We start from the raw sequence: 56,520 nt of genomic DNA on the forward strand, positions 1-56,520 counted from the left end.
CTGCCCGGCCCTTCGGGTTTCCGTCCGGCGAGCGCCCGCTTTATCGGCGCGCTTGCCCGTAGCCCCGCTACGCGCCGCGCGCGCCTTCGCGCGGATCGCCGCACCGGACGAGAAACAGAATGTTTCTATCTGTCCCTGAAAGGCTCTATGTTTTGGAACTTACATATTGATGGGGTTTAATGCATCGGAGAAACAACACGGGCGCCGGAGGAAGCAATGACACTGCATGGCATGATCCACTGGACCGAACTCAACACCCATGACGCCGACAAGGCGATGGCGTTCTACGGCCAGTCGCTCGGCTGGACATTCGATTCCATGCCGATGGCCGGCGACGTTCCCTATTACATCTGCATGTCGGACGGCGAGACGGTCGGCGGCATCTTCACGCTGACCGACCCGGCCTATGCGATGGTCCCCGAACACTGGTTTACCTATTTCGCGGTCGACGATGTCGACGCCCGCATAGAGAAGGCGAAGGCCGCCGGCGGCACGGTCATGCGCGAGGCGATGGATATTCCGGGGATTGGCCGCGTCGCCGTCGTGCAGTCGGCCTCGGGCTCCGTCTCCGGCTGGATCACGCCCGTTTGACCGCGTTCCGCCGGACCGCTTCAAACGGTTGCAGAGTTGGGCTAACCTCCGCGCAAAGCGAATCCGGAGAGCCCGCATGAGCAGCAGCCTGATCCTACTCCTACTCGTCATCGTCGTCGCCGTAGCGGGCTACGCCATGGTCACTTACAACGCCTTGGTGCGCGTGCGCCAGATGGTTCAGGAGGCGTGGAGCGGCATCGACGTGCAATTAAAGCGGCGCGCCGACCTGATCCCGAACCTCGTCGAAACGGTGAAGGGCTATGCCAAGCACGAATCCGAGACGCTTGAAAAGGTTACGGAAATGCGCACCCGCGCCCAGAGCGTGCCGGCCGGAGACATCGCCGGGCGCGCTGCCGCCGAGGGCATGCTGAGCCAGGCGCTTGGACGGTTGTTCGCCGTCGCCGAGGCCTATCCGGACCTGAAAGCCAACGAGAATTTCCGCGACCTCCAGCAATCGCTCGACAAGCTGGAAGCGGAAATCCAGATGGCGCGGCGCTATTACAACGGGTCGGCGCGCGAACTGAACGTCAAGGTGGAGAGCTTCCCCTCCAACCTGATCGCCAATACGTTCAATTTCACCAAGGCCGACTATTTCGAACTGGAAAACGCCGCCGACCGCGAGTTGCCCGACGTGAAATTCACCTGACCGCCAGGGGCATCCCGATGTTTCGAAGCGTCCTCGCGCTCCTGATCCTGCTCGCCTCGGCCACGGTTTCGCTGGCGGCCGAGGAAATCCTGCTGTTCAGGAGCGATGTCGCAGTGCAGCAGAACGGCGACTTCGTGGTCACAGAGACGATCCGCGTCAACGCGGAAGCCCAAAATATCAGGCGCGGCATCTACCGGGACTTTCCGGTCACCTTCGAGGACGCCGACGGCCATATCGGCCGCAATGGCTTCGACCTGATTTCGGCCAGGCGCGACGGCCAACCCGAGACCAGCCGCGTCGTTGAAGGCGGGCGCTTCGTGCGGGTCTATCTCGGCAAGGAGGACGTCTTCCTGCAGCCCGGCGTCTATACCTACGAACTGACCTACCGCACCGACCGGCAGATCCGCTTCTTCGACGACCACGACGAGGTCTACTGGAACGCCACGGGGACGGAATGGGCGTTTCCGATCCGCAAGGCCGTTGCCGTCATCCATCTGCCCGACGGCGCGGCGGCGCAAAAGACCGCCGCCTATACCGGCGCCTACGGCTCGACGGCGCAGAATGCCGAGGCGGTGCTGTCCGATGGCGGCAAAGTCGTCACCTTCGAGACAACGCGGGCGCTCAGGCCGCGCGAGGGCCTGACGGTCGTCGTCGCCTTCGCCAAGGGTATCATCGCCGCGCCCGACGACAGCCAGCGTCTCGCCTGGTATCTGCGCGACAATATCGCCACGGTAATCTCGGTCGGCGGGCTGATCCTCGTCGCACTCTATTATCTTTGGGCCTGGCTCAGGGTCGGGCGCGATCCGGCCGGCGGTATCGTCGTGCCGCGCTGGGATCTGCCCGAGGGCATATCGCCGGCGCTGACCCATTACATCTGGAACAGGGGGCTGACGAAGGGCGGTTTTCCCGCGATCTCGGCCGCCGCCATCAACCTCGCCGTCAAGGGCTATCTCGTGCTGGACGATATCGGCGACACGATCACGCTCGAACGCACCAGCAAATCCACGGCCGGGGTGAAATTCCCCGTCGGCGAGGCAGCGCTTCTGGCGAAACTGGACGGCTACGGCGGCAGCCTGACGGTCTCAAAGGCGAACGGCACCAAGGTGCAGTCGCTGGCGACGAAATTCCGGTCCGCCATGACGCGCGAGCACGGCGCGTCGTTCTACAAGCACAATGTCGGCTGGGTCGTGCTCGGCGTCCTTCTGTCGGTCGCGACGATCGTCGCCACCCTGGCTTTCGGCCGTCTCAGCGACAACACCATCGGCATCGTCGTCATGACCGGCTTTCTCGGTGTCTTCGTGACCGCCTTCCTGGTCGTCATCGCGCGGAGCGCGGCGCGCAGCATGGCGGGCAAGATACAGCTTGCGGTGTTCCTGCTGGGTGGAGCCGTGTTCCTCCTGAATTCCGGCCTTTTGACCGCATCCAACGTCTTCGACCTCCTCGACCAGCCGCTGGTCATCGGCGCGCTGGCGGCGATCGCGATGATCAACGTGCTCTCGTTCTTCCTGATGGGCGCGCCGACGCCCTTGGGACGCAAGCGCACCGACGAGATCGAGGGGCTGAAGCGCTACCTCACCGTCGCCGAGGAAGACCGCATGAACATGGCCGGCGCGCCGGAGATGTCGCCGCAGCACTACGAGACGCTGTTGCCCTATGCGGTGGCGCTCGGCGTCGAGAAACCCTGGTCGAAATCGTTCCAGGCCTGGCTCGCTACGGCAGTGGCGGCGGGCGTCGCGGCGGCGACCGCCTATCACGGCCCCGGCTGGTACCGCGGCGGCTCGTCGTTCGACACCGGCCGCATCGGCGACACGATGGGCAATCTCGCGGGTTCCATGGCGAACAGCTTCACCGCCTCGCTGCCGACGCCGAAATCCTCCTCGTCCGGCTTTTCCGGCGGCGGCTCGTCCGGCGGTGGCGGTGGCGGCGGTGGCGGCGGCGGCTGGTAGGCCGCTTTCCCACCTGATCGCGTGACATCGCCGCGCGGGCTTGCTATTCGCCCCGCGACACAAACATTCCCTCCGCACCCCACCGGACCCATCCATGCCAGACCTGTTGCTCGAACTCTTTTGCGAAGAAATCCCCGCCCGCATGCAGCGCAAGGCGGCCGGCGACCTGAAAAAGGCCGTCACGGACGCGCTGGTCGACAACGGGCTGACCTATGAGGGCGCGCGCGAATACTGGACGCCGCGCCGGCTGACGCTGGATGTGCGCGGCGTGACCGCGCGCTCGGCCGACACGTCGGAAGAACGCAAGGGCCCGCGCACCGACGCGCCGGAAAAGGCGGTTCAAGGCTTCCTGCGCGGCACCGGGCTTGCCTCCGTCGACGAGGCGGAGGTGCGCAGCGATCCGAAGAAGGGCGATTTCTACGTCGCCGTCATCAAGCGCGAAGGCCGCGCGGCCGAAGAGATCATCGCCGACGCCCTGCCCGGCATCATCCGCTCCTTCCCGTGGCCGAAATCGATGCGCTGGGGCAAGGCGTCCAGAGAGCCCGGCTCGCTGCGCTGGGTGCGCCCTCTGCAATCCATCTTGTGCACCTTCGGCCCGGAGACCGAGGAGCCGACGGTGATCGGCTTCGAGGTCGACGGGATCACGGCCGGCAACGTCACGCGCGGCCACCGCTTCCATGCGCCGGAGCCGATCACGGTGCGCCGTTTCGAGGATTATGCCGCGAAGCTGGAAAAGGCCTTCGTCGTGCTCGACGCGGAACGCCGCAAGGACATCATCGCCCATGACGCGCGCAACCTCGCCTTCGCGCACGGGATCGAACTGGTCGAGGACGAAGGGCTTCTGGAAGAGGTCTCGGGCCTCGTCGAATGGCCGGTCGTGCTGATGGGCGAATTCGAGGAGGCCTATCTGGAAATCCCGGACGAGGTCGTCCGCCTGACGATCAAGACCAACCAGAAATGCTTCGTTACCCGCGACCCGAACACTCACCAGCTGACCAACCGCTTCATCCTGATCGCCAACATCGCCGCCAGCGACGGCGGCAAGGAAATCGTACACGGCAACGGCAAGGTGGTGCGCGCGCGGCTGTCCGACGCGCTGCATTTCTGGAAGACCGACCAGGCCGACCTGCCCGACCTCGACGACCTGAAGGCATCCGCCGAAAAATTCGGCCTCGACCTGACAAAGCCGCTCGACCAGCGCATGGCCAAGCTCGACCGGCTCGGCGTCACCTTCCACGCCAAGCTCGGTACGCAGGGCGAGCGCGTCGCGCGGATCGCCAGGTTGGCCGAGGAACTGGCGCCCAAGGTCGGCGCGGAAGCGCATGACGCGAAACGCGCAGCCATGCTCGCCAAGGCGGACCTGACGACCGAGGTGGTCGGCGAGTTCCCCGAGGTACAGGGCGCGATGGGCCGCATCTATGCGGAACTGCAGGGCGAGGACGTCGCCGTCGCCAAGGCGATCGAGGACCACTACAAGCCGCTCGGCCCGACCGACGCCGTGCCGAGCGACCCGGTGGCGATCGCCGTCGCGCTGGCCGACAAGCTCGACACGCTGACCGGTTTCTGGGCGATCGAGGAGAAGCCGACCGGCTCGAAGGACCCCTACGCGCTGCGGCGCGCGGCGCTGGGCGTGATCCGGATTTTGCTGGAGAATGGGATCAGGCTAAAGATAAGATGGTCGACAGCCTTGTCGGCGGCTTCGCTATTTGCCCATTTTCAGGTCGAGGGTGCAACTCCGCTAGTTGAAGCAACACGTCTCCTCGCTTCGAAAAACCTTATACCCCCCGATGACACCCGCGAGGTCTTGGAGCGCTTGCTCGGGGAAAGCGCCACAGAAGCCTTGGTACAAACTGGAGGAGAGATGGGTTGGGCGATTGCAAACGACCTCCTCTCCTTCTTCCACGACCGTCTCAAGGTCTATCTGCGCGATTCCGGCGCGCGGCACGATCTGATCGATGCCGTTCTGGCGCCCGACGACGACGACCTGCTGGTCGTGGTCCAGCGCGTCGAGGCGCTTGGCGCGATGCTCGACACGGATGCCGGCGCGAACCTGTTTGCCGGCACGAAACGCGCGCTCAACATTCTCGCGGCGGAAGAGAAGAAAGACGGCGAAGGCGCCTTTGACGGCGCGCCGGACCGTTCGCTGATGTCGGACCTCGCCGAACGCGAACTCGCCAATGTGCTCGAAGCGGTCACCGGCCATGTCGACGCGCATATCGCGAAGGAAGAATACCAGGCGGCGTTTGCGGCATTGGCCGAATTGCGGCCGGCGGTCGACGCGTTCTTCGACGGCGTGATGGTCAATGCCGACGACGCGGCGGTGCGGACCAACCGCCTCCGCCTGCTGTCGTCGCTGCGCGCCACCACACGCAAGCTGGCGGATTTCTCGAAGATCGCGGGGTGACGAACACCCGAAGCGACAGCGAAGGGCCGGTCGAACCGTAAAAGCGACTGCGCAGATGGAAACATCGCGTACCCCCACCCTTCATCCCTCCCCACAAGGGGGAGGGAGGGCACCGGCATAACGCCTGTGCTTTCTTCGATGGTGAAGGTGGAAGCGCGATGCTGACGTCTTCCCTTCCCCTTGCCGGGAGGGATAAAGGGTGGGGGTCGTCGCGAAGCGACAACCAAACAACCCTTTGAAAAGCCGCATCTCTCGCTGGCTCCAGTGAAAATCCCGACCTCCGGTTTATCCACCCACCCCAGGTCTCCCCTATCCTGACTCTGCCCTCTCATCGGAAGCCGGGTCTAGAACCGACAGCCTGGGAGAGGGACGGTGCTCAGCGGGGTGAGGAGTGCTCGACCGCAGGTCGACCGATCGACACCGATGTGTCGATTGGAACGACGAACGCCCGGAGCGAAAGCGAAGGGCGGGTGGTCGGGTCAGGTGACTCACCTGGGTGGTGAACCCCCACGTTGAGGCGGCATGATGATTGGCGGCGTGCGGTTGAACCGCGCAACCGTCCTCTCTTCGGTCCGTGCCAACGGAGCCGAAGACGGCGGGGAATGAACGAACCCCGGGCGGGGGGACGCCGACAAGCCTGAAGCCGCAAGAACGCCGGCGGGCGGTCGAAGGACCGCAACTACAAAATAAGACAGAGCGATCCTGCGACCGCCCGTCTTCCTGTTCCTTGACAAAGCCAGACCGGAAACGGGGCGTGGCAACGCTGTTGTGCGCCCACAGCGGCCCGCCAGCGAAAAACCGGAGGCGATGAGCATAAGGGCGGGACAAACAAAAACGCCCGCGGCTGGCGCGGGCGTTTCGATGGTCTGCGAAAGGCGGCTGTTAGCCGTTGATGTCCACGTCCTTGAGGACCTGGTCCTCGATCTGGCGGTCGATGATCATGTTCTCGATCTTGCCCGGGCCGGAATTCATCAGATCCTCGACCTTTTTCTGGGCGCGCTCGTCGAGCGACATCGGCGCGGCCTGCTGCTTGTTGCCGGTGCTGCTGGTCTGGCCGGAGGTCTGCGTGGCGGGAGCGCCGGACACGCCGTCGGCCTGGCCGCCGCGGATGACCCCGAGGCCGGCGCCAGCGCCACCCGGCGCGGTGTAGACCTGCGGCAGGGTCGACGGATCGTATTCGATATAGACGACCGACGGAAACGCCCTGTCCGTGACAATCGAGTAGTCGGCAGCAGCCGGCGCGGCGCCAAGGATGCCAAAGGCAAGCGCGGCCAGCGTTGTTTTTGCGAATTTGTTCATGGGTCATTCCCCGTATCTTCATCACCCGAAGCAGACACTAGCAAAAGCGTCTTGAAGCCACGTTCTGGATTTCGTTCAAATTTTACCGGTTTTGCGAGGCCGTTGCGCGGGCGTTTTTCCCCGTGTAGCAGTCACGGCATGGAAGCCGTCTCACCCGCACGAAAATGCCGGATCCTGCCCGCCGGGCCGGACGCGCTTGCGGCCGCGCGTTCGGCGCTACTCGCCGGCGAAGCGGTCGCGATCCCGACCGAGACGGTCTACGGGCTTGCCGCCGACGCCACCAATGGCGAGGCGGTCGCGCGGATTTTCGAGTCGAAACAACGCCCTTCCTTCAATCCGTTGATCTGTCACGTTACCGGCATCGACATGGCGGAGCGCTTCGCGCGGTTCGACCCGCTGTCGCGCAAGCTGGCCGAGCATTTCTGGCCGGGGGCGCTGACGCTGGTGCTGCCGCTTCGCGAAGGCCACGCCATCCATCCGCTGGTGACGGCGGGGCTCGACACCGTCGCGGTGCGCGCGCCGCAGGGCTTCGGCGCGGAGCTGATCGCCGCCATCGGCCGGCCGCTCGCCGCGCCGAGCGCCAACCGGTCCGGCAGGATCAGCCCGACGACAGCGCAGGCTGTCGCCGACAGCCTCGGCGATGCGATTTCGCTGGTGATCGACGGCGGACCGACCACGGTCGGCGTGGAATCGACCATCGTGAAAGTCGAGGACGGCGTTATTCATCTGCTGCGGCCGGGCGGCGTCGCCGCCGAGGACATCGAGGCCGTCGCGGGAAAGACGCTGCAGCGCGCGCAGGCCGGTTCCGCGATCCAGGCGCCCGGCATGCTCGCCTCGCATTACGCGCCGAACGCGCGCATGCGGCTGAACGCGAAAGATATCGAACCGGGCGAGGCGCTGCTCGGCTTCGGGCCGCAGCGCATCGCGGGCGCGGAGAAAGCCAGGGCCGTGCTCGTGCTTTCCGCGACGGGCGACCTCGTCGAGGCGGCGGCCAACCTGTTCGATTACATGGGCCGGCTCGACGCATCGGGCGCGGCCTGCATCGCCGTCGAGCCGATCCCGGAGCACGGGCTCGGCGAGGCGATCAACGACCGGCTGCGCCGCGCGGCGGCACCACGGGGGCAAGAATGAAGAAGGCCGATCTTCTCGCGCAATTCTCGTCGATTGTCGGCGAGGCGAATGTCGTCACCGGGGAAATCGACACAGCGCCCTATCTAAAGGAGTGGCGCGGACGCTGGACCGGACGGACCGCCGCGGTACTGAAGCCGGGATCGACGGCGGAGGTCGCGGCGATCCTGAAACTCGCCAGCGAAACGAAGACACCGATCGTGCCGCAAGGCGGCAATACCGGGCTCGTCGGCGGGCAGATCCCGGACATGAGCGGAAGAGAGTTCATTCTGTCGACGTCGCGGCTGAACCGCATCCGCGAAATCGATCCGCACGGCAACACGATCACGGCGGAAGCCGGCGTCGTGCTGCAGGCGGTGCAGGAAGCCGCCGACACGCATGACCGGCTGTTCCCGCTGTCGCTCGGTTCGCAAGGCTCCTGCCAGATCGGCGGCAATCTTTCGACCAATGCCGGCGGCACCGGCGCGCTCGCCCATGGCGTCGCGCGCGATCTCTGCCTCGGGCTGGAGGTCGTGCTGCCGACGGGCGAAGTGCTCGACGATCTCAACAAGCTGAAGAAGGACAATACCGGCTACAATCTGCGCAACCTGTTCATCGGCGCGGAAGGCACGCTCGGCGTCATCACGGCAGCGGTGCTGAAACTGTTGCCGAAACCGGCGGGACGGGCCACCGCCTTCGTCGCCCTGCCCTCGCCCGCAGAAGCGCTGGCGCTGTTCTCGCAAGCGCGGTCCGCCGCCGGCAACGGGCTGACGGCGTTCGAACTGATGGCGCGCATCGGCATCGAGTTCACGACCCGCCACGTGCCCGGCGTGCGCGACCCGCTGGCGCATCATCATCCCTGGTACGTGCTGATGGAAATATCGTCGGGCCGATCCGACGAGGACGCCCGCGCGACGCTGGAGGCCGTACTCGCGCACGGGCTGGAGCACGGGCTCGTTCTCGACGCGGCGCTGGCGGAAAGCTTTCAGCAGCGCGCCGATTTCTGGCGGCTGCGCGAAGGCATGTCGGAAAGTCAGATCCCGGAGGGCGGCTCGCTCAAGCACGACATCTCGGTTCCCGTCGACGCGGTGCCGGCCTTCCTCGCCGAGGCCGACCGGGCCGTTCTGGCGATAGAGCCCGGCTCGCGCATCTGCGCCTTCGGCCATCTCGGCGACGGCAATATCCATTACAACATCTCCCAGCCCGTCGGAGCGGACAAGAAAGTCTTCCTCGCGCTGACCGAGGTGATTACACCGGCGGTGCACGCGATCGTGCGTAGTCATGGCGGCTCGATCTCGGCCGAACACGGCATCGGACAGATGAAACGCGACGAGCTGGCGGAGGTGAAATCGCCCGTCGCGCTCGATCTCATGCATCGCGTCAAGCACGCCTTCGATCCCGCCGGAATCATGAATCCGGGAAAGGTTCTGCGGCTTCGCTGACCCGTATCGGGACTTTGAAACGCATTTGAAATTGCTTGATTGCAATTTGCTAACCATCGAAAAGATCAGCCTTTTTTAACGCTGTTTCTTAGGCCGAAGTCAGTGCACACCGTCTATGGTGACATCCATGCCGGCACCAAAACACACAAACAGCCGGCATACAGGGACGAGAGGCATAGAGGCGATAACGCCCGGCTCTCAGGGATGAACAGACGAGGCGTCAAACATGGCATCTGGTGCACAACCAGTTTGGGCAGGGCATGAATTCCGGCTCGATCCGACACGGCTTCCGCAAAAACTGATCTACGCGACCCGCAACGAAGCGGGCGACGTGCAGATCACCGTCGACCAGAACGGATGCGTCCTGAAGCGGCATCTGGAAGTTTCCGGCCTGCCGCTCAACATCGCGCTGCCGGTCAACGTGTTCGACGGCGTCGCCGCGCGGGCGCTCTATACCGGGCCGGACAGCGTACTGGTCACGCTCGAGCTGATGCATCACGACCCGGAACTCTCCGTTCCGCTGTTCGTCGGCCACGATCTCGAAGGCATCGCCAGCGACTGGCAGAAATGGTCGGACCTTCTCGGCCTGCCGATGCTGATCGTCGACGAGGACGGGGTGACCCGCACGCTCGATGAGAGCGCGCGCAACGTCATCAAGGACAAGAGCCATCCGCGCCGCCACCACGCGATGTTCGCCGAACGGCGTCCGCGCTTCCTGGCGCGCCGGCGCATGGGGACGCTGGGCTGCCGCATGGTGCTCGACGGCGTCGAGATCATCGCAAGAGACTGACGGGCCGGATCAGGCGACCAATCCGCCCGCCAGAAGGCCGGCGAAGATGAGCCAACCGACCACCGTATTCGCCTTGAACAGCTTCAGGCACTGGTCCGCATCGTCGATGTCGAGGATGCGGATCTGCCACGCCATGTGCGCGGCGGCCGCGGCCAGTCCGGCATAGGCGAGAGGCGGCACGCCGGCAACCGCGAAGGCGGCGACAAACAGCAAAAGACAAACCGAATAGAGCCCGGAGAGCCACGGTTTGGTGCGCTCGCCGAACAGGCGCGCGGTGGAGCGTACGCCGACCAGCGCGTCGTCCTCCTTGTCCTGATGGGCGTAGATCGTGTCATATCCGATCGTCCACAGGATCGAGCCGGCATAGAGCAGCGCCGGCGCGAGGCTGACCTCGCCATAGACCGCCGCCCAGCCCATCCATGCACCCCAGGAAAAGGCAAGACCGAGAGTCAGTTGCGGCCAGTCGGTGATCCGCTTCATGAAGGGATAGACCGCGACGACAGCGAGCGACGCGATGCCCAGACCGACGGCAAACAGGTTGAACTGGATCAGCACGAGGAAGCCGACCAGCGCCTGGAGGGCGAGAAACAACTTCGCCTGTCCGCGCGTCACCTGGCCCGACGGCAGCGGCCGCGAACGGGTGCGCGCGACCTGGTCGTCGATGTCCTGGTCGACGAGGTCGTTATAGGTACAACCGGCGCCGCGCATCGCCATGGCGCCGATCAGGAACAGGACCAGATGCCACGGGTTCGGAAACGGTGCGAAAACAACGAGTGGGTCATGCGCCCCGGCAAGACCGGCCAGCGCCGCCGACCACCAGCACGGCCACATCAGCAATTGCCATCCGATCGGGCGGTCCCAGCGCGCCAACTGCGCATAGGGCCATTGCCGGGGCGGCAGGGCGCGGTAGACCCAATGGCCGGAGGGTGCGTCGGCGACGCGGCCCTGGCTGTCGCGTGACTGGATATCGTTGGACATGGCGGAAACTGGTGACAAGGACGCGGCAAAAGGTCAAGGGCTTGACCCCCGGCGGCCGAGTTCGTACCGCAGCCGCACAATCTTTCGGAGCGCGACAATGAATCTATTGCTGATCGGATCGGGCGGACGCGAACACGCGCTGGCGGTCAAGCTCGCCGATTCCCCAGTGCTCAAGACGCTCTTCTGCGCGCCCGGCAATCCCGGGATCGCCGAGGTCGCGCAATGCGTCACGATCGACGTCGCCGACCACAAGGCGGTGATCGATTTCTGCCGCGTCAACGGCGTCGATCTCGTCGTTGTCGGGCCGGAAGCGCCGCTGGTCGACGGGCTGGCGGATTCGCTGACCGACGCCGGCATTCCCGTCTTCGGGCCGAGCGCAAAGGCGGCGCAACTGGAAGGCTCGAAGGGCTTCACCAAGGCGCTGTGCGACCGCATGGACATACCGACCGCGGGTTACGGGAAATTCAACAACGCGCCGAAGGCGAAGGCCTATATCCGCAGCCAGGGCGCGCCGATCGTCATCAAGGCGGACGGGCTTGCCGCCGGCAAGGGCGTCACGGTGGCGATGACGCTGGAGGAGGCGTTTGCCGCCATCGACGACTGTTTCGAGGGCGCCTTCGGCGAGGCCGGCGCGGAAGTCGTGGTCGAGGAGTTCCTCGAAGGCGAGGAAGCCTCGTTCTTCTGCCTCTGCGACGGGACAACCGCCCTGCCGCTGACGACGGCGCAGGACCACAAGCGCGTCGGCGAAGGCGACAGCGGACCGAACACCGGCGGCATGGGCGCCTATTCACCGGCCTCGATCATGACGGACGCGCTGATCGCCGAGACGATGGAGAGCATCATCGAACCGACGATGCAAGGCATGGCCGACCAGGGCATGCCGTTCACCGGCGTACTCTATGCCGGGCTGATGCTGACCGCCGACGGGCCGAAGCTAATCGAATACAATGTCCGCTTCGGCGATCCGGAATGCCAGGTGATCATGCCGCGGCTGAAGGACGATTTGCTGCTGCTGATGAAGGCGGCGGCCGACGGCATGCTGTCGTCGATGAGCGCGCGCTGGCGCACGCAAGCGGCGGCGACCGTGGTGCTGTGCGCGCCGGGCTACCCGGCCTCGGCACAGAAGGGCTCGGTGATCAGGCTCCCCAAGGCCATCGATCTGCCCGAGGGCGTGACAATCTACCATGCCGGAACGGCGATCAACGGCGGCGACCTCGTCGCCAATGGCGGCCGCGTGCTCAACGTCACCGCAACGGGCAAGACCGTCACCGACGCACTCAAGACCGCCTATCGGGCCGTCGACATGATCGACTGGCCGGAAGGATTTTGCCGGAGGGATATCGGCTGGCGGGAGATCGAGCGGGAGATGGCTGAAGGGTAGCTGCGCGGCGCAGCGTGGAGAGCGCGGCGGCGATCCGGCAGGGTGTATTCCAGGCTCATGTGTCGACATCTCACGAAAATCCGGCTCTGCGAAGGTCGGCTAGCAAAAGGTCGAGTTGCCGTCCGCGGGCCATGGGGTAACTCGCGCTCCAGCTTTCCAGGGTGAACCCGGGTTCGATATTGTTGACTTCCTCGGTTTCCCAAGCTGCGTCATCGGCTTGATCAAGCTTGAGCAATGTCGCCGCCAGATAGAGATGCGCTTCGACATTTTCCGGATTGCGCGAGATCGCTTCGTCCAGATTGATCCGGGCCTGCTCGAAATCGCCGAGGAAATAGTACGCCCGTGCCAGAAGCAGGAAATAGAGATAGCCGGCCTCCGGATTGAGCCGAAGAGCCTCGCGCAGGAGCGGAACGGTTTCCACCGGATTACCGCGATAGGTTTCGATACCGCCCGACAGCGCGTAGGCGTCGGCGAATGCGGGATCCAGGTTTATCGCTGTTTTGAGGGCGGCACGCGCGTCGTCATACTGGCGTTGCTGGGTCTTGACGTAGCCGACGACCCAGTGCTGTTCAGGCAAGTCGGGCGCAATACCGATCGCGGTCCCGGCAAATCTGAGCGCGTTCGCCAATGCACCTTGCGGATCATTGGCCCAGCCATTGCGATATTCCGCGGCATAGGTCAGGGCCAGCCCGCCATAAGCCCTGGCAAAATTCGGATCCGCGGCGATCGCATGGCGGTACAGGGTGCGCGCGGCGAGATTGGTTTGGCGCGTTCTTATGAGCAGCGCGCGCTGGGCCCTCAGGAAGAGGTCATAGGCTGCAACGTTATCGGTATAGCCGCGCGCCTCGCGCGAGTGCTCGGCGGCGTTGATGCCGTGCTTCAGTTTTTCCAGAACATTGTCTCGGATCTCGTCCTCGATGGTCAGCAGATCGTTGAAGGGCCGGTCGAAGCGCAACGAATAGAGCACGCGTCCGCTTTCGATTTCGACCAGGCGCGAATCGACCCGGATGGTGTCGCCACTCCGCAGGACGCTGCCTTCGAGGAGATAGTCGGGAGCCGGCGATGCGCCGCTGGTTCGCTCCGGATCATAGTGACGAACGGCCAGGTCAGTGGCACGGGCGAGATCGGTCAGTATGGAATCCGCAATACCGTGCGCAAGATAGTCGTAATCCGCATCGCGGCTGACATTCACGAACGGCGCCACAGCAATCACGACCCGGTCTTGCGATTGCGCGTGCCTGGCCGCTTCGTTGTTTGAGGGATTTCGGGCAAGCAGGAAAGCGGTGGCGATCACAAAGGCCAACACGACAAGACTTGCAAAACCGGCGCGACGAAAGCTCCGTGGCATGACGCCCGCCGGCGCGGGCCGGCTTTCGTCGGTGACAGACGGGCCGATTTGGCGAACCGGCGCAATGAGCCGATAGCCACGTTTCGGGATCGTCTCGACATAGCCGGGATTGCGCGCATCGTCCGCCAACGACCGCCGGATCTTGATGATCGCCCCGGTCAGCGAATCGTCGCCAACATACACATCGGGCCAAACCCGTCCGTGCAACTCCTCACGGCTGACCACCTCGCCGGCATGAGCGACCAAATAAGCCAGAACCTCCATCGACTTCGGTTCGAGGTGCAGCGCCTCGCCGTCGCGCACGATCTCGTTGGTCGCCGGACGCACCACGCAATCGCCGACTGCGAAATCCGCCATGCCGGTATCTTCGTCTCGACTGCCCACAGTGTTGTCCAGCCCTAGCCGACCTCCACGCAACCGCGCCATTTTCCCTATTTTCTAACATCATAGCAAAAATACCGGAAAACCGTCGGGAAACCTTCGGGACCGCCGTTCGCCATTCCCGCCAAGGTGCGGGCATCCCGCCTCCGGGATCGAACATCGAATACGAAACGCTACAAACTCGGGGAGTGACAGATGGCATTTGACGCACGACTCTACAAATCGACGACGCGCCAGCAATGGCAGGATGCGGCCGAAGCCTGGAACGCCTGGGGCACGCTGCTTGACGAATGGTTGGGCACGGCAACCGAGGCGATGCTCGACATGGCCACGATCGGTCCGGGCAGCCGGGTCCTCGACGTCGCCGCGGGCGCAGGGCAGCAGTCGCTGGTCGCGGCACGGCGCGTCGGGCCCTCCGGCTACGTCCTGGCGACAGACATTTCCCCCAACATCCTCGATTTCGCCGAAGAGAACGCCCGGATTGAAGGGCTGGACAATTTCGGCACGTTGGTTGCCGACGGTGAAGAGCTCTCTGTGGAGGAAGACAGCTTCGACGCGGCGATCTCGCGGGTCGGGATGATCTATTTTCCCGACCAGCAGCGGGCGCTGGCAAACATCCTGCGGGCGCTGAAGCCGGGCGGACGCTTCGCCACGATCGTCTATTCCACGCCGGAGAGAAACGGCTTTTTCTCAAAACCGGTTTCGATCATCCGGGAACGCGCGAAGCTGCCGCCGCCGGCGCCTGGCCAGCCGGGGCCGTTCAGCCTGGGCAGCCCGGGCGTACTGGCGGGCGTGCTTAAGGCGGCCGGTTTCCGCGATGTCGAGGAGCGGACAATCGACGCGCCCGTCATTTTACCCAGCGCCGCGGACTGCGTTCGCTTCGAGCGCGAATCCTTCGGCGCGCTTCACCAGATGCTGAGCGGACTGGATGCCGACGCCCGTGAAGCGACCTGGGACGAAATCGCCGATACACTTGGTGCCTTTGAAACCGCGGACGGGTTCCGCGGGCCTTGCGAACTGGTCGTCGCCGCCGGCACGAAATGAAGCCATCTCGCACCCGCTACCCGCGGGTGCAGCCTTCAACGAAAGGGAAACCATCATGAAAGTCTGTGTCGTTCAGGAACCACCCGTCTATCTCGACCTTGAAAAAACCATGGAGCGCGCGGTCGCCCTGATCGCGCGTGCCGCAGGCGACGGCGCGGGACTGGTTGTTTTCCCCGAAGCCTGGTTTCCGGGTTATCCCACATTCGTCTGGCGTCTTGCGCCCGGCGCCGGGATGGGAAAGACCGACGAGCTCTATGCCCGCCTTCAGGACAATGCGATCGACCGCATCAATGGCGGGCTGGCCCCCCTGCAAGAAGCCGCGCGCGAACATGGTGTCGTGCTCGTGTTCGGCTATCACGAACTCGACAGCGGGTTGAGCGGCAGCACGCTGTTCAACAGTTGCGCAATCATCGATGCCGATGGAAGCGTCGCCAACAATCACCGCAAGCTGATGCCGACCAACCCGGAAAGAATGGTCTGGGGCTTTGGCGACGCTTCGGGGCTCAACGTGGTCGAGACCGCGGCGGGGCGAATCGGGGCGCTTATCTGCTGGGAAAACTACATGCCGCTCGCGCGCTTCGCGCTCTATGCCCAAGGCATCGATATCCTGGTGGCGCCGACCTGGGACAGCGGTGAGACCTGGCTTGCTACCATGCAGCATATCGCGCGCGAGGGCGGTTGCTGGGTCATCGGGTGCGCGACGTCTTTTGAAGCCTCCGACGTGCCAACCGATATCCCATTCCATGACGAGCTGTTCCCCAACAAGGACGAATGGATCAATTCGGGAGACGCAGTGGTCTACAAGCCATTCGGCGGCCTCGCCGCTGGCCCGATGAACCGCGAAAAGGGCCTTCTGATAGCGGAGATTGATCCGGGCGCCGCGCGCGCTTCGCGGCGGAAATTCGACGTGAGCGGCCACTATGCCCGACCTGACATCTTCACCCTCTCGGTCAATCGCGAGCCGCAGTCACCGGTCGTATTTTCGAATTGAACACGAGGAAACGCACTTATCGCCAGCCGTCCACAGAATCGACTGCCGGGAAGGTGATTGCCGAAGGGATAACAGACTGGCGGGAAATGACGGTGCGCGGGAGGGGCCGTGACTTCGGATAGTCGAAAACCGGACGGAAATTCCGATCAGGCGTGATGTGCACTACCGCATTTTCCTTTGTCCTAAATCAAAGACCAAATCCCGGCAGGTGCGATTCTTGCTGGGTGAGAATTTCGAAAGGATCGCATCATGGGGATTTTTACGCGCATTACCGAGAGAATGGATCGTCAGGCGCATCTGATGGGTGCAATGATGGAACGGCTGGAAGTCGACACCGTGGCCATGGGAACCGAAGCAGCGGGCGCCCGCTTCGAGCGCGCAGCCCGTTCGTGCCTGATGTGCAAGGACAGCGACGAATGCGAGCGCTGGCTGGACCAGCACGCGGCCGCCGAGAACGGGCCGGATTTCTGCCCGAACGCGCGGTTCTTCGCCCTGCATCGCAAGTAGAGCGACGCCCTACAATCGCAGCGCTTCCCGTCCATTGGTAATCGCCTTGGCGCGTGCGCTGAATTTCGTGCCGCCGTCCTCGTCGTGCAGGATGAGGGGCGGGGCGAATTCCATCTGCCTGCGGGACCCCTTGATGCCGGTGACGACGATGCGGATCGCCGGTTTCGACGGGCGCGGATGGACGGGCATGACCGTCACCGCGCCGTAGCGACCCTTCATCGCCTGCAGAATCTCCACAATCGATTGCGGCCTCGCGATCACCGACAGGCCGGACCCGGGGCGGGCAATCGCGCAAGCCGTCTTGATCCAGCGGGACAACATATCCTCGTCCATGACATGCGCGCCTGCCTTCTCGGCCTTCGGCGTGGCGCGATCCTTCGGATCGTTGAAGGGCGGATTGGCGATCACCCAGTCGTAGACATCGCGCGGGAAACCGGCCGCCTCTCGCGCCTTGCCATCGAGCCCCACGTCGGCCTCGACGACCTCGGCGCGGCCTGCGAGATGGGCGTTTTCCGGCAAGGCCAGCCCGGCGCGCGCGCATTCGGCCATCAGCGGCGATTTCTCATAGAGGACGGCGCGAGCTTCGCGGCAGCGGTCGAGGACGGAAAAGGCGGCCGCCCCCGCCCCGGCGCCGAGATCGGCCAGCATTCCGGCGAAGCCGTCCGGCACCGCGGCGGCGACTATCGTCGCGTCGACGCCGGAACGATGCGCGCCTTTTGCCGGCTGGACGAGATGGAAGCCGCCGCGATGGAACGCGTCGACGGTCGTCTCGACGTCGCCGACAAGCCGCGCGGCCATGGCCCTCAGTCCTTCAGCTCGTTTTCGAGGCCGGCATCACGCATGATCCGGCGCGCCTGCTCGATGCGGTCGGATTCAACCAGGATGCGGCGCGGCAGGATGCCCAGCGAACCGTCGAGGATCGACATATTCTGGTCGGCGACGAGCACGCCGATGCCGGCTTCGCGCATCAGCGATTCCACAAACGAGATCGTCACCGGGTTGTTCGACCGCAAAAGCTCTTCCATCCGCCAGTGATAGGGCGCGGCGTGACAGGCCACAAGCCCGTCCTTCAACATGAAATCGAATGCGCAGACGGTTTGCGCCAATTCGCCGCTTGCCGCACAAGCGCCGAGTTTTTAATGTGGCGCCGAAAATCGGGAGTATTGGTCTTGGGCGTCGTCATTGCGCTTGGTGAAAACAAAAAGGATGCCGCCGGTATCGACAAGCTGGTCGGGCTCGTCGCGGGCGGCATGGAGCGCGTCAACGAACTGATCCTCTCCAAGGCCGGTTCGGACGTCGAGATGATCCCGGAAGTGGCCAATCACCTGATCTCGTCCGGCGGCAAGCGGCTGCGCCCGATGATCACGCTCGCTGCCGCCGACATGTTCGGCTATCACGGCGAGGGCCATGTGAAGCTGGCGACCAGCGTCGAGTTCATGCATACGGCGACGCTGCTGCATGACGACGTCGTCGACGAAAGCCACATGCGCCGTTCCAAGCCGACCGCGCGGATGATCTGGGGCAACCAGGCCAGCGTCCTCGTCGGCGACTACCTGCTCGGCCAGGCTTTCAAGATGATGGTCGAGGTCGGGTCGCTCGACGCGCTCGACGTGCTATCAACGGCGGCCTCGGTCATCGCCGAGGGCGAGGTGATGCAGCTGGCGGCGGCAAAGAACCTGGAAACCACCGAGGACGAATATCTCGCCGTCATCAAGGCGAAGACCGCGGCACTGTTTTCCGCGGCCGCCGAGGTCGGTCCGATCATCGCGAAGTCGACCAGGGCGGAACGGGCGGCGCTGCGCTCCTACGGGCTCAATCTCGGCCTTGCCTTCCAGCTCGTCGACGACGCGCTCGACTATGGCGGCAACGCCAAGGATCTCGGTAAGAACACCGGCGACGACTTCCGCGAAGGAAAGATCACCCTGCCGGTCGTGCTCTCCTACCGCCGCGGCACCGACGCCGAACGCGATTTCTGGAAGAAAAGCATCGAGAATGGCGAGAACGGCAACAGCGAGCTGGAAAACGCGCGCGACCTGATGATGAAATACAGCGCGCTGCCGGACACGATCCAGCGGGCGCGGCATTTCGGCGAAATCGCCCGCGATGCGCTGGCGCCGCTGAAGCCGTCGCCGCAAAAGAACGCGCTGCTCGACGTGGTCGAATTCTGCGTTTCGCGGGTCAACTGATAAAAGTGATTGCCGTTTTCGCAGCCAAAAGCCCACAGAGCGGCGAGCGTTGCGCGTGAACCATAAAAAGGCCATGCTCGACGAGTGACTTGCGCGGCACAGACATGCTTTCGAACTCGATTCCGCAGATTGGTAGCCTGATGAAACGGACTTACGTCTTCCCTGCCCTTTTCCTTGCCACCGGGCTGATTGCCACTCCCGCGATGGCGGAACTGGCGCCGGCCGAACCGCTCGCGCCCGCCAATTCACTGGCCGGCGCGTTCCTGTCGGCGGAAACCGCACGCGCCGAAAACGATTTTGACGCGGCGGTCGAATATTACGGCGAAGCGCTGAGCTACGATCCGGACAATCCGTCGATCCAGCAGGAACTGCTGCTCGCGCTCGTCGCCAACGGCAAGTTCGACGAGGCGCTGCCGGTCGCCGAAAAGCTGAAGAAGGATCCGAATATCGAGCGCGTCTCGCGCCTGGTGCTCGGGATCGAGGCTATTCGCCAGCGCGCCTGGCTGCAGGCCGACAGCGCACTGATCCTGTCGCGTCAAAGCGATCTCGAGCGACTGCTGACGGGCGTAATGCGTGCCTGGGTCAAGTTCGGCGCCGGCGAGACCGACAGTGCGCTTTCCACGCTCGATTCGCTGGAAGGACCGGACTGGTTCGGCCTGTTCAAGGCCTATCACAGCGCGATGATCGCCGATGCAGCCGGGCGCAGCGCGGATGCCGCGGACCGTTACGAATTCGCCATGAACAATACCGCCGGCGGCAGCGCCTCGCCGCAGACCTATCTGCGGCTGGCCGAATCCTATGCCGGCTTCCTCGCCCGCAAAGGCAAGACCGACGATGCACAGGAGGTCATCGCGCGCGGCCTCGGCATCGCGCCGGCCAACCCGGCGCTGCTGGCGCTGCAGGCGGATAGCGACCACATCGCGACCAAGGCGCTGCATATTGCCGACCCGGCGCGCGGCGCCGGCGAGATGCTGTTCGATATCGGCACGGCGATCAACCGCAACGGCGCGGAGAATTTCGCCGCGCTATATCTGGAACTCGCCCGCGTGCTGGAGCCGGACAATGCGCAGATCTATTTCGAGCTGGGCGGCATTTCCGAACGGCTCGACCTTCCCGAGCGCGCCATCGCCTTTTACGACGAGGTTCCGCTGGAGTCTCCGTTCGGGCGGATCGCGCGGCTGCAAAAGGGCCTCAACCTCGCCGACATGGGCAAGAACGACGAGGCGAAGAAAATCCTGATCGCCGCCGTTGACGAGAACCCGCACGAGTTCCGCGGCTATCTGGCGCTTGGCGGCGTCTACGCCGCCCTGAAGGAATTCGGTGAAGCCGCCACGCTATACGAACGCGCGATCAAGAACATCGACACCAACGACGCCACCTTCTGGCCGCTCTATTACCGCATGGGCATCGCCTATGAGCGCACCAAGCACTGGGACAAGGCGGAAGCGTCGTTCAAGCACGCGCTCGAATTGTCGCCGAACCAGCCGGACGTGCTCAACTATCTCGGCTATTCGTGGATCGACATGAATTCCCATCTCGAGGAGGGTCTCGACATGATCCGCAAGGCGGTCGACATGCGGCCACGTGACGGATACATCGTGGATTCGCTGGGCTGGGCCTATTACCGGCTCGGCCGCTTCGAGGAGGCCGTCGACGAACTGGAGAAGGCGACCGACCTTCGCCCGCGCGACGCAATCATCAACGATCACCTCGGAGATGCCTACTGGCGCGCCGGCCGCAAGCTGGAAGCGACCTATCAGTGGGCGCAAGCGCTCGGCATGGAGATCGAGCCGGAAGACGCGGACCGGATCAGGGCGAAACTCGCCGCCAGCAACACGCCGGGCGGCAAACCGGAACTGGCCGTCAGCCAGGTTGACGACCCGGTGAACGGCAAGACCGTCGCATCGCCGAATTCCAGCAATGACGGCTGACGTTTTCCGCAGCCGCTCCTGATATCCGACAGGCGATGACTTCAGCGCTTTCGTGGCACCATGCGCCGGCCAAGATCAATCTCGCGCTGCATGTCACCGGACAGCGGGCCGACGGCTATCACCTGATCGAGACGATCGCGGTCTTCGCCAGCATCGGTGACCGGATCGGCGTCGGCGCCGCCAAGGCCGACAGTTTCAGCATCACCGGGCCCGAGGCAGGCGCGCTTTGCGCCGACGATCCCGCCCAAAACCTGGTCATACGCGCCCGCGAGATGCTGCGCGCGGCGATTGCCGGCACGGGCCGGCACGCACCGCCCGTCGCGCTGGTGCTGGAAAAGGCCCTGCCGGCGGGGTCTGGCATCGGCGGAGGTTCGGCGGATGCCGCGGCGACGCTGACCGCGCTGATCGCCCGCTGGAATGCCGATGACCTCGCGGACACGATCCGCGAAAAAGCCGTCGAGCTCGGCGCCGACGTGCCGATGTGCCTCCGGTCAAGGCCGCTGATCGCCAGGGGCGTCGGCGAATTCCTGACTCCACTTGCCGCCATGCCGCCGCTCGCGATGGTTCTCGTCAATCCGCGCCGCCACGTTTCCACGCCCGCGGTCTTCTCCGCCCTCGTCCGCAAGGACAATCCGCCGATCCCGATCGCGGAAACGGCCGGACTGTCGACGGCGCGGGACTGGGCGGACTGGCTCGGCGGACACAGCCGCAACGACCTGCAGGCGCCCTCCATCGGGCTGACGCCGGATATCGCCGGTTGCCTCGATGACTTGCGCCAGACCGGGCCACTTCTCGCCCGCATGTCCGGCTCCGGGGCGACCTGTTTCGGCCTTTACGATGACATGGACGCCGCGGAGCGTGCGGCAACGCATCTCTTGCGCCAGCGGCCGGATTGGTGGATCACGGCGACTGAGACGGGTCCATCGCAACAGGAGGCACCATGAGCCGTATCGACGAAAGCCGCCCATTCATCCCGGTGCGCATCGCCGTGCTGACCGTATCGGACACGCGGTCACTGGAAGAAGACAAGTCCGGCGCGACGCTCGCGGCGCGGATCGAGGACGCCGGCCATGTGCTCGCCGAGCGCGCCATCGTCACCGACGAGCACCAGCGGATCGCGGGCACCGTGCTCGACTGGGCGAAACGTGACGACATCGAGGTGATCATCACGACCGGCGGTACCGGCTTCACCGGCCGCGACGTCACGCCTGAGGCGCTGGAGCCGCTGTTCGACAAGCGCATGGACGGGTTTTCGGCGCTGTTCCATCGGATTTCCTACGACAAGATCGGCACGTCGACGATCCAGTCGCGCGCGACCGCCGGGCTGATCAGCCAGACCTTCGTCTTCGTGCTGCCGGGCTCGCCCGGTGCCTGCAAGGACGCCTGGGACGGCATTTTGAAGCTGCAGCTCGATTATCGCCATATGCCGTGCAATTTCGTGGAAATCATGCCGCGCCTCGACGAGCATCTGAAGCGCGGCGGCGGCAAGTCCGCCTAGGGGGCCTTCGTCGGCGCCATCTCGATCTCGGCGTCGAGCACCCTCAATGCCAGGCCGCGCACAAGGTCCTCGCCCGATTTCGCATTCGCCGACAGATTGGCGAGCGCCTGTGCCTTCGAGATGACGAGACCGCTGGCAAGCGGACCGCGTCGTTCCGTCACCGGTCGGAAAATCCGCGACAGCCAGTTGCCGGTCCGCTCGCGCCGGAACGTGGCGGCGGTCGCTTCCGCGCGCATGATATGGTCCATGACTTCTTCGTGCCAGCCCTCTTTCAGCCGCGCGCCCGGTTCGAGCACGACGAACCAGTCCGCGCGCGCCTCCTTCATGACGGCGCGCAGCGGCCGTTCACCGGTTTTCGCCAGCGTGCAGCCCGACGCATCGGCGATCGCTGCCGTCGAGTCGGTCGAGGAGTCATCGACAATGATCACCTCGGCGATGTGGCCCTCGACCGCGTCATGGACCAGCGGCGCCAGCGAGCGCGCCAGCGCAACGGCCTGATTGTGCGTAAAAAACAGGATTGAGACCATCGTTCCCCCGGTTTCCCGTGCCTAGCAGAGCATCCGCGCGAAATCAAAGTGTTCGGCATTTTGTTCTTGTATTGTTCTCGTTTTTGCAATAGGAATAAAGTCATCGAACGAAGCGATTCCATGACCCTCCGGGAGGCTCGAAAATGGACGTGATGACAGCAGCGGACAGAGCGGCATTCGTCGGACCGGCGGAACAGGGCGTCGAGCGCGCCAACGGGCTGATCGGACAGTCCGGCCTGCGCGGCCACGAGCACCGGGCCCGCGGACGGGCCAGCGCCATCAATCCGTCGGGCCGTTTCGAGCCGTTCACGCGCAGCATCGTCGACGACGGCTGGAACAGCCTCGAGGACCTGCCGCCGTTCAGGACCGAGGTGCAGACGGAACAGGCACGCACGATCATCACGAAGAACACCTCGCCCGACATTTCGTTCGACCGTTCCATCAACCCCTACCGGGGCTGCGAGCATGGCTGCGTCTACTGCTTCGCGCGGCCGACCCACGCCTATATGGGACTGTCGGCCGGCCTCGATTTCGAGGCGAAGCTGTTCGCCAAGCCGGACGCCGCGAAGCTGCTGGAAAAGGAGATCACGCGGCCCGGCTACAAGGTGAAGACGATCGCCATCGGCACCAACACCGATCCCTACCAGCCGATCGAGCGCGACTGGATGCTGATGCGCGCCATCCTGGAGGTTCTGGACAGGCACAACCACCCGGTCGGAATCGTCACCAAGTCGCATCTGGTGACGCGCGACATCGATATCCTGGCGCGGATGGCGGAGAAGGGGCTGGTCAAGGTCGCGCTCTCGGTGACGACGATGGACCGCAAGCTTGCCCGGACCATGGAGCCGCGCGCGTCGACGCCGTCGAAGCGGCTGGAGGCGATCCGCATCCTAAGCGACAACGGCATTCCCGCGTCCGCGATGATCGCGCCAATCATTCCGGGCCTCAACGACCACGAGATCGAGAAGCTGCTCGATGCAGTTGCCGGCATGGGCGCACGCGAGGCCGGCTATGTCCTCCTGCGCCTGCCGCTCGAGGTCGCGCCGGTGTTCAAGGAATGGCTGCTGCGCCACTATCCCGAGCGCTACCGTCACGTCCTGTCGCTGATCCGCTCGATGCGCGGCGGCAAGGATTACGATGCCGAATGGGGCAAACGCATGCGCGGCACCGGCCCCTATGCCTGGCAGATCGCGCGCCGGTTCGAAATGACGGCAAAGCGGCTCGGCCTCAACCGCGGAAAACTGCAATTGCGCACCGACCTGTTCGAGGCGCCGAAACCGGAGAGTGAGCAACTCAGTCTCCTGTAAACCGCCGGACGGACCGGACGTCCCCTCTCCATCCCCCACCGGTCCGTTCGGCGGCAAGACCCTGGCCGCAGCGCCAAGCCGAGGCTCCCCCGCCCAAAAGCTTGAGCAAAACAGGGTCTTCGGAAAGAGAATCGGGCGGGCGCGTGAAAATCCGTGGTACTTATCCCGCACGATGACGACCACGACCGCGCCTCCCGATTCTCTTCTTCCCTTCGACGGCTTCGACGATCCGGTTTTGCCCGACTTCCGGCTGGAAGCGAGCTATTGGGCGAGCGGATACGAGCATGTGGCGGGCGTCGACGAAGCGGGCCGCGGGCCGCTTGCCGGGCCGGTGGTCGCGGCGGCGGTGATTCTCGATCCGGACCATGCGCCGGACGGACTGAACGACTCCAAGAAACTGACGGCACTCAGCCGCGAACGCCTCTACGGCGAGGTGATGGCCAGCGCGCGGGCGGTCTCCGTTACTAGCCTGTGTGCGGAATCAATCGACGGCAGCAACATCCTCAGGGCAAGCCTGGAAGCCATGCGCCTCGCGCTCACGGGCCTTGCCGTTGCCGCCGACAGCGCGCTCTTCGACGGACGCGACATTCCGCCGGGGCTCAGCCTGCGGACGCCGCCGAAGGCGGTGATCAAGGGCGACAGCCGCTCGCTGTCAATTGCCGCGGCCTCGGTGATCGCCAAGGTCACGCGCGACCGCATGATGGCAAGGCTCGGACCGTGCCACCCGCAATACGGACTGGAAAAACACATGGGCTACGGATCGCAGATCCATCGCGAGGCTATCGGCCTGCATGGCGGCGTCGGGCGCGTGCACCGGTTCACGTTCAGCCCGCTCAAACCGCGCACATAACAACGGCGCCAATGAAAAGGCCGGGCGCGCTTTTCGGCGGGCCCGGCCTGATCGGATACTTTCGACCGAACGTCAGTTCATGCGCGTCTTGACGTCGTCGAGCGACTTCTTGAACAGGTCGCCGGCGGTCTTGGCCGTCACTTTTTCGCCGAGGATCTGCGTCGCGGCGGCGAGCGCCATGTCGACGGCCGAACCGCGGACCTCGTCCATCGCGTCGGATTCTGCCTGGGCGATCTTCTGCTCGGCAAGCGCCGTGCGCCGAGCAACGTATTCCTCGGTCTTGTCGCGCGCCTCGGCGGTGATCGCCTCTGCCTCGCGTTTGGCCGCGTCGACGATCTCCGAGGCTTCCTTCTCGGCTTCCTTGCGCTTCTTCTGGTATTCGGCCAGCAGCGCCTGCGCTTCCTCGCGCAGCTTGCGGGCTTCTTCCAGTTCGTTGCGGATCTTCGCCGCGCGGTCGTCGAGCGCCTTGGTGATCATGCCCGGCACCTTCACGTAGACGATGATGCCGAGGAAGATGATCAGTGCGACAAGCGCCCAGAATGTTTGGTCACCCATGATGACTCTCCTACCCCTCGACCGATTTCAACGCTTTGGTGATCTCGGTCTTCGTCACCGTGCCGCCGATAAGCTGCTTGACGATGACCTCGGTCGTTTCGCCGGCGATCGCGCCGACATCGGCCATGGCCTTGTCGCGGACCGAAGCGATCCGGGCTTCGGCCTCGGACAGTTTCTTGCCCAGGGCCTTTTCGACCTTCTGGCGTTCCGCTTCCGCGGCCGCCTTGGCGCTTTCGCGGGCCTTGTTGCCAATCTCGTTGGCGGATGACTTGGCTTCGGCCAGCTCCTGCTCGTAGGCGGCGATGGCTTCGTCGGCTTCCGTCTTCAGCTCATGCGCCTTGTCGAGGTCCTGGGCTATGCGGTCCTGGCGCGTTTCGAGGATACCCCCGATGCGCGGAACGATCACCTTGGACATGAACCAGAAAAGGAACCCGAAGGTCAGCGCGAGCCAGAATATCTGGGACGCGTAAGTCGACGCATCGAACGGCGGGAAGCTTTCGCCACCGTGACCTTCGGCGGCGGCTGCGGCACCGTGCGCCGCTGTTTCTGCACCTGCGGCAAGTGCTTCGGTTACAAACATGGCCGTCCCTTAAACAGAAGATCGCGCGGCGGAGCCGCGCTTTATCCTGGAGCGATCCGGCCGGTCATCCCGGCCGGAACCCGTATGTGCGATCAGACTGCGAACAGCAGCAGGAGCGCGACGAGCAGGGAGAAGATGCCCAGGGCTTCCGTCACGGCAAAGCCGAAGATCAGGCGGCCGAACTGGCCGTCGGCTGCAGACGGGTTGCGCAGGGCACCGGCGAGATAGTTGCCGAAGATCGTGCCGAGGCCAATGCCTGCACCGCCCATGCCGAGGCATGCGATACCGGCGCCGATGTACTTTGCTGCTTCCGCTTCCATGATGAACTCCTTTGGATGAGAATTGGCGGATTAAGTTGGCGGCTTGCCGCCGGTTAAGCGATCAGTGGCCCGGGTGCAATGCGTCGTTGATATACATGCAGGTGAGCACTGCGAACACATAGGCCTGAAGGAAGGCCACGAGGAATTCGAGGCCGGTCAGGGCAATCGTCATGAGCAGCGGCAGGATGGCGCCGCCGATACCCAGAGCGCCGAGCGTGGACAGGGACACGACGAACCCGGCAAACACCTTCAGCGTAATATGTCCGGCCAACATGTTGGCAAAAAGACGGACGGAGAGGCTGACGGGCCGGGAAAAGAAGGAAATCACCTCGATCATCACGACCAGCGGCATCAGCACGCCGGGGACGCCCTCGGGCACGAACAGGCCGAGGAATTTCAGGCCGTGCTTCATGAAGCCGTAGACGATGACCGTGCCGATCACGAGAATCGCGAGCGAGAATGTCACGATGATCGACGAGGTCACCGTGAAGAAATACGGGAACATGCCCATCAGGTTGGCGACCAGGACGAACATGAAAATGGAAAAGACAAACGGGAAGAACCGCATACCCTGCGTTCCCGCCGCGTCTCGCAACATCGAGGCCGTGAACTCGTAGGCCATCTCGGAGACGGACTGCATGCGACTCGGAACGAGACCGCGATTCGCCGTGGTCAGGTACAGGAATCCCGCCGCGATGGCGACTGTCGCAACCATGAACAGGGAGACATTGGTAAAGGAGAGATCGAGACCACCGACGTTTTCGATCGGAATGATCTTGTGGATCTGAAACTGGTGGATCGGATCGTTTGCCACCGTATACCCCTCGGTTGTCGCGCGCCGCGCGGCTATTCCTTGTTATCACCCGGTTTTGCGCCGGGCCCTATTTTCGCCTCAGGTTCCGCCAAGTGACCGGCGGAGCGCAGGACGTTCAGTATGCCGGCGACGAAACCGAGGAGCAGGAAAACGATCATGCCCCATGGCGACGTGCCAACGATCCGGTCGATCAGGTAGCCGATTCCCGCCCCGACAAGCACGCCGGCGATGAACTCGCTCGACAGCCTGAGTGCGTAGGCGAAACCGGCCCCGCCGTCCATCCTGCGATCCCGCAATCCTGCGCTTTCTACCGCCGTTCTTGCAGCAAGCGCCGCATCGAGCGCCTTGCGCCGGTCATCGAGATCTCCGACTTCGCCGGAATCACCACGCGTTCCTTCATGCTTGTTTCCGCCCGGCGAGCCTGGCGCATCATTCTGTGCCATTGGCCTGATCCGGTTCGAGCATCGGAGAACTGGCGACCCCCTGTGAAGTCGCGCGCAACATAGTTTCGCCACCTTGGCTAGTCAAGGCGCGTCTGCATATGCCCAGAGGTGTTATTTATGCAATAGAATCAGAAGCTTATATACGGCTTAGCAAATGGTCGCAGTCTTGTGCCGCAATTGCCGCACCGCAATGGCGCCGACTCCCGCCCTCAGCTCCATCCGCCGCCATAGGGACGATAGAAGACATGCAGGCCGATCCGGGCCTTGCGTTCCATGGTTCGCGCCCAGCGCGGACGGACATAAACCGCGTGATAATGCGTCGCAGAACCGACCGACTTGAGCCAGATCTTGCCGGCAGACACCGCCATGGCGATGTCCTGCGCCGTCTCCCAGTGGCGCGGCGAGCGCACCCGGTCGCGCTTGCCGTCGCACGCGAAGGAAAACTGGCACCGGTTGCGCCAGTTGTCATTCTGGTAGACGACGCCGCAGATCGTGTCCGGGAATGCCGGATTGCGGACGCGGTTGAGAATCACCTGCGCCACGGCCGCCTGGCCTTCCAGCTTTTCGCCGCGGGCCTCGAAATAGACGCCTTCGGCAAGGCATTTCTGCTCGCGGGCGGAAAAGACCTCGGCGGGCAGTGGTGTCTGCGCCCAAGCGTGATCGCCCTTTTCAAAAGGCGGGATGAAGCGGCCCTGATCTTCCGGTTCCGGTTCCTTCAGCAGGCTGCGAAAGGGCGACTGGCTGACGAAATCGGGCTCGGACGGCGCATAGGCGGTGGCCAGCACATCGGCCTTCTTGTTGGTGACCAGCCTGGCGAGCATCACCGGCACTTGGGAATCACCGGTCTCGTCGCGGCGCTGGTGGAACTCGGTCGCGATCTCGATTTCCTTGCCGCCGATCCTCGGCTTGGCGAAGGCCATCAGCGTGTTCTCGTCGGTGGCCGGATGCAGGATGAAACTCTGTTGTTCGAGAACCCTGCCGGCCGAGAAGTCCTTCGGCGGGGCGACCGGCGCGACCGAAACGATGCGGCCGGTCTTCTCGGCGCGATTGATGCGCTGCTCGTCGGGGGTTGCCGCGGCTTCCGATTTCGCCGGCGTCAGGACGACGCGGCCGATATTCGGCGCATCGATGCCGCTGGAGGCGATCGACCCGGTCACGGTGGGATCGACATTGTAAACGAGTTCGGCCTTCTGGATCGATCCGGCGGCGGAGCCGACCAGGTAGGTCTGCCAGCGGCTTTGCTGCGCGTCGGCGCCGGTCAGCAGGCTGGCGATATCCTGCATGGCGACCGTGGTCGGATTGGAGAGGAGGAATGCGGCTGCCAGAACAGCGGGACCGGACAACCGGGCCGCAACGCGGCGGGCGGCGTTAAATTTCACAATACGCACTCATGCACTCCGCTACATACGCAACGCTACTCGACAACTCGAAGCACAATGATCGATTAACCTTGATAGCGGGTTAATGACCGCAACGCGGCGGGCGGAATCGGAACAATCGAGAGCGGGTCCCGTTCAGCGCTTTTTCTTCGCCCGGCCGGCGAACGGGTTGTCGCTGGTGCGCGTGAGCATGCGTATCGGCACGCCGGGCAGGTCGAAATCCTGGCGCAGTGTGTTGGTCAGATAACGCAGATAGGACTCCGGCATCGCGTCGGGGCGCGAGCATGACAGCACGAAGGCCGGCGGGCGCATCTTGACCTGCGTAATGTATTTCAGTTTCAGCCGGCGGCCGGCGACGGCCGGCGGCGGATGGTGCTGAACGACGCCGTCGAGCCAGCGGTTGAGGCGGCCTGTAGAGATGCGACGGTTCCAGACCTCGTGGGTGTGGAGGATCTCCTGCATCAGCGTGTCGAGGCCGGCCCCGGTCTGGCCGGAAATCGGCACCGCGCGAATGCCGCGTACCTGCGGCAGCAGCCGCTCGGTCTTTTCGCGCAGATCGGCGAGCGCCTGCTGGCGATCCTCGATCATGTCCCACTTGTTGAAGGCGATGACCGGCGCCCTGCCCTCGCGTGCGATCAGGTCGACGATCTGCAGATCCTGCTTCTCGAACGGGATCTGCGCGTCGAGAACGATCACGACGACTTCGGCGAAGCGGATGGCGCGCAGCGCATCGCCGACGGACAGTTTCTCAAGCTTTTCCTGGACGCGCGACTTGCGGCGCAGGCCCGCGGTATCGAAGAGCCTGATCTTGCGGCCCTTCCATTCCCAGTCGACGGAAATGGAGTCGCGGGTGATGCCGGCCTCGGGGCCGGTCAGCAACCGGTCCTGGCCAATCAGCTTGTTGATCAGGGTCGACTTGCCGGCATTGGGCCGGCCGACGATGGCGATGCGCAAAGGCTTGGTCGCATCGTAGGCGGGAATGTCGTCGTCCGTCTCGTCAGTGACATCCTCGCCGGCGAGATCGCCGAATTCCGCATCCGCCTGGTCTTCCTCCTCCTCGGCCAGCGCCCTCTCCTCGCCGATCGCCTCGACGACCGCGTCGCGCAGGTCCGGCAGGCCGAGGCCGTGTTCGGCGGAGATGCCGACCGGCTCGCCAAGGCCGAGGGCATAGGCATCGTAAAGACCTGCCTCCGCGCCGCGGGCCTCGGCCTTGTTGGCAACGAGGATGACCGGCTTGCCTGACTTGCGCAGGATTTCGGCGAAGGTGTTGTCGTCCGGCGTCAGGCCGGTCTTGGCGTCGATGACGAAGAGGACGACATCTGCTTCCTCGATGGCGCGCAACGTCTGGGCCCGCATGCGGCCCGGCAGCGTGTCGGCATGGCCGACCTCGAGGCCCGCCGTGTCGATCACGTCGAAGGCAAGGTCGTAAAGCTTTGCGGGATGCAGGCGGCGGTCACGCGTCACGCCCGGCGTGTCGTCGACAAGCGCGAGCTTGCGTCCGGCCAGCCGGTTGAACAGCGTCGACTTGCCGACATTCGGCCGCCCGACAATGGCGACGGTGAAGCTCACCCTGTCTGGACCTCGCCCGTGGCCTTGATCAGATCAAGCATGATCGAGGCGCGCTGCTGGGCGTTACGGGGCGCGACCGGATCGTCGGCGATCTGCTGGAACAGCGTCCTGGCATCGCCGAGGCGGCCGTCCTTCCAGGCGGCAAGGCCGAGGGCCTCGCGCGCGGCATGGCGCAGCGGATTTTCGTCGGATGACAGCGCCTCGGCACGTTCGGCGACGTCGGTCGCGCTGCCGGTATCGACGAGGATATAGGCGGCGCGGATATTCGCCATGTCGCGTACGGCCTGGGGCGCCGAGGTGTCGGCGGCCACGGCATCGAAAGCGGCGACGGCACCGGCGGCATCACCCTTGTCCTGCAGCACGGTCGCCGCGCGCATGCGGGCGAGCACCGGATAGGCGCCATAGCCGTCGGCCTCGAGCTTCTGCAACGCGGCCAGTGCCTCGTCGCTCTTGCCCTCGTTGGCGAGGTTGAGCGCGGCAAGGAACCGGTCGCCCGAGGCATTCGCCCGGCTCTCGGTATAATATTCGTAGCCGGTCCAGGCCGCCGTCGCGATCACGACGATGACGGCGGCGGCGATGATGTAGGTGCCGAAGCGGTCCCAGAAGCCCTTCAGGCGGTCGGAACGGAGTTCCTCCTCGACCTCGCGGATAAAGCTGTCGTCAGACATGTATCGATGCCGTTTCTGTCTTACTTGTGATGTGCGCTTTTACGGGTTTTGGCGGCAAAAGAAAGGGGCGATACCGCAACGAGGTTTCAACCGATCGGCGACACGCCGATCAGCCAGGCATGCAGCTGCATGATGAACCACGCCGTCAGCGCGGTTCCGACCGTCACCGCGATGAAGTCGTTGCGGACCGACACCTTCGCGAATTCCGGGTTGCCGCGCCGTTTCACCGCGATCCGGTTCCAGACCGCCCAGGCGAGAAACGCCAGGAACAGGATCAGCGATGCGAGATCGCCGTTGGCGAGGAGATGCGCGAAGGCCCAGATCTTCACCGCAAGCACCATCGGATGCTTGACCGCCTTCTTAATGTAGCCGGCGGGAATCTGCGAGGCGACCAGCAGAATGAAGGAGAACAACATCAGCAGCATCGCGATGTGCCGGGTCCAGACCGGCGGCTCGTAGATGATGGCCGCGTCCGGCCGGGCCTGGCCGTAGCCCCAGATCAGCAGGACCAGACCGGCCAGCGAAATGAGCGAATAGAGACCCTTCCAGGCTCCCTCGCCGAGCCGGGCGATCATCCGATCGCGAAAGCCGGGCGCGAGCATACGCACGCTGTGAACGCCGAGAAACACCACCAGTCCCGCCACGAGCCAAATCATGAACTGCGTCTCCCTTGTTGCGCCAGCCGCAAATGAATAGCGTGACTGTATGACAGCCGATCTGGAAAAGGCCAAGCAGCGCCTCGCAGAAAAACGCGCCGAAATCGAGGCCCACTCGGCGATGAGCGCGGATGCGCGCTCGACCGTCGAGCTCGACCAGGTTGCCGTCGGCCGGCTGTCACGCATGGACGCGATGCAGCAGCAGGCCGTGGCCGAGGCGGCGGAGCGTGCGCGCCAGCGCGACCTGGTGCGCATCGAGATGGCCGAGCGCCGGATCGCGACCGGCGATTACGGCACTTGCGACGCGTGCGGAGAGGAAATCCCCGACGGGCGGCTCGCCATCGACCCGATGGCGACGCGCTGCGTCAAATGCGCCGACTGACCGCCAGAGACGTTCATCGTTTCACGTAATTGCCCTAGATCCCCGATCCGACAGGCTGGGTCGCCTCGCCGTCGTCCGGTGCGCCATGGATCTCCAGCCATTCGCGGTCGATATCCGGCAAATCGCCGCCACCGATCGCCGATTCGAAGGCTTTCAGGCGCTTGTAGATCGACAGTAGCTCGACGATCGTCGTCCACGAATTGACGAGATACTGGAACGAGCCGGACACCTGTCCGAAGGCGGTCAGAACCTGCTGCATTATGCCGAAGGTGAACCCGACCGTGCCGGCGGCGACGATGGTCGGGATCAGCAGGAAATAGGCGAAAATGTTGTCCGCCTGCAGGTAGAGCGAGCGGAAGACGTTGAAGTACATGTAGTGGAAATAGAGCCGGAAATAATTGTGGCGAACGTGGCTGAACAGTTCGCGCATCGTCATCGGCTTCGCGCGGTCGTAATCGTCCTCGCCATAGACCAGCTCCTTGCGGTAGGCGGCCTCGACGCGCTGGTTGCGGAACTCCAGCCCCGGCAGCTTAATCCCGACCACCGCAAGCAGCACCGTGCCGAACAGCGACCAGAAGATCGCCGCCGTGAACAGCGGCGCCGGAATTGCGCCGATGATGGGCAGGTCCTGGACGTAGCTCGACAGCGACCAGAGCAGCGGCAGGAAGGCGATCAGGGTCATGACGGAGTCGATCAGCGAGACGCCGAGGCCCTCCATGATGCCGGCGAAACGCATCGTGTCTTCCTGGACGCGCTGGGACGCGCCCTCAATGTGACGCAGATTGGTCCAGCGATCCATGTAGTAGTCGTTCATCGCGGTGCGCCAGCGGAAGATCCAGTGACTGATCAGAAAGCGCGTGGCGACGAAAACGAAGATCGCCATGAAGGCGATCGACGAAAACACCCAGATCAGATGGTAGAGTTGGCCCGCGGTAACGGTGGAATCCTTCTCGAACGCCTGCTGGACGAGATCGAAGAACGGCCGCCGCCAGTTGTTGAGGGCCACCGAGATCTGGACGCCGAAATAGGTGGTAAACAGGATGACCGCCGAGCCGATGATCGACCAGACCTGCCAGCGATGCGGCGACCAGGTGAACCAGAAACCCGCGAACAGCGCGACGGCGGCGGTGTAATAGAGATAGAGCCAGCGGAAGGACGGCGACCAGAAGTAATGGATGCCGACGATTTTCTCGTCCTCCGGCGTCGCCACGCCCAGACCGATGTGCTGGCCCCATTGGTGTGCGCCGGAATACCACAACGCCATCACCACCGCCGTCCAGAGGATGACGGAGGTGAAAAACAGTCTCGGTTTGGGGAAGAACGACTGAAACACGGCGCAATATCCTTAACGTGTCCGAATCCGGTTGGGCCGGAAATTAAACCAATCGGCGCGAAAAGCCATGCGCCAAGGGTCACACTCCATCACGTCACGGTGTGGCGGGAAAATGGCGCATAGGAAATTGCGCCCGGGAGACATCCCGGACGAAGGCGCCGCTTCCCCGCGGTAGAGAATGAAGAGGGTTTTGCGTATTGCCGGGCGCCACCGGCCACAGCCCATTCAGGCGGCACTGGCGTTGCGGACGGCCCCTTTCCGCATGGCGGCGTAATATTCCTGCTTGCGGGCATACATGAGAAGATCGGCGCGGCGGATCACCGATTCCATGCCCTCGCCCGCCTCGCTGACGGCGGCGCCCATCGCGATTTCGATCGGCGCGTCGGAATAGAACTGGTTGTTGATCTTCAGCAGCTTCTCAATGTTCTCCGTCATCACGGCGACCTCCATCCAGTCGCAGCCCGGCATGAGGACGGCGAACTCGTCGCCACCGATCCTGGCGGCGCAGTTCGGCGCGGCAACGGCTTCGTTGAGGACCTCGCCCAGCCGGCGCAGCATACTGTCGCCGGCCTCGTGTCCGAGGCTGTCATTGGTTTCCTTCAGCCCGTTCAGATCGATGATGATGGCAGCCACCGGCCTGAGCGGTTTCCTCTCGAGCCGGTTCAGTTCATCCGTGTAGAAGGCGCGGTTGTGCAGCCGCGTCAGGACGTCGTGCTTGCCGAGATATTCCAGATAGGCTTCCGCCTTCTTGCGCGCGGTGATGTCTGTCAGCGCCACCTGGACGAGAGACCAATCGGCCTCATGGCCGGGAAAGACGGAAAACTGCAACAGGACATGGCGCTCGGTGCCGTCGAGAGCGTAGTTCACCACCTCCCGGCTGTGGAGCAGATTGCCGTTCCACAGTTCGATAAGCTGCTCGCGGAAGTGCTTCTCCATGTCATCGCGGAAGATCTCCTGCTGACGCTGCAGCAGGGTATGGCGATCGGGCGCACGGAACAGGTCCAGCGTCGCATTGTTGACCCTGACGACGCGGATCTCGCTCATGCACTGGCGCACGAATTCGGGATGGACGTCGGTGAAGACGCGGAAATCGGTGATCCCTCTTTCCCGGATCCCCTCCAGAAGCATCTTGATCGCGCTGAAATCCTCGACCCAGAGCGACACGGGGGAATGCTCGAAAATCCCTTCCGCGTATCGACGCTGTTCTTCCTCGCGGCGGCGCGCCGCCTCGCGATCGGTCACGTCCTCCGTCGTCAGGAGGAGCCGGTCCATCGTCTCCTCGTGGCCGGGCATGACCGAGCCGCGCAACTGGATGTCGAGACGGCGGCCGGTCAGTGTGTAATTGACGGCGTTGCTGGAAAACTCGCGCTTGCCATCCCAAAGCTGTGCCAGTTCCTCGATATGGGTGGTCAGCATGTCGTCGCGGAAAACCGAGCCGAGATTGGCGACCAGGTGTTCGTGGTTATCCGCCTCGAAGAGTTCAAGCGTCCTGCGGTTGACCTGCAGCACGCGGATTGCGCCGGAGCAGGCGGCGACGCGGGATACGTCTTCCTTCAGCCAGGCGCGGAGATCCTCGACACCCTCGGCGCGCCAGCGATCGAACATCGCTTTCACGCCGCTAAAATCTTCGATCCACATGGCGACAGGAGCGAGCTCAAAAACTTGCTCTTCACGAAAAGCGGTGTTCACGTCCTAATCTCGCATTGACTGATCGTTGCAATCATGGCGGGAAAAGGTATCCAAGCCTTTAAGCCAACGACACCGGCGAACCCGAACGTATGCGATATCTCGTCGCTATTCCCACTCGATCGTGCCGGGCGGCTTCGAGGTCACGTCGTAGACGACGCGGTTGATGCCGCGGACCTCGTTGATGATACGGGTGGCGGTGTTGCCGAGAAAACTCATGTCGTAGTGGTAGAAATCGGCGGTCATGCCGTCGACCGAGGTGACCGCGCGCAGGGCGCAGACGAATTCATAGGTGCGGTAATCGCCCATCACGCCGACCGTCTGCACCGGCAGCAGGACCGCGAAGGCCTGCCAGATGTGGTCATAGAGGCCGGCGTAGCGGATTTCCTCAAGATAGATCGCGTCGGCCTCCTGCAGGATGCGAACCTTCTCGCGGGTGACGCCGCCGGGGCAGCGGATGGCAAGGCCCGGCCCCGGAAAGGGATGGCGGCCGATGAAATGTTCGGGCAGGCCCAGTTCGCGGCCAAGGATTCGCACTTCGTCCTTGAACAATTCGCGCAGGGGCTCGACCAGTTGCATTTTCATGCGCTCGGGCAGGCCGCCGACATTGTGGTGGCTCTTGATCGTCACCGACGGGCCGCCGGAGAAGGAAACGCTCTCGATCACGTCGGGATAGAGCGTGCCTTGGGCGAGGAAATCGGCGCCGCCGATCTTCTTCGCCTCGGCCTCGAAGACGTCGATGAATAACTTGCCGATGGTCTTGCGCTTGACCTCGGGGTCGCTGACGCCCTCGAGCGCATCGAGAAACAGATCGGACGCGTCCACATGGACCAGCGGGATGTGATAATGCTCGCGGAACATGGCGACGACCTCGGCCGCCTCGTTCTTTCGCATCAGTCCGTGGTCGACGAGGATGCAGGTCAGCTGGTCGCCGATCGCCTCGTGAATCAGCACGGCGGCAACCGAGGAATCGACCCCGCCCGAAAGCCCGCAAATCACCTTCTTGTCGCCGACCTGCTCGCGGATCGCGGCGATCGCCTGGTCCTTGTAGGCGGCCATCGTCCAGTCGCCCTTGAGACCGACGATGCGGTGGACGAAGTTGGACAGGAGCTTGGCGCCGTCGGGCGTGTGGACGACCTCGGGGTGGAACATGGTCGTGTAATATTTGCGGCTTTCGTCGGCGGCGATGGCGAAGGGCGCGTTCGGCGACGTGCCGATGACCTCGAAGCCCTCGGGGAGTTCCGTGACGCGGTCGCCGTGGCTCATCCACACCGGGTATTTTCCGCCGACGGGCCAGAAGCCCTCGAAGAGCGGGCTGTCCTTCAGGATCTCGACATCGGCGCGGCCGAACTCGCGGTGGTGGCCGCCCTCGACCTTACCGCCGAGCTGGTGGCAGAGCGTCTGTTGGCCATAGCAGATGGCGAGGATCGGCACGCCGGAATCGATGACGATCTGCGGCGCGCGCGGGCTGCCCTCGTCGGGCACGGATGCCGGTCCGCCGGAAAAGATGACCGCCTTCGGTTTCAGGCGTTTGAAGCCCTCTTCGGCGGACTGGAAGGGAACGATTTCGGAATAGACGCCGGCTTCGCGGATGCGGCGCGCAATCAGCTGCGTCACCTGGCTGCCGAAGTCGATGATGAGGACTGTGTCGGGATGGGTTGTCAGGTCGTGAGCGCTCATGTCGAGCGTTTATGACGATGCGGCCGCGGATGCAATTGCCCGCGCTTTCCGCTCACCGATTATTTTGCACCGCACACGCTCGCACCGGCGGTCAGATTTCGAACGCCGTCGTCCCGGTTTCGCGCACGGCGTATCGCTTGGAGATTCTGTCGACAGGATGTCCATTCCTCAGCGGTACGGACTTGTCGATGTTCCAGGTAACGAAGCCCAGACGGTCATAATATGCGAGCCCGCCGGCATTGTCGGCGCGGATGGTCGCATTGATCGCGACAAGACCGTATTTCCCGGCGAGCTCCACCGTCCCGGAAAACAGCGCCTTGCCGACGCCCAGGGCGCGGGAATCTGCGCGGGCGAAGGTGGCGATATCGCCCCAGTCGTCCGGCAGCTTCTCGTGAAAGGCGAGCATCTGGAAGCCAAGGATTTCACCGCCCTGCTCCTCTGCGACAAGACAGGAGATGTGTATCTGCGATCTGAAGAAGTAATCGGCGAAACCGGTTGCGGTGAAGGGCGTCTCGAAGGCCGTGGTGCCGCCGGCGAGAATGATCGCGTTGAGCAGGTCGCACATGGGTGGCACATCCTCGGGCCGCGCGGGCTTGATCGTAACAACTGTCTTGCCGCTCATTCGAACGTGCCACCTTCCAGGGCCGCTTCGACGCGATCCACCGCATCGGCGAGCTTCTCGTCGATCACGTGCAGATATTGCGTCCAGTCGTCGTAGTGATGCAGGTCAGCCGCGCCGTCGGAGACACCGCGCAAGCCGATCAGCGGCACGTCGAAAGCCATGCAGGCGCGCAGGATCGCGAAGGTCTCCATGTCGACCATGTCGGCATCGACGGCGTCATAAGCCGCGCCCGAGACGATGTTGGCGCCGGTCGACAGCCGGACCGCCGGCAGGCCCTCGACGCGGAGCGGCAGGTCGACCTCCGCGGGCAGATCGAGAAACGGCGTGCGCCCCTTCTCGAAGCCGAGCGGGGATGCGTCCATGTCGCGGTAGGAGACGGAGGCGATCTGGAAGACTTCGGCCTGTTCGAGCGTGCGCGACCCGGCGGAGCCGAGCGAAACGACGACATCGGGCTTTCCCGCCGCGAGCGTCCGCGCCACGTTGACGCCGGCCTCGACCGGGCCGACGCCGCACATCAGCGGGGTGAAGCGGGACTTGAGATGCGGCCCGTATTCGGCGTCGACCGCCATGACATAGAGCACCTTCGAGCTTCCGACGGTTTTCATCGCTATCCCTTCACGTCGTCGCGATCATGGATCGCCATCATCGTGGCCGTCATGGTGGCGATGCGCTTTTCGTTGCCGCCCGCGGTCGCATAGGCCGTGCCGTCGACGACCGTGATGGTGCGGCCCGACTTGACCACATTGCCCTCGAAACGGAACCGCTCGCCTTTGGCGGGCGCGAGCAGGTTGATCTTGAACTCGATCGTCAGGATTCCGGCCTCCGGCGGCATCGTCGTAAGCGCCGCGAAACCGCAGGCCGAATCGAGCGCCGCCGAAACCACGCCGCCATGCAGGAAACCGTGCTGCTGCGTCAGCTTGCGGTCGTAGGGAAGATGGATTTCGGCATGGCCCTCGCGGACCGTTTCGAGTGTTGCGCCAAAGGTTTCCATGGCGGGTTGCCGGGCGAAGCTGTCGCGCGTCCGACGTTCGAATTCTTGCATCAGTTGAGCCACCAGATCGAGAGGTTGAGCAGGCCGGCAAATGCCACCCAGGCCGCATAGGGCAGGAAGGAAATAGCGCTGATGCGGTCGCGATTCCAAGTCAAACGGATGAAGAGGACGATCAGGGCCAGCATGGCGGCAAGCACGACGAGCGCCAAACCGGGAAGCCGCATGCCGAAAAAGACCGGCGTCCAGATGAAATTGAAGGCGAGCTGGCCGAACCAGACCTGCATCGCAAGACCGGCCGGATTGCGGCACCAGATGCGCCAGCCGGCATAGGCGATCAACAGATAGAGCACGCTCCAGACCGGGCCGAACAGCCAGTCCGGCGGGTTGAAGGGCGGCTTGGCGAGCCCGGCATACCATTCACCGGGCAGAAAGCTCGTCCCGATGAGCGTGCCGCCGCCGAAAACGAAGATGACGAAAAAGACCAGCGCGGGCCATTTCCATGGTGACGGTTGGTTGCGATCGGTCGGCATGGGGTTCTCCTATCAGTTTTTCAACGGAGATACGCGCGGGAGCCGAAGAGGTTCCCCCGCCGCGTCACCCCGCCCGCTGCATCACCGCGAAGAAGAAGCCGTCCGTCCCCGTCGCGCGCGGCGTCAGCGTGATGCACTTCAGGTCGGCCGACCATGGCTGCGGCTTGTCGAACCCGAACAGATCCTGCCAGACCTCACCCGCCGACAGCAATTCGTAATCATCGTGCCGGTCGCCGAAAGCGTAGACCTGGTATTCGTTTTCCTGGGGAAATACGGAACAGGTCACGTAGACCAGAAAGCCGCCGGGCTTCACAAAGCGGCAAGCCTTGTCGAGCACCTCGGCCTGCTCCTCGATGCGCTTTTCGAGCGCGGCGGGCTGCAGCCGCCACTTGGCGTCGGGATTGCGCCGCCAGGTACCAGAGCCCGTGCAAGGCGCGTCGACGAGGACGCGGTCCATCCTGGCCTCCAGCGCCGAGAGATCGGCATCGGCGGCATGGACTTGTACATTGCGCGTGCCGGCGCGCTTCAACCGGTCGAAAATCGGCGCGAGGCGCGTCTTGTCGGCGTCCCAGGCATGGACCTGCCCCTTGTTTTCGAGCGCCGCGGAGAGCGCCAGCGTCTTGCCGCCGCCGCCGGCGCAGTAATCGAGGACCTGTTCGCCCGGCTGCGGATAGACGAGATCGGCGACGATCTGACTGCCCTCGTCCTGGATCTCGAACCAGCCCTTCTGGAAAGCCGGTTCGGCCTGGACGTTGGGCATGCGCGACGCGCCCTTGCCCGGCGCGATGCGCAGGCCCTGGCGGGCGATGACGGTCGGTTTTGCACCGGTCCTGGCAAGCTGCTTGAGAACCTTGTCGCGATCCGCCTTCAGCGTGTTGACGCGGAGATCGAGCGGCGCGCGCTCCGACAGGGCAGCGGCCTCGACGACCCATTCGTCGTCGAAATTCTCCTCGAAATAATCGGCGCACCAGTCGGGGATGTCGGCCTCGACATGCGGCTTGGCGAATGCGAAGTCGCGCTTCGCCGCGGCTTCCAGCATATCTGCGGGGATTTCGGGCGCGAACTTGTCGTCGGCGAAAGCCTCGCGCATCTGGTCGAGCGAGACGTTCCATTGTCGCCACAGCGTGCCGAAGGCGAGCGCGGCGGCGGCGGCGTCATCCATCAGGTGGGCGGTCGAGAGCTTCTTGCGCAACGCGTCGTGGACGAGATTGCCGATCGCCGCGCGGTCGCCCGAGCCGGCGAAGCGATGCGACAGGCCCCAATCCTTCAGCGCATCGGCGGCCGGCCGCCGTCTCGTCTCGATATCCTGCAGCACTTCGATAGCTGCGCTGACCCGTCCGCCAAGGCGCATGTCGTTCACATTCCGGTCTTTTTCGCTTCGTTGGCGGTGATGTAGCGGGGCGCGGAGGAAAATGCCATCGGCTTGCCGTCGCGATGCCCGAAAAACCTGCCGTTTGATCCTGATCAAACCGAAGCGGATAGAGGGTTGATATATACCAAAAAAGGAATGTATAATTCCTCACTTCCGGCAATGCCGGGTGCGTTCCTCCTGGAAGGATGCCGCCAGCCTCCTCCAAATCTCCTCCTGCGGGCTGGAGGCACTTCCACGAAAAAAGCCGGGGCAGCGATGCCCCGGCTTTATGTTTTCAACCGTTCCGGTTGCGATCAGGCAATATCGAAGCGGTCCGCGTCCATCACCTTGGTCCAGGCCGCAACGAAGTCATTGACGAACTTTCCGGCGTTGTCGTCCTGGGCGTAGACTTCGGCATAGGCCCTAAGGACCGAGTTGGAACCGAACACCAAATCGATGCGGGTCGCCGTCCACTTCACCGCGCCGCTCTTGCGGTCGCGGATCTCGTAGATGCCGCCATCGACCGGATTCCAGGTGTTGGCCATGTCGGTCAGGTTGACGAAGAAGTCGGTCGTCAGCGCGCCTTCGCGATCGGTGAAGACCCCGTGCTTGGCGCCTGCATAATTGGCGCCCATAGCTCGCATGCCGCCAACCAGAACGGTCATTTCGTTCGCGGTCAGGCCCATCAGCTGGGTCCGGTCGAGCATCAGTTCTTCCGGGCTGACGACATAGTCCTTCTTCAGCCAGTTGCGGTAGCCGTCGGCGAGCGGTTCCAGAACGTCGAAGCTTTCGGCGTCCGTCATCTCGTCGGTGGCATCGCCGCGGCCCGGCGCAAACGGCACGGCGACATCGAAGCCCGCGGCCTTGGCCGCCTGCTCGACGCCGACATTGCCGGCGAGCACGATCACGTCGGCGATGCTGGCGCCGGTCTCGGCCGCGATCGGCTCGAGAACGCCAAGCACCTTGGCCAGACGCTCCGGCTCGTTGCCTTCCCAATTCTTCTGCGGCGCGAGACGGATGCGGGCACCATTGGCGCCGCCGCGCATGTCCGATCCGCGATAGGTGCGGGCGCTGTCCCAGGCGGTGGCGACCATTTCGGCGAGGCTCAGGCCGCTGGCCGCGATCTTCGCCTTGACGGCGTCGACATCGTAGCCGGTGTTTCCCGCCGGGACCGGATCCTGCCAGATCAGGTCTTCGGCCGGCACGTCGGGGCCGATGTAGCGGGCCTTCGGGCCCATGTCGCGGTGGGTCAGCTTGAACCAGGCGCGGGCGAAGGTGTCCTTGAAATACTCCGGATCGGCCATGAACTTCTGGCAGATCGCGTTGTAGACCGGGTCCATCTTCATCGCCATGTCGGCATCGGTCATCATCGGATTGTGGCGCTTCGACGGGTCGGACGCGTCAAGAGGCTTGTCCTCTTCCTTGATGTCCACCGGCTCCCACTGGTTGGCGCCGGCCGGCGATTTCTTCAATTCCCACTCGTGGCCGAAGAGCATGTCGAAGAAGCCCATGTCGAACTCGGTCGGCTTCGAGGTCCAGGCGCCTTCCAGGCCCGACGTTACGGCGTTGGCGGCCTTGCCTCCCATGTTGGGATTTTCCCAGCCCATGCCCTGCATCTCGAGGCTTGCCGCTTCCGGATCGGGGCCCAGGGCTCCCGCATCGCCATTTCCATGCGTCTTGCCCACGGTGTGGCCGCCGGCAGTCAGGGCAACGGTTTCCTCGTCATTCATGGCCATGCGGGCGAAGGTCTCGCGCACCTGTGCCGCGGTCTTCAGCGGGTCGGACTTGCCGTTAACGCCTTCCGGATTGACGTAGATCAGGCCCATCTGCACGGCGGCGAGCGGGTTTTCCATCGTCGCCGGGTTTTCGACGTCTTCGTAGCGCTCGTCCGACGGAGCGAGCCATTCCTTCTCGGCGCCCCAGTAGGTGTCCTTTTCCGGGTGCCAGATGTCTTTGCGGCCGAAACCGAAACCGAAGGTCTTCAGACCCATGGAATCATAGGCGATGTTGCCGGCCAGAATGATCAGGTCCGCCCAGGAGATCTTGTTGCCGTATTTTTTCTTGATCGGCCAGAGCAGACGACGCGCCTTGTCGAGGCTGACATTGTCCGGCCAGGAGTTGAGCGGAGCGAAACGCTGGTTGCCGGTGCCGCCGCCGCCGCGCCCGTCGGCCAGGCGGTAGGAACCGGCCGCGTGCCACGCCATGCGGATCATCAGACCACCATAGTGACCCCAGTCGGCCGGCCACCATTCCTGGCTGTCGGTCATCAGATTGGTCAGGTCCTTCTTGAGCGCCTCGACGTCGAGATTCTTGAGCTCCTCACGATAGTCGAAGTCCTTGCCCATCGGATCGGTCTTCGTGTCGTGCTGATGCAGGATGTCAAGATTGAGGGCGTTCGGCCACCAATCCATGTTCGAGGTTCCGGTTTCCGTGATGGCGCCGTGCATCACCGGGCATTTTCCTGAATTGTCGACTTTTTGATCCATATCTTCCTCCTGTCGCGGTCTGAAATTTCTTGTGGCCGGAATGTTTATAAGGAAGGAAATGGGCCAGCTGCGTCATAATTACAAATTGTAATTTCCGATGTGAACGATAAGAAAAAGCTATGAAGTTGACCCTGAAGCAGATGCATTATTTCGACGCGCTGGCGCGCACGCTGCATTTCGGCAAGGCGGCCGCCTCGGTGAACATTTCCCAGCCGGCCCTGTCGGCGCAGATCATGGATATGGAGGCCAAGCTCGAGCGCAAGCTGGTGGAACGGCGGCACGGCAGAATCGTGCTGACGGAAGCCGGCCAGCGCCTGTTGCCGCATATCCGCCGCATCCTGCGCGACACGCAGGCGCTGGAGGAGATGATGCTGCAAAACCGCGGCCTGCTGGTCGGAAGCCTGCGCATCGGCATGATCCCGACGATCGCGCCTTATCTGCTGCCGCGGCTGATCCCGCATTTGCAGGCGCATTATCCCAAGCTGGAACTGAAGGTGCGCGAGGCGGTCACCGACACGCTGGTGCAGGAACTGCTCGACGGCTCGCTCGACGTCATCGTCGCCGCGGAACCGATCGACGATTCCGGCCTTTATACGGAACACCTGTTTCGCGACCGGTTCTTCATCGCCAGCGCCGCCGACGGCACCGACGTGCTGCACTCGCCGCTGAGCGAAGACCAGGTCGCGCTCGACAGGCTGCTGTTGCTCGACGAGGGCCATTGCCTGCGCGACCAGGCGCTTGCGGTCTGCGCGAAAGGCAAGGAACGGCGCCTGATCAATTTCGGCGCGACCTCGATGACGACGCTGTTGCAGATGGTCTCGCACGGCATGGGCATGACGCTCCTGCCGGAGATCGCGGTTCCGTCCGAAACCGAAAACCTGCGCGGGTTGGCGATCACGCCGTTCGCCGATCCGATGCCGCATCGCGACATCGCTCTGTTCTGGCGCAAATCGTCGAAGCGGCTCCCCGATTTCGGCGCGCTGGCGCAGTCGATCCAGGCGGTGGCCGGGGAGTTGCTGGCGTCGGCGGAACCGGACGCGGCCTAGCTTCCCGTCGTGATGATGTGGATGGCGAACCAGACCCACAGCACGATGACCGCCAGGAAACCGCCAATGAAGACGCGGCGGCGCAACTGCACGATGTTCGCGGTCAGATGCACCAGCGCGTGGACTATGCGCGAGGCGACGAAGAGCCAGGCGAAGACCAGCGCCGTCATGTCGACGCCGCCGGTCTGGTAGAAGGCGAGACAGACGACGTAGAACAGGACCGGCAGTTCGAACTGGTTGGAGACATTGCGCGCCGCCGACGCGCTCATTTCCGGATCGTTCGGGATCCTGAAGTCACGGCCGCGCGCCACGCCCGCCCTGACCGCCGCAATCCGGCGATTGCTCATGACGGCATAGGCGACGAGCGTCAGGACGACCTGGACGATCACAGGCCAGAAGATGACTGTCTGGTTCATGGGGAGTCCCGGTCCTGTCCGGCCGCGTCCTGGCCTACATGCCGCCCGGATAGTTCGGGCTCTCGCGGGTGATCGTGACGTCGTGGGCGTGGCTTTCGCGCTGGCCGGCGCCAGTGATGCGCACGAAGGTCGCCTTTTCATGGAAGTCCGGGAGCGTCTTCGATCCGGTATAGCCCATCGCGGCGCGCAGGCCGCCGGCAAGCTGGTGCAGCACCGCCGCGACCGGCCCCTTGTAGGGCACCTGCCCCTCGACGCCTTCCGGCACCAGCTTGAGCGCGTCGCGCACCTCGGCCTGGAAATAGCGGTCGGCGGAGCCGCGCGCCATCGCGCCGACGGAGCCCATGCCGCGATAGGCCTTGTAGGAGCGGCCCTGGTGCAGATAGACCTCGCCCGGGCTTTCGTCCGTGCCGGCCAGAAGCGAACCGATCATCGCGGCCTTGGCGCCAGCGGCGAGCGCCTTTGCGAGATCGCCGGAAAACTTGATGCCGCCATCGGCGATCACGGCGATGCCGTGCTTGTCGGCCTCTTCTGCCGCGGCCATGACCGCGGCAAGCTGCGGCACACCGACACCGGCGACAACGCGCGTGGTGCAGATCGAGCCCGGGCCGATGCCGACCTTGACCGAATCCGCGCCCGCATCGATCAGCGCCTTGGTGCCGTGCACGGTGGCGACATTGCCGGCAATGATGCGCACCGAATTCGACATCGATTTCACCTTGGTGACCGCGTCGAGCACGCGCTGCGAATGGCCGTGCGCGGTGTCGATGACGATGACGTCGACGCCGGCGTCGAGCAGCCGTTCGGCGCGTTCCTCTGCGTCCACGCCGACCGAGACGGCCGCGCCAGCGCGCAGGCGGCCCTGCGCGTCCTTGGCGGCGTCCGGATTGAGCTGCGACTTCTCCATGTCCTTGACGGTGATCAGGCCGACGCAATAGCCGCGGTCGTCGACGACGAGCAGCTTTTCGATGCGGTGCTGGTGGAGCAAGCGCTTCGCCTCGTCCTGATCGACGTTCTCGCGCACGGTCACGAGGCCCTCGCGCGTCATCAGCTCATAGACCTTCTGGCCGGGATCGGAGGCGAAGCGGACGTCGCGGTTGGTCAGGATGCCGACGAGCCGGCCCGGCTTCTGGCTGCCGAGCCCGGCATTCTCGACCACCGGAATGCCGGAGATGCGGTGCGCCTTCATCAGCGCCAGCGCGTCGGCGAGCGTCGCGTCCGGGCCGATGGTGACCGGATTGACGACCATGCCGGATTCGAACTTCTTGACCTGGCGGACTTCCTCGGCTTGGGCGGCCGGGTTGAGGTTGCGGTGGATGATGCCGAGACCGCCGGCCTGCGCCATGGCGATGGCCAGGCTCGATTCCGTCACGGTGTCCATCGCCGAGGAGATGATCGGCAGGGACAGTTCGATGTCGCGGGCGATCACGGTGCGTATATCGGTCTCGCCGGGCATGACCTCGGAATGGCCGGGCTGCAGCAGCACGTCGTCGAAGGTGAGCGCGTCCGCGCCGGTGATCGTCTGGATGATGGTCGCCATCGCTATTCGTTCCGTATGATGGGTGAGCCGGGAGGGACTCGACGTTGCGTTGGCAGTGGCTGGTACCACGCTTGTTGCGGTTGCGAAAGCCTTGAGGAGACGATTGACACCGCAATAAATAACTATAAAACTAGAAATATGGTTATATCAGACGATTTCCCCATCGAGGAAGCGGCGCAGGGCTTCGCGGCCATGGGTTCTGAAGCACGACTGCAGGTGTTGCAGACGCTGGTGAAGGCCGGACGCGGCGGATTGACGGTCGGCGACATCCAGGCGCGATCGGGCATGCCCGCCTCGACGCTTGCCCATCACCTGCGTTTCCTCGCCTCGGCTGGTCTGATCGAACAGGAAAAGGACGGGCGCTCGGTGATCTCGCGCGCCACCTATGATCGGCTGGAAGCGCTCGCCTCCTTCATCCTGAAGGAATGCTGCGCCGACGAATCCGAGGGAGAATGCCAATGAGCGATGCCATCCCCGCCCCGATACGCGGCCGTTTTGCTTGGAAAGACCGCATGGCCTCGCCGTGGACGATTACGATCGCGGCTCCCCTTCTCGTCGCGCTGCTCGATCCGGGCCATTTCGCCACGATCGTCGCCATCGCCGTGAAAGCCTTCGCCGGGACCCTGCCCTATATCGCCATCGCCGTGCTGCTGATCGCGTGGCTGAAGGCGGCGGGCGCCGAAAGCGTAGTCGCCAAGGCGTTCCAGGGCCGTGAGAAACGGATGATCCTGCTCGCCGCGCTGTTCGGCGGGCTGGCGCCGTTCTGTTCCTGCGAGGTGATTCCGTTCATCGCGGGCCTTCTTGCCGTCGGCGCGCCGCTGCCGGCCGTCATGGCCTTCTGGCTGTCGTCGCCGCTGATCGACCCGCCGACGCTGTTCATCACGGCCGGCGCGCTCGGCTGGAATTTCGCCATCGCCAAGGCTATCGCGGCGGTCGGGCTCGGCCTGTTCGGCGGGTTCGCGATGCGGGCGATGATCGCGGGCGGCCTGTTTAGCAATCCGTTGCGCGAACGCCGTGGCGGCGGATGCGGCTGCGGCCCGTCGCCCTTCAAGGGCACGCCCGTCTGGCGCTTCTGGCGCGAGGAGAACCGCACCGCCCTCTTCCGCGACGAGCTTGCGGCAAACGCGCTGTTCCTCGTCAAGTGGCTGGCGCTCGCCTATGTGCTCGAAGCGCTTCTCATCACCTATGTCCCCGCGTCGGTGATTGCCCATCTCGTCGGCGGCGACGGGATCGTGCCGATCGCGGTTGCCGCGCTCGTCGGCATGCCGGCCTATCTGAATTCCTATGTCGCGCCGCCACTGCTGGCCGGGCTCACCGACCAGGGCATGAGCAAGGGCGCGGCGATGGCGTTCATGATCGCGGGCGCCGTCAGTTCCGTTCCGGCGATGGCGGCGGTGTGGTCGCTGGTCGGACGTGGGGTCTTCGCGGCCTATCTGGGGTTCGGCCTTGCCGGCGCGATCCTCGCCGGTCTGCTGTTCCAACTCGTTGCATGAGGGCGTCACAATGATGGTTTCCGACATCACGACCGTGACGGTCACGGTCATGCCGGATGCGGCGGGATATGGCGCGCTGCTGGCGCCAGTCGGGATCGCGACGCCCTACCAGTCGCCACTGGAGTTTGCCGTATCCGGCGGCTCCCTCTCTCTCACCGGCGAAACGACAACCGGCCAGATGGCGGCGCTGATCGAGCTTGCAGGCGACGGCCCCGCGACGCTGACCTATCGTTTCGCAGAGATCTCCGGCCACTACCCCGAAGCCCTGTTCCGCCACCGCGACAATCGCTTCACGCGGGCGGCGCAGGATCTCGTGCGCGATGCGCGCCGCATCGCCGAGGAGGTCCCCGACGGCCATGCGGCCATCGCCGCGATCGTCAACGACACGGCGGAGAAATTCACCTATGGCCATCCGCCGACGAAATATTACGACGGAAAGGAAGAGATCCCGCATCTCGGCTGCGGCCTGACCGAAGGTTCCTGCGTCGACATCAACACCTACCTGATCGCGGCGCTTCGCTCTGCCGGTTTCGAGGCCGGATACGTCACCGGCTATTTCTTCCCGGCCGAGAAGAACGGCTGCTGCGAGGACATGCATTGCTGGGTCGTCACCCGCCACGCCGGCGCGGTGCTCGAATGGGACATCGCGCATCACCTGAAGATGGGGACGCGCGAGATCTGCTGCGGGCTGAACCCGAAACCGGGCAGCCGAGTCGCCGTCGCCCATTCCATGGGGCTCGATTTCCCGCAGGCGGGCGTCGCCGGTCTGAAGCTGATCGCCGAACCGGTGTGGCTAACCGGCGACGGCGGAACGGCGCGCGCGAAGCTGGACATCCGGATGCAAAAGGAAAAGCCCGGCGCAATGGCCGGGCTTTCGGGGGCCGGACTTTCCGGCGGCAACGCGATCCCGGTCACAGATCGAGCTGGTATGTCTCCGGGATGAAGCGGTAGCCCTCGCCCATCGCCTCGACAAATCCGACCGCCGGGAACGGCATGTGATAGCCGATGAAGGCCAACCGGTCGGTGGCGATCATGTCGAAGACACGTCTGCGGGAAGCAGCGGCGGCGGCCTTGTCGGTGTCGAACAAGACCTCCCAGTCCGGACGCTGCAGCGACAGGACGAAATGGTTCGCCGTGTCGGCGGTGATCATCGCGGTCTTGCCGCCGGATTCGACCGTGAAAACCATGTGGCCGGGCGTGTGGCCGAAGGCAGCCATGCCGGTAATACCCGAAGCAACGCTGTCGCCATCGCCAATGAAGGTCATCTTTTCGGCTAGCGGAACGACCTTCGCCTCGACCATGGCATGACCGCGCTCGGCGGGTGTGCCCATCCGGTCGTCGCTCGACCAGAAATCATACTCGGTCCTGCCGGCCACATAGGCGGCATTCGGATAGGCCGGCGCGTCGCCTTCCATCAGGCCGCCGATATGGTCCGGGTGCATGTGGGTGATGACGACATGGGTGACCTGGTCGGGCATGTATCCGGACGCCTGCAGATTGGCGAGCGTCTGGCCGACACCACCCTCGCGCCCGCCTTCGCCATTGCCGGTATCGAACAGGATCAGCTCGTTGCCGGTATTGATCAGCGTCGGCGCGAAGGTGAACTGCATCTGGTCGACGGGCAGGTAATTCTCCGTCAGCAACGCCTCGACCTCGTCTTTCGAGACATTGGTGCCGAATATCTTCCGCGGATCGGGAACATTGCGATGCCCGTCGGACAGTACCGTGACCTCGAAATCGCCGAGCGAAAACCGCTTGAAGGCGGCCGGCATGGTCATCGCCATGGGCACCTCGGCCTGGGCCGCGCGGGTCATGATCATCGGCGCGGTCAGCGCCGCGGCGCCCGACAGTTTGAAAAGCGAACGTCTGGAAAGCTGCATCTATTCTTTCTCCCTCGTGGTTTTGACAGGCAGGAAATGGCGTAGCGTCACGTTCCGGCAATGGCGTTCACGGCAAATGTGATTGACGCTCCGTCAACCGGGACGAAACCGTATCCAAGGGCGGAAAGTATCCGCGCGGCGCTTGCCATCGGCGTCGGCTGCGCCATAACACGCTGGACAACCCTCGCCGGAAACCCGCCCGTTGAATCGCACCGTTCCCCTCGTCCTCGCCGTCGCGCTTTTCATGGAACAGATGGATTCCACCGTGATCGCGACCGCGCTGCCGGCGATCGCCACCGATATCGGCACCAACCCGATCGCACTGAAGCTGGCACTGACGGCCTATCTCGTCGCGCTGGCGATCTTCATCCCGATTTCCGGCTGGATGGCCGACCGGTTCGGCGCGCGCCGGGTCTTCGCCATCGCCATCGCGGTGTTCATGACCGGATCGATCGCCTGCGCGATGTCCGGCTCGCTGTTCCAGTTCGTGGTTTCGCGTTTCCTGCAGGGCATGGGCGGGGCGATGATGACACCGGTCGGCCGGCTGGTGCTGGTGCGCTCGACGGAGAAGTCGGACCTCGTCAACGCCATGGCCTGGTTGACAATCCCGGCTCTGATCGGGCCGCTGGCCGGACCGCCGGTCGGCGGTTTCCTGACGACCTTCCTGTCCTGGCACTGGATCTTCCTGGTCAACATCCCGATCGGGACGGCCGGAATCATCTTCGCGCTGACGCTCCTGCCGGCTGGCGAAACGCCGCCCGCAAAACGCGTCGACTGGACCGGTTTCGTGCTCGCCGGCGCCGCGGCGGCGGGCGTCGTCTTCGGCCTGTCGGTGATCAGTCTGCCGGCCCTGCCGCCGGTCTGGGGCGTCATCGCCACGCTGGGCGGCGTGTCAGCGTTCCTGGCCTATCTGCATCACGCCGGCCGCACGCCCAATCCGCTGCTCGATCCGAAACTGTTCCGCAACCGGACTTTCCGCTGGACGCTGGTCGGGATGAACCTGTTCCGCATCGGGGCCGGCGCGGTGCCGTTCCTCCTGCCGCTGATGCTGCAGCTAGGCTTCGGCCTGACGCCGTTTCAGTCGGGCATGATCACCTTCGTTTCCGCCGGCGGCGCCATCGTGATGAAATTCACCGTCAAGCGCATCCTGCGCGCCGGCGGTTTCCGCATGGTGCTGATCGGCGCGGCCGGCGGCGCATCGCTGTCGATTGCCGTCAACGGGCTGTTCACGCCGACAACGCCGGTCGTCCTGATCATGGTCACACTGTTTGCCAGCGGGCTGGTGCGCTCGCTCTTCTTCACATCGGCCAACGCGCTGACCTTCGCGGAAATCGACGACAGGAATGCGGCGCCGGCGACCGCGATCACCTCGGCGATGCAACAGGTCGCGATCGCTGTCGGCGTGGCTCTGGCGGGCGGCATCCTCGAAATCGTCAGCAGTCTCAATGGCGGCGTGCTGACCGTGTCCGCCTTCCATCTCGCCTTCTTCGTGATCGCGGCGATAACGGCGTTCGCGATCGTTCCGTTCCTCGCCCTGCCGCCGAACGCGGGCGAAGCCGTGTCGGGGCATGCGATCAGCCAGGCCGGCGGGCGGGCCGCATCACCCGTGCGCCGGTGAATCCTCGTCCCCGCTGTGGCCTTTGAAGTCCTTGGCGACAATATAAAGTTCGACCGACTCCGAACGTGAGGAGGGCGGCTTAATGTGGATGACGCTCTTGAAGTTGCGTTTCAGGAGATCGAGCAGGTCCTTTTCCGTGCCACCCTGGAAGGTCTTGGCGAGGAAATGCCCGCCAGGCTTGAGAACGCGGACGGCGAAATCGGCGGCGACCTCGATAAGATGCATGGTGCGCAAATGATCGGTCTGGCGGTGGCCGATGGTCGGCGCCGCCATGTCGGAGACGACGACGTCAGGCTTGCCGCCGAGCGCCTCGATCAGCTTTTGTGGCGCGTCGTCGTCGAGAAAATCCATCTGCAGGACCTCGACGCCCGGCATCGGGTCCATCTCCAGATAGTCGATCGCCGCGATGCGCTTGTCCTCGTTGGTCGAGCCGACACGCACGGCCGCGACCTGGCACCAGCCGCCGGGCGCCGCGCCGAGGTCGATCACCCGGTCGCCCTTCTTCAGGATATGGTGCTTGTCGTCGATCTCGATCAGCTTGTAGGCGGCGCGCGAGCGCATGCCCTCGGCCTTGGCGCGCTGGACATAGGGATCGTTGATCTGGCGCTCGATCCAGCGCCGGGACGAGTTCTTCAGTCCCCTGCCCTTCTTGACGCGCTGGTTGAGCGAACGCCCGCCCCGTCCGGACAGCGCGCCGCCGCGCGGCGGTTTCTTTGCCGTCATGATCCGTTCCTTTGCGGCCGGTTGCGCCACGGATTGGCGCCGCGCTGCCACGCGCCGTCGGCGGCCATCATCTCGGTCAGGATGCCCTCGCGCAAGCCGCGGTCGGCGACGCGCAACCGTTGCGACGGCCAGACCCGGCGGATCGCCTCGAGGATCGCGCATCCGGCCATGACGAGGTCGGCCCGGTCGGCGCCGATGCAGGGATTGGCGACGCGCTCGTCGAAGGACCAGGACAACAGCCGCGCATTCATGGCATCGACCTCGGCCGACGTCATCCAAAGCCCGTCGACGCGGCGGCGATCGTAACGCGGCAGGTCGAGATGGATGCCGGCGAGCGTCGTCACCGTGCCGGAGGTACCGAGCAGGTGGAAGCCTTCATTGCCGACGCGGTCGGCAAGCCGGTCGCGGTCCTCGAAACGGTGCAGCAGATCGGTTGCGAAATCGGTCATGTCGGCGAAGACCTGCTCGCTGACATCGCGGCCGTCGAACTTCTCCGACAGGGTGACGACGCCGACCTGGAGCGACGTCCAGGCGACGATGTGGTCAGCGAGACGCCGCGAGCGACGATCCTTGACGTCGACCAGCGCGATCTCGGACGACCCGCCGCCAATATCGAACAGGACGACGGAATCGGTGTCGCGGCCGACCAGCGACGAGCAGCCGCTGACCGCCAGCCGCGCCTCGGTCTCGCGGTCGACGATCTCCAGCTTCAGCCCGGTCTCCTCGCGCACGCGCTGGAGAAATTCTTCGCCGTTCTCTGCCGCCCGGCAGGCTTCCGTCGCGATCAGCCGCATGCGCCGGATCGGCCGCGCGCCCAGCTTGTCGCGGCACACCTTCAGCGCCTCGACGGCGCGGTCCATTGCCGCGTCGGACAGACGGCCAGTGCGCGACAGGCCCTCGCCGAGCCGCACGATGCGCGAGAACGCGTCAACGACGCGGAACTGGCCGGGCCGTGTCGGCGCCGCGACCAGCAGGCGGCAATTGTTGGTGCCGAGATCGAGCGCGGCATAGAGATCGGCCGGGCGTGGCGCGTAGGCGCGCCGGGGCGGGGCCGCGGGCTGCGGCGCGGGCGACTCCGGCCTTCGGACGGACTGCTGGCCGGTCTCGCCGCCCGGCTGTGGCGGTACGGCGACATGGGCATGCGGTTTCTTGCGGCCGCGGCGGCGCTTGCGGCGCGGCGGCGCGGATGCATCGGCTTTCTTCGCAGTATCGTCGGATTTTTCGCGCGCGACGGCGTTCACCGGCGCGTTCTCGGCCGGTTTCTGCCCGCCCCTGCGGCGTCGGCGGCGCTTGCGCCCCTTCTTTTCCTTGTGGTGATCGAGCCTTCCGTCCTGCGCCGCGCCGGCGGGATCGCTCGCGATCCCTTCCCCATTGCGCTGCTTCGCAGCATGATCCGGCGTCCCGTTGACGGATTTCTCCGCTTCGCCGGATCTGCCGGCCGGTCGCGAGCCCTGCGGATCGAAACCGGATTCGGAAGGCGCAGATCGGGATGCGACGGCATCCGACCCGGTGTCCTTCACGGCCGTTCCCTTCTTGCACCGCGCTGCCCGAAAAGGCGCTGCAGGCGCATCTCATATGGTGTTGGAAAAACCGTATCAGCACATCGCGCAATTACCAAGTGCATTTGTCGCGGATTGGGATTTGCATTTTGCGCGACGAGGCTCTATATCGCCGGTCTCACGCGAGGCGGTGGGGAATAGGTTAACGGTAGACCCACGGACTCTGACTCCGTTAGTCCTGGTTCGAATCCAGGTTCCCCAGCCAGCGACCATAAGTTATTGATATAACTATACTTTTTCTCCGAATAGCGACGAGAAATCAAAGGCTTGCGGCCTTCCGGCGCAAACAGAGACGGGGTTTTCGCCGCGAAATAGGCCCTGAATCGCCGAAAGTCTCTGTCGGCCATTTCGGGACTGACAGTTTGTCAGATTTGCATCGACGAACCATCGCAAGCCGTTGGTATTTAGCGTGTTTTCTGAGCTGCCTTTTCAGCGCGTGGCAACGATGCGGCGCTGAGCCTGCCAATCCGATGGCAGCGGATTCTGACCGAGCCACTTGGCGGTCAGGCCGATTGGCTGATCACCCTGCATGATCGATTTGACGATGTCAGGTGCGCGGAATGCGAGATAGATCACCTGCAGAATACGGCGCTTCGAGAGGTTCTCCGATGTGGTGATCTCCTCGAACGTCCGGCCCTGCTTGATAGCGTCATAGTACTGCTGCCCCTTGGCGATGTTGCGGATCAGCGTTTCGTCAATGGCTCGGTTCTGATCGTTTCCGATAACCAGCCTGGTTTCGACGCCGCGCTTACGGAATTGGAACGGGACCGGGAATGAGAGCGCATCGATATTGATCAAGGCGCATGAGGCAACCAGCCATGCGGCAACGGCTTCCGGTTCAAGGGTGAGCTCAATCGTTCCCGGTGTGATCGTACTGCGTGCGACGCAGGACAGGATCGCATTGAGATTCTGCGTCGACGTTCCCGTCCCTGTTTCAGCTAACAGATCGCGGATGCGACGAATGTCGTCGACCGAGGGATCGATCAGGAGATCTGCGGGCAATCGCTCGCGCAGATGGGTTGTTATTGCGTATTCTAGTTGCTGTTCAAGTGACTTCGCCGGCAGGCGCCATCCGGTGGTAGTCCGAGATTTGTCAGTGTCCCCGCCGCCCGTGATCATCCGGTTGGAGATGTAGTAGCGATAGCGCCTGCCCTTTTTATTGGCGTGCGTTGGGGTCAGACGATCACCTGTCTCGTCGAACAGCTTGCCCGCAAGCGGTGATGCCTTGGAGCCCGCTCCTGATCGTCCCCTCTGTCTTCCGGAAGTGGCTTTCAGGCGCTCCTGCACATCATCGAAGACCGCAGGATCGATGATCGCGGGATGCTGGCCGTCATAGATCTGGCTGCGATGGCGGATTCGTCCCGCATAGATCGGATTGATCAGAATGTGATGAATATGGCTTCGGCAGAAGGGAAGGTCTCCGGCGCCGTTGCGCATTCGCTTTGCCGACCGATTGACATGCTGATCCTTGCACTCGTCTGCCATGGCATCATGGATCGAAACCGACGACGGCATCCTGCCATCAATGCCGGCGTCCCCGGTTCGCCCGGTTTTACCACATTTCGAAGACTGGCTTTCCTTGCCTCCCCTCGCCTTCGTCCGCAACCCGATCCGGTCGGCCTGCTGTTTGACCGCCTTGACCGACCCGTGTTCGAGATAGAGGTCGAACAGGGTTCGAACCGTCCTGGCTTCGTCTTCCACGATCTTCAGCGTCCGCCCATCTGGCTCATAGCCGAGCGGAACATTGCCCCCATCCAGAGCCCCTTCTTCTTCGATGCCGCGATCTTGTCGCGGATACGTTCGGCGGTGACCTCACGCTCAAACTGAGCGAAGGACAGAAGTACGTTCAGGGTCAGCCGCCCCATGCTGGTGGCAGTGTTGAATGACTGCGTCACCGAGACGAAGGAAGCATCGGACGCATCCAGCCGCTCTACAAGCTTGGCGAAGTCGGCCAGCGATCGCGTCAGCCGGTCGATCTTGTAGACGACGATCTGGTCGACCAAGCCTTCGTCCACATCGCGCAGTAGTCGCTGCAAGCCTGCCCGTTCCAGTGTTCCGCCGGATATGCCGGCATCGTCATAGTGTTCCGGCATTAGCACCCAGCCTTCATGCTTCTGGCTGGCGATATAGGAGACACAGGCTTCGCGCTGGGCATGGAGCGAGTTGAACTCCTGCTCTAAACCCTCCTCCGAAGATTTCCGCGTATGGATGGCGCAGCGGATCTTCTTCATGACGCATCCAGTCCGAAAAAGCGCGGCCCCGACAAGTGGGCGCCAGTGATCTTGCGGGCGATCGCGCTCGGCGAGCGATAGTGCTTGCCGTCCATCTGGAAGCCATCCTCCAGCACCTCGACCTGGTACGACCGGCCGTTCCACTCGCGAACAAGATGCGTCCCCGGCCGAAGCGTCAGGGACGAGGCCGGCAGAACCGACCTCGTCTTGCCATCCGCCTTTCGAACATTCCTCAAGGACCGTTCGAGGGCCCTTCGAACCGCAGGCGAATGCCCGCCATGGGCTTTCACCTGTGCTTCATGGGCCAGTGCCCGGCGCATGAACTGCACCGAGACATATTTTAGAGGACTGCGACCGAACTGTTTTCTCCAGGCTTCGATGCAGTCCTCCCGGTCCAGCGCCTCGAAGGCGGCGACATCAACTCCGACTATCGACGACAAGACAGAACTCACGATGCCGCTCCGCCACCAGTTTGACCGCCCTCCCCGACTGACCGAACGATCGCGTACCGCCGCGGATTGATCTTCGAGGTCTCGCTGAGCACGAAAGAGGACGACTTGTAGCCGTCTCCAATCCGACCGTTCCGGGTTCGAAGAGTGTCGTGCGATCGGGTTCGCGCGGCGACGCTCCGTGCTCCTTGCCGTTCGAACGAAACGCTCTGGACCAGCGATTCATCTGCAAACGGCGTTTCAAGAAGTAACGGGGGGAATCAGGCCATTTCACGCAAACAGCGTTTGCAGCGACGTCGGCTCGGGCAGACCGGGAAGGGCCTCCTGAAGACACCGACGCGCTGGCAAAGGAGGCCACGACCGGGAGCC

Annotated in this window: 54 protein-coding genes, 1 tRNA gene and 1 pseudogene; 25 read left to right on the forward strand and 31 right to left on the reverse strand. The window is 64.0% G+C overall.

Annotated features, from left to right (window positions below):
* The 5 genes from IG169_RS23860 to glyS all read left to right on the forward strand — a co-directional run.
* On the forward strand, nt 1–180 hold a 180-nt coding region (locus IG169_RS23860; protein WP_210325963.1), incomplete at its 5' end, for a hypothetical protein.
* Nucleotides 181–216: 36 nt separating this feature from the next.
* Entirely contained in the window at nt 217–591 is a 375-nt protein-coding gene (locus IG169_RS10820) for a VOC family protein (RefSeq protein WP_193176229.1), read from the forward strand.
* A gap of 76 nt (nt 592–667) precedes the next feature.
* Nucleotides 668–1,237 (forward strand): LemA family protein, encoded by a 570-nt coding sequence (locus tag IG169_RS10825; protein WP_210325964.1) that lies wholly within the window; start codon nt 668–670, stop codon nt 1,235–1,237.
* Nucleotides 1,238–1,254: 17 nt separating this feature from the next.
* Entirely contained in the window at nt 1,255–3,183 is a 1,929-nt protein-coding gene (locus IG169_RS10830) for a DUF2207 domain-containing protein (RefSeq protein WP_193176230.1), read from the forward strand.
* Between the two features lie 94 nt (nt 3,184–3,277).
* Complete coding sequence (gene glyS / locus IG169_RS10835; protein WP_193176231.1) at nt 3,278–5,587, forward strand: glycine--tRNA ligase subunit beta; 2,310 nt, start codon at nt 3,278–3,280, stop codon at nt 5,585–5,587.
* Nucleotides 5,588–6,469: 882 nt separating this feature from the next.
* Here the strand turns inward: glyS and IG169_RS10840 are convergent.
* Nucleotides 6,470–6,886, reverse strand: coding sequence for a hypothetical protein (locus tag IG169_RS10840; RefSeq protein ID WP_193176232.1), 417 nt, complete (start codon nt 6,884–6,886; stop codon nt 6,470–6,472).
* A 138-nt stretch (nt 6,887–7,024) separates the two neighbouring features.
* On the opposite strand from IG169_RS10840, the gene IG169_RS10845 reads away from it, so the two are divergent.
* The 3 genes from IG169_RS10845 (at nt 7,025) to IG169_RS10855 (ending at nt 10,225) form a co-directional block, all read left to right on the forward strand.
* A complete protein-coding gene (locus tag IG169_RS10845; protein ID WP_193176233.1) occupies nt 7,025–8,017 on the forward strand; it encodes an L-threonylcarbamoyladenylate synthase in 993 nt (330 codons plus the stop codon).
* Nucleotides 8,014–9,435, forward strand: coding sequence for an FAD-binding oxidoreductase (locus IG169_RS10850; protein WP_193176234.1), 1,422 nt, complete (start codon nt 8,014–8,016; stop codon nt 9,433–9,435). The genes IG169_RS10845 and IG169_RS10850 overlap by 4 nt, the downstream gene beginning before the upstream one ends.
* A gap of 226 nt (nt 9,436–9,661) precedes the next feature.
* Nucleotides 9,662–10,225 carry a DUF6101 family protein gene (locus IG169_RS10855; RefSeq protein ID WP_193176235.1) on the forward strand — a complete coding sequence of 188 codons (564 nt, stop codon included), beginning with the start codon at nt 9,662–9,664 and terminating at the stop codon, nt 10,223–10,225.
* A 9-nt stretch (nt 10,226–10,234) separates the two neighbouring features.
* On the opposite strand, the gene ubiA is transcribed toward IG169_RS10855, so the two are convergent.
* A complete protein-coding gene (gene ubiA / locus IG169_RS10860; RefSeq protein WP_193176236.1) occupies nt 10,235–11,203 on the reverse strand; it encodes a 4-hydroxybenzoate octaprenyltransferase in 969 nt (322 codons plus the stop codon).
* A 97-nt stretch (nt 11,204–11,300) separates the two neighbouring features.
* Here ubiA and purD point away from each other — a divergent pair, with 97 nt between their 5' ends.
* Nucleotides 11,301–12,584 carry a phosphoribosylamine--glycine ligase gene (gene purD, locus IG169_RS10865; RefSeq protein WP_193176237.1) on the forward strand — a complete coding sequence of 428 codons (1,284 nt, stop codon included), beginning with the start codon at nt 11,301–11,303 and terminating at the stop codon, nt 12,582–12,584.
* A 70-nt stretch (nt 12,585–12,654) separates the two neighbouring features.
* Here the strand turns inward: purD and IG169_RS10870 are convergent, their stop codons facing one another.
* Nucleotides 12,655–14,235 (reverse strand): winged helix-turn-helix domain-containing protein, encoded by a 1,581-nt coding sequence (locus tag IG169_RS10870; RefSeq protein WP_193176238.1) that lies wholly within the window; start codon nt 14,233–14,235, stop codon nt 12,655–12,657.
* A gap of 273 nt (nt 14,236–14,508) precedes the next feature.
* Between IG169_RS10870 and IG169_RS10875 the strand changes: the two genes are divergently transcribed.
* From IG169_RS10875 to IG169_RS10885, 3 genes are all read left to right on the forward strand, one after another.
* Nucleotides 14,509–15,357: a class I SAM-dependent methyltransferase gene (locus tag IG169_RS10875; protein ID WP_193176239.1), complete on the forward strand. Its 849-nt coding sequence runs from the start codon at nt 14,509–14,511 to the stop codon at nt 15,355–15,357.
* Between the two features lie 55 nt (nt 15,358–15,412).
* Nucleotides 15,413–16,348 carry a carbon-nitrogen hydrolase family protein gene (locus tag IG169_RS10880; RefSeq protein WP_193176240.1) on the forward strand — a complete coding sequence of 312 codons (936 nt, stop codon included), beginning with the start codon at nt 15,413–15,415 and terminating at the stop codon, nt 16,346–16,348.
* Between the two features lie 249 nt (nt 16,349–16,597).
* Nucleotides 16,598–16,855: a DUF6455 family protein gene (locus IG169_RS10885; protein ID WP_193176241.1), complete on the forward strand. Its 258-nt coding sequence runs from the start codon at nt 16,598–16,600 to the stop codon at nt 16,853–16,855.
* Between the two features lie 9 nt (nt 16,856–16,864).
* Here IG169_RS10885 and IG169_RS10890 read toward each other — a convergent pair whose 3' ends face one another.
* On the reverse strand, nt 16,865–17,653 hold the full coding sequence (locus IG169_RS10890) for a tRNA1(Val) (adenine(37)-N6)-methyltransferase (RefSeq protein ID WP_193176242.1): 789 nt from the start codon (nt 17,651–17,653) through the stop codon (nt 16,865–16,867).
* Between the two features lie 5 nt (nt 17,654–17,658).
* Nucleotides 17,659–17,880, reverse strand: coding sequence for a putative signal transducing protein (locus IG169_RS10895; protein WP_193176283.1), 222 nt, complete (start codon nt 17,878–17,880; stop codon nt 17,659–17,661).
* A gap of 144 nt (nt 17,881–18,024) precedes the next feature.
* On the opposite strand from IG169_RS10895, the gene IG169_RS10900 reads away from it, so the two are divergent.
* From IG169_RS10900 to moaB, 4 genes are all read left to right on the forward strand, one after another.
* Complete coding sequence (locus IG169_RS10900; RefSeq protein WP_246717317.1) at nt 18,025–19,041, forward strand: polyprenyl synthetase family protein; 1,017 nt, start codon at nt 18,025–18,027, stop codon at nt 19,039–19,041.
* A gap of 140 nt (nt 19,042–19,181) precedes the next feature.
* Nucleotides 19,182–20,972, forward strand: coding sequence for a tetratricopeptide repeat protein (locus IG169_RS10905; protein WP_193176244.1), 1,791 nt, complete (start codon nt 19,182–19,184; stop codon nt 20,970–20,972).
* Between the two features lie 35 nt (nt 20,973–21,007).
* A complete protein-coding gene (locus IG169_RS10910) occupies nt 21,008–21,916 on the forward strand; it encodes a 4-(cytidine 5'-diphospho)-2-C-methyl-D-erythritol kinase (protein WP_193176245.1) in 909 nt (302 codons plus the stop codon).
* The gene (gene moaB / locus IG169_RS10915) at nt 21,913–22,470 is read left to right on the forward strand and encodes a molybdenum cofactor biosynthesis protein B (RefSeq protein ID WP_193176246.1); all 558 of its coding nucleotides are present in this window, start codon (nt 21,913–21,915) and stop codon (nt 22,468–22,470) included. The genes IG169_RS10910 and moaB overlap by 4 nt, the downstream gene beginning before the upstream one ends.
* Here the strand turns inward: moaB and IG169_RS10920 are convergent.
* Nucleotides 22,467–22,997: a glycosyltransferase gene (locus IG169_RS10920; protein WP_193176247.1), complete on the reverse strand. Its 531-nt coding sequence runs from the start codon at nt 22,995–22,997 to the stop codon at nt 22,467–22,469. The two genes, moaB and IG169_RS10920, sit on opposite strands and share 4 nt — an antisense overlap.
* A gap of 143 nt (nt 22,998–23,140) precedes the next feature.
* On the opposite strand from IG169_RS10920, the gene IG169_RS10925 reads away from it, so the two are divergent.
* Both IG169_RS10925 and rnhB read left to right on the forward strand, forming a co-directional pair.
* Nucleotides 23,141–24,304 (forward strand): PA0069 family radical SAM protein, encoded by a 1,164-nt coding sequence (locus IG169_RS10925; RefSeq protein ID WP_193176248.1) that lies wholly within the window; start codon nt 23,141–23,143, stop codon nt 24,302–24,304.
* A gap of 172 nt (nt 24,305–24,476) precedes the next feature.
* Nucleotides 24,477–25,154 carry a ribonuclease HII gene (rnhB, locus tag IG169_RS10930; RefSeq protein ID WP_193176249.1) on the forward strand — a complete coding sequence of 226 codons (678 nt, stop codon included), beginning with the start codon at nt 24,477–24,479 and terminating at the stop codon, nt 25,152–25,154.
* 72 nt (nt 25,155–25,226) lie between these two features.
* Here the strand turns inward: rnhB and IG169_RS10935 are convergent, their stop codons facing one another.
* The 9 genes from IG169_RS10935 to IG169_RS10975 form a co-directional block, all read right to left on the reverse strand.
* A complete protein-coding gene (locus IG169_RS10935) occupies nt 25,227–25,709 on the reverse strand; it encodes a F0F1 ATP synthase subunit B (RefSeq protein ID WP_193176250.1) in 483 nt (160 codons plus the stop codon).
* A 10-nt stretch (nt 25,710–25,719) separates the two neighbouring features.
* The gene (locus IG169_RS10940) at nt 25,720–26,289 is read right to left on the reverse strand and encodes a F0F1 ATP synthase subunit B (RefSeq protein ID WP_193176251.1); all 570 of its coding nucleotides are present in this window, start codon (nt 26,287–26,289) and stop codon (nt 25,720–25,722) included.
* 92 nt (nt 26,290–26,381) lie between these two features.
* Entirely contained in the window at nt 26,382–26,609 is a 228-nt protein-coding gene (locus IG169_RS10945; protein ID WP_035521724.1) for a F0F1 ATP synthase subunit C, read from the reverse strand.
* A gap of 61 nt (nt 26,610–26,670) precedes the next feature.
* On the reverse strand, nt 26,671–27,423 hold the full coding sequence (locus IG169_RS10950) for a F0F1 ATP synthase subunit A (protein ID WP_193176252.1): 753 nt from the start codon (nt 27,421–27,423) through the stop codon (nt 26,671–26,673).
* 32 nt (nt 27,424–27,455) lie between these two features.
* Nucleotides 27,456–27,866: an AtpZ/AtpI family protein gene (locus IG169_RS10955; RefSeq protein ID WP_193176253.1), complete on the reverse strand. Its 411-nt coding sequence runs from the start codon at nt 27,864–27,866 to the stop codon at nt 27,456–27,458.
* Between the two features lie 209 nt (nt 27,867–28,075).
* A complete protein-coding gene (locus IG169_RS10960) occupies nt 28,076–29,254 on the reverse strand; it encodes a cell wall hydrolase (protein WP_343225638.1) in 1,179 nt (392 codons plus the stop codon).
* A 126-nt stretch (nt 29,255–29,380) separates the two neighbouring features.
* On the reverse strand, nt 29,381–30,814 hold the full coding sequence (der, locus tag IG169_RS10965) for a ribosome biogenesis GTPase Der (protein ID WP_193176254.1): 1,434 nt from the start codon (nt 30,812–30,814) through the stop codon (nt 29,381–29,383).
* Complete coding sequence (locus IG169_RS10970; protein ID WP_193176255.1) at nt 30,811–31,482, reverse strand: tetratricopeptide repeat protein; 672 nt, start codon at nt 31,480–31,482, stop codon at nt 30,811–30,813. Before IG169_RS10970 ends, der begins: the two co-directional genes overlap by 4 nt.
* 86 nt (nt 31,483–31,568) lie before the next feature.
* The gene (locus tag IG169_RS10975; protein WP_193176256.1) at nt 31,569–32,138 is read right to left on the reverse strand and encodes an NnrU family protein; all 570 of its coding nucleotides are present in this window, start codon (nt 32,136–32,138) and stop codon (nt 31,569–31,571) included.
* Between the two features lie 49 nt (nt 32,139–32,187).
* Between IG169_RS10975 and IG169_RS10980 the strand changes: the two genes are divergently transcribed.
* Complete coding sequence (locus tag IG169_RS10980; RefSeq protein WP_193176257.1) at nt 32,188–32,520, forward strand: TraR/DksA family transcriptional regulator; 333 nt, start codon at nt 32,188–32,190, stop codon at nt 32,518–32,520.
* Between the two features lie 34 nt (nt 32,521–32,554).
* On the opposite strand, the gene sbmA is transcribed toward IG169_RS10980, so the two are convergent.
* The 9 genes from sbmA to katG form a co-directional block, all read right to left on the reverse strand.
* Nucleotides 32,555–33,853, reverse strand: coding sequence for a peptide antibiotic transporter SbmA (gene sbmA, locus IG169_RS10985; protein WP_193176258.1), 1,299 nt, complete (start codon nt 33,851–33,853; stop codon nt 32,555–32,557).
* 225 nt (nt 33,854–34,078) lie between these two features.
* Entirely contained in the window at nt 34,079–35,491 is a 1,413-nt protein-coding gene (locus IG169_RS10990; RefSeq protein WP_193176285.1) for a sensor domain-containing diguanylate cyclase, read from the reverse strand.
* A 156-nt stretch (nt 35,492–35,647) separates the two neighbouring features.
* A complete protein-coding gene (guaA, locus tag IG169_RS10995) occupies nt 35,648–37,219 on the reverse strand; it encodes a glutamine-hydrolyzing GMP synthase (RefSeq protein WP_193176259.1) in 1,572 nt (523 codons plus the stop codon).
* A 91-nt stretch (nt 37,220–37,310) separates the two neighbouring features.
* Nucleotides 37,311–37,841, reverse strand: coding sequence for a GNAT family N-acetyltransferase (locus IG169_RS11000; protein ID WP_210325965.1), 531 nt, complete (start codon nt 37,839–37,841; stop codon nt 37,311–37,313).
* Complete coding sequence (locus IG169_RS11005) at nt 37,838–38,446, reverse strand: 5'-methylthioadenosine/S-adenosylhomocysteine nucleosidase (protein ID WP_193176260.1); 609 nt, start codon at nt 38,444–38,446, stop codon at nt 37,838–37,840. Before IG169_RS11005 ends, IG169_RS11000 begins: the two co-directional genes overlap by 4 nt.
* A 2-nt stretch (nt 38,447–38,448) precedes the next feature.
* Nucleotides 38,449–38,883: a PaaI family thioesterase gene (locus tag IG169_RS11010; protein ID WP_193176261.1), complete on the reverse strand. Its 435-nt coding sequence runs from the start codon at nt 38,881–38,883 to the stop codon at nt 38,449–38,451.
* The gene (locus IG169_RS11015) at nt 38,883–39,362 is read right to left on the reverse strand and encodes a TspO/MBR family protein (protein WP_193176262.1); all 480 of its coding nucleotides are present in this window, start codon (nt 39,360–39,362) and stop codon (nt 38,883–38,885) included. Before IG169_RS11015 ends, IG169_RS11010 begins: the two co-directional genes overlap by 1 nt.
* A gap of 64 nt (nt 39,363–39,426) precedes the next feature.
* A complete protein-coding gene (locus IG169_RS11020; RefSeq protein ID WP_193176287.1) occupies nt 39,427–40,713 on the reverse strand; it encodes an RsmB/NOP family class I SAM-dependent RNA methyltransferase in 1,287 nt (428 codons plus the stop codon).
* Nucleotides 40,714–41,027: 314 nt separating this feature from the next.
* Complete coding sequence (katG, locus tag IG169_RS11025) at nt 41,028–43,199, reverse strand: catalase/peroxidase HPI (protein WP_193176263.1); 2,172 nt, start codon at nt 43,197–43,199, stop codon at nt 41,028–41,030.
* 119 nt (nt 43,200–43,318) lie between these two features.
* On the opposite strand from katG, the gene IG169_RS11030 reads away from it, so the two are divergent.
* Complete coding sequence (locus IG169_RS11030) at nt 43,319–44,245, forward strand: hydrogen peroxide-inducible genes activator (RefSeq protein WP_193176264.1); 927 nt, start codon at nt 43,319–43,321, stop codon at nt 44,243–44,245.
* Here the strand turns inward: IG169_RS11030 and IG169_RS11035 are convergent.
* Together IG169_RS11035 and guaB are read right to left on the reverse strand one after the other, a co-directional pair.
* Complete coding sequence (locus IG169_RS11035) at nt 44,242–44,661, reverse strand: MAPEG family protein (protein ID WP_193176265.1); 420 nt, start codon at nt 44,659–44,661, stop codon at nt 44,242–44,244. The two genes, IG169_RS11030 and IG169_RS11035, sit on opposite strands and share 4 nt — an antisense overlap.
* Before the next feature lie 34 nt (nt 44,662–44,695).
* The gene (gene guaB, locus IG169_RS11040) at nt 44,696–46,198 is read right to left on the reverse strand and encodes an IMP dehydrogenase (RefSeq protein ID WP_193176266.1); all 1,503 of its coding nucleotides are present in this window, start codon (nt 46,196–46,198) and stop codon (nt 44,696–44,698) included.
* A 138-nt stretch (nt 46,199–46,336) separates the two neighbouring features.
* Between guaB and IG169_RS11045 the strand changes: the two genes are divergently transcribed.
* The 3 genes from IG169_RS11045 to IG169_RS11055 are packed head-to-tail and all read left to right on the forward strand — an operon-like array spanning nt 46,337 to nt 48,634.
* Nucleotides 46,337–46,660 (forward strand): ArsR/SmtB family transcription factor, encoded by a 324-nt coding sequence (locus IG169_RS11045; protein WP_193176267.1) that lies wholly within the window; start codon nt 46,337–46,339, stop codon nt 46,658–46,660.
* Nucleotides 46,657–47,691: a permease gene (locus tag IG169_RS11050; protein ID WP_193176268.1), complete on the forward strand. Its 1,035-nt coding sequence runs from the start codon at nt 46,657–46,659 to the stop codon at nt 47,689–47,691. The genes IG169_RS11045 and IG169_RS11050 overlap by 4 nt, the downstream gene beginning before the upstream one ends.
* A gap of 10 nt (nt 47,692–47,701) precedes the next feature.
* Nucleotides 47,702–48,634 (forward strand): transglutaminase-like domain-containing protein, encoded by a 933-nt coding sequence (locus IG169_RS11055; RefSeq protein WP_210325966.1) that lies wholly within the window; start codon nt 47,702–47,704, stop codon nt 48,632–48,634.
* On the opposite strand, the gene IG169_RS11060 is transcribed toward IG169_RS11055, so the two are convergent.
* A complete protein-coding gene (locus IG169_RS11060) occupies nt 48,603–49,571 on the reverse strand; it encodes an MBL fold metallo-hydrolase (protein WP_193176269.1) in 969 nt (322 codons plus the stop codon). The genes IG169_RS11055 and IG169_RS11060 overlap by 32 nt on opposite strands.
* A gap of 202 nt (nt 49,572–49,773) precedes the next feature.
* Here IG169_RS11060 and IG169_RS11065 point away from each other — a divergent pair, with 202 nt between their 5' ends.
* A complete protein-coding gene (locus IG169_RS11065; RefSeq protein ID WP_193176270.1) occupies nt 49,774–51,189 on the forward strand; it encodes an MFS transporter in 1,416 nt (471 codons plus the stop codon).
* On the opposite strand, the gene IG169_RS11070 is transcribed toward IG169_RS11065, so the two are convergent.
* Together IG169_RS11070 and IG169_RS23865 are read right to left on the reverse strand one after the other, a co-directional pair.
* Complete coding sequence (locus IG169_RS11070) at nt 51,172–51,912, reverse strand: RlmE family RNA methyltransferase (protein ID WP_193176271.1); 741 nt, start codon at nt 51,910–51,912, stop codon at nt 51,172–51,174. The two genes, IG169_RS11065 and IG169_RS11070, sit on opposite strands and share 18 nt — an antisense overlap.
* Nucleotides 51,909–53,432 (reverse strand): Ppx/GppA phosphatase family protein, encoded by a 1,524-nt coding sequence (locus IG169_RS23865; RefSeq protein ID WP_193176272.1) that lies wholly within the window; start codon nt 53,430–53,432, stop codon nt 51,909–51,911. The genes IG169_RS11070 and IG169_RS23865 overlap by 4 nt, the downstream gene beginning before the upstream one ends.
* Nucleotides 53,433–53,602: 170 nt before the next feature.
* On the opposite strand from IG169_RS23865, the gene IG169_RS11080 reads away from it, so the two are divergent.
* A tRNA-Gln gene (locus tag IG169_RS11080) sits at nt 53,603–53,676 on the forward strand.
* 224 nt (nt 53,677–53,900) lie between these two features.
* On the opposite strand, the pseudogene IG169_RS11085 reads toward IG169_RS11080, so the two are convergent.
* Both IG169_RS11085 and IG169_RS11090 read right to left on the reverse strand, forming a co-directional pair.
* Nucleotides 53,901–55,702 (reverse strand): annotated as a pseudogene (locus IG169_RS11085) (recombinase family protein).
* A complete protein-coding gene (locus tag IG169_RS11090) occupies nt 55,699–56,154 on the reverse strand; it encodes a DUF2924 domain-containing protein (protein WP_193176273.1) in 456 nt (151 codons plus the stop codon). The pseudogene IG169_RS11085 and the gene IG169_RS11090 overlap by 4 nt, the downstream one beginning before the upstream one ends.
* Nucleotides 56,155–56,520 lie beyond the last annotated feature (366 nt).

The organism is Oricola nitratireducens (assembly GCF_014904745.1).
GTDB lineage: Bacteria > Pseudomonadota > Alphaproteobacteria > Rhizobiales > Rhizobiaceae > Oricola > Oricola nitratireducens.

Excerpts from the sequence above, each read along its gene's own strand:
- IG169_RS10820 (WP_193176229.1), top strand. The coding sequence starts at position 217 with ATGACACTGCATGGCATGATCCACTGGACCGAACTCAACACCCATGAC.
- IG169_RS10825 (WP_210325964.1), top strand. The coding sequence starts at position 668 with ATGAGCAGCAGCCTGATCCTACTCCTACTCGTCATCGTCGTCGCCGTA.
- IG169_RS10830 (WP_193176230.1), top strand. The coding sequence starts at position 1,255 with ATGTTTCGAAGCGTCCTCGCGCTCCTGATCCTGCTCGCCTCGGCCACG.
- glyS (WP_193176231.1), top strand. The coding sequence starts at position 3,278 with ATGCCAGACCTGTTGCTCGAACTCTTTTGCGAAGAAATCCCCGCCCGC.
- IG169_RS10840 (WP_193176232.1), bottom strand. The coding sequence starts at position 6,886 with ATGAACAAATTCGCAAAAACAACGCTGGCCGCGCTTGCCTTTGGCATC.
- IG169_RS10845 (WP_193176233.1), top strand. The coding sequence starts at position 7,025 with ATGGAAGCCGTCTCACCCGCACGAAAATGCCGGATCCTGCCCGCCGGG.
- IG169_RS10850 (WP_193176234.1), top strand. The coding sequence starts at position 8,014 with ATGAAGAAGGCCGATCTTCTCGCGCAATTCTCGTCGATTGTCGGCGAG.
- IG169_RS10855 (WP_193176235.1), top strand. The coding sequence starts at position 9,662 with ATGGCATCTGGTGCACAACCAGTTTGGGCAGGGCATGAATTCCGGCTC.
- ubiA (WP_193176236.1), bottom strand. The coding sequence starts at position 11,203 with ATGTCCAACGATATCCAGTCACGCGACAGCCAGGGCCGCGTCGCCGAC.
- purD (WP_193176237.1), top strand. The coding sequence starts at position 11,301 with ATGAATCTATTGCTGATCGGATCGGGCGGACGCGAACACGCGCTGGCG.
- IG169_RS10875 (WP_193176239.1), top strand. The coding sequence starts at position 14,509 with ATGGCATTTGACGCACGACTCTACAAATCGACGACGCGCCAGCAATGG.
- IG169_RS10880 (WP_193176240.1), top strand. The coding sequence starts at position 15,413 with ATGAAAGTCTGTGTCGTTCAGGAACCACCCGTCTATCTCGACCTTGAA.
- IG169_RS10885 (WP_193176241.1), top strand. The coding sequence starts at position 16,598 with ATGGGGATTTTTACGCGCATTACCGAGAGAATGGATCGTCAGGCGCAT.
- IG169_RS10890 (WP_193176242.1), bottom strand. The coding sequence starts at position 17,653 with ATGGCCGCGCGGCTTGTCGGCGACGTCGAGACGACCGTCGACGCGTTC.
- IG169_RS10895 (WP_193176283.1), bottom strand. The coding sequence starts at position 17,880 with ATGGAAGAGCTTTTGCGGTCGAACAACCCGGTGACGATCTCGTTTGTG.
- IG169_RS10905 (WP_193176244.1), top strand. The coding sequence starts at position 19,182 with ATGAAACGGACTTACGTCTTCCCTGCCCTTTTCCTTGCCACCGGGCTG.
- IG169_RS10910 (WP_193176245.1), top strand. The coding sequence starts at position 21,008 with ATGACTTCAGCGCTTTCGTGGCACCATGCGCCGGCCAAGATCAATCTC.
- moaB (WP_193176246.1), top strand. The coding sequence starts at position 21,913 with ATGAGCCGTATCGACGAAAGCCGCCCATTCATCCCGGTGCGCATCGCC.
- IG169_RS10920 (WP_193176247.1), bottom strand. The coding sequence starts at position 22,997 with ATGGTCTCAATCCTGTTTTTTACGCACAATCAGGCCGTTGCGCTGGCG.
- IG169_RS10925 (WP_193176248.1), top strand. The coding sequence starts at position 23,141 with ATGGACGTGATGACAGCAGCGGACAGAGCGGCATTCGTCGGACCGGCG.
- rnhB (WP_193176249.1), top strand. The coding sequence starts at position 24,477 with ATGACGACCACGACCGCGCCTCCCGATTCTCTTCTTCCCTTCGACGGC.
- IG169_RS10935 (WP_193176250.1), bottom strand. The coding sequence starts at position 25,709 with ATGGGTGACCAAACATTCTGGGCGCTTGTCGCACTGATCATCTTCCTC.
- IG169_RS10940 (WP_193176251.1), bottom strand. The coding sequence starts at position 26,289 with ATGTTTGTAACCGAAGCACTTGCCGCAGGTGCAGAAACAGCGGCGCAC.
- IG169_RS10945 (WP_035521724.1), bottom strand. The coding sequence starts at position 26,609 with ATGGAAGCGGAAGCAGCAAAGTACATCGGCGCCGGTATCGCATGCCTC.
- IG169_RS10955 (WP_193176253.1), bottom strand. The coding sequence starts at position 27,866 with ATGGCACAGAATGATGCGCCAGGCTCGCCGGGCGGAAACAAGCATGAA.
- IG169_RS10970 (WP_193176255.1), bottom strand. The coding sequence starts at position 31,482 with ATGTCTGACGACAGCTTTATCCGCGAGGTCGAGGAGGAACTCCGTTCC.
- IG169_RS10975 (WP_193176256.1), bottom strand. The coding sequence starts at position 32,138 with ATGATTTGGCTCGTGGCGGGACTGGTGGTGTTTCTCGGCGTTCACAGC.
- IG169_RS10980 (WP_193176257.1), top strand. The coding sequence starts at position 32,188 with ATGACAGCCGATCTGGAAAAGGCCAAGCAGCGCCTCGCAGAAAAACGC.
- IG169_RS10990 (WP_193176285.1), bottom strand. The coding sequence starts at position 35,491 with ATGTGGATCGAAGATTTTAGCGGCGTGAAAGCGATGTTCGATCGCTGG.
- guaA (WP_193176259.1), bottom strand. The coding sequence starts at position 37,219 with ATGAGCGCTCACGACCTGACAACCCATCCCGACACAGTCCTCATCATC.
- IG169_RS11000 (WP_210325965.1), bottom strand. The coding sequence starts at position 37,841 with ATGAGCGGCAAGACAGTTGTTACGATCAAGCCCGCGCGGCCCGAGGAT.
- IG169_RS11005 (WP_193176260.1), bottom strand. The coding sequence starts at position 38,446 with ATGAAAACCGTCGGAAGCTCGAAGGTGCTCTATGTCATGGCGGTCGAC.
- IG169_RS11010 (WP_193176261.1), bottom strand. The coding sequence starts at position 38,883 with ATGCAAGAATTCGAACGTCGGACGCGCGACAGCTTCGCCCGGCAACCC.
- IG169_RS11015 (WP_193176262.1), bottom strand. The coding sequence starts at position 39,362 with ATGCCGACCGATCGCAACCAACCGTCACCATGGAAATGGCCCGCGCTG.
- IG169_RS11020 (WP_193176287.1), bottom strand. The coding sequence starts at position 40,713 with ATGCGCCTTGGCGGACGGGTCAGCGCAGCTATCGAAGTGCTGCAGGAT.
- katG (WP_193176263.1), bottom strand. The coding sequence starts at position 43,199 with ATGGATCAAAAAGTCGACAATTCAGGAAAATGCCCGGTGATGCACGGC.
- IG169_RS11030 (WP_193176264.1), top strand. The coding sequence starts at position 43,319 with ATGAAGTTGACCCTGAAGCAGATGCATTATTTCGACGCGCTGGCGCGC.
- IG169_RS11035 (WP_193176265.1), bottom strand. The coding sequence starts at position 44,661 with ATGAACCAGACAGTCATCTTCTGGCCTGTGATCGTCCAGGTCGTCCTG.
- guaB (WP_193176266.1), bottom strand. The coding sequence starts at position 46,198 with ATGGCGACCATCATCCAGACGATCACCGGCGCGGACGCGCTCACCTTC.
- IG169_RS11045 (WP_193176267.1), top strand. The coding sequence starts at position 46,337 with ATGGTTATATCAGACGATTTCCCCATCGAGGAAGCGGCGCAGGGCTTC.
- IG169_RS11050 (WP_193176268.1), top strand. The coding sequence starts at position 46,657 with ATGAGCGATGCCATCCCCGCCCCGATACGCGGCCGTTTTGCTTGGAAA.
- IG169_RS11055 (WP_210325966.1), top strand. The coding sequence starts at position 47,702 with ATGATGGTTTCCGACATCACGACCGTGACGGTCACGGTCATGCCGGAT.
- IG169_RS11060 (WP_193176269.1), bottom strand. The coding sequence starts at position 49,571 with ATGCAGCTTTCCAGACGTTCGCTTTTCAAACTGTCGGGCGCCGCGGCG.
- IG169_RS11070 (WP_193176271.1), bottom strand. The coding sequence starts at position 51,912 with ATGACGGCAAAGAAACCGCCGCGCGGCGGCGCGCTGTCCGGACGGGGC.